The sequence below is a fragment of the Bradyrhizobium sp. LeoB3 genome, from assembly GCF_055456055.1.
Genome location: NZ_JBVBEF010000008.1, coordinates 56,703 through 113,063 on the forward strand (window position 1 = coordinate 56,703; position 56,361 = coordinate 113,063).

At 64.6% G+C, this 56,361-nt stretch carries 52 protein-coding genes, 1 tRNA gene and 1 pseudogene (2 of these 54 running past the window's edge); 26 read left to right on the plus strand and 28 right to left on the minus strand.

Annotated elements, in window-relative coordinates; genetic code table 11:
• Together ACZXDY_RS08990 and ACZXDY_RS08995 are read right to left on the minus strand one after the other, a co-directional pair.
• Positions 1–222 carry the 5' portion of a hypothetical protein gene (locus tag ACZXDY_RS08990; protein ID WP_130225611.1) on the minus strand. Its footprint begins 105 nt before the window's first position, so 222 of the gene's 327 nt are visible here — the first part of the coding sequence; the start codon lies at positions 220–222; the stop codon falls past the left edge of the window.
• A 277-nt stretch (positions 223–499) separates the two neighbouring features.
• Positions 500–1,633, minus strand: a complete 1,134-nt coding sequence (locus ACZXDY_RS08995; protein WP_464345232.1) for a DNA methyltransferase — start codon at positions 1,631–1,633, stop codon at positions 500–502.
• Positions 1,634–2,024: 391 nt separating this feature from the next.
• Between ACZXDY_RS08995 and ypfJ the strand changes: the two genes are divergently transcribed.
• Positions 2,025–2,954, plus strand: coding sequence for a KPN_02809 family neutral zinc metallopeptidase (gene ypfJ, locus ACZXDY_RS09000; protein ID WP_028166889.1), 930 nt, complete (start codon positions 2,025–2,027; stop codon positions 2,952–2,954).
• 50 nt (positions 2,955–3,004) lie between these two features.
• Positions 3,005–3,568, plus strand: coding sequence for a molybdenum cofactor biosynthesis protein B (moaB, locus tag ACZXDY_RS09005; protein WP_028166890.1), 564 nt, complete (start codon positions 3,005–3,007; stop codon positions 3,566–3,568).
• Here moaB and ACZXDY_RS09010 read toward each other — a convergent pair.
• The 3 genes from ACZXDY_RS09010 to ACZXDY_RS09020 all read right to left on the minus strand — a co-directional run bounded on the left by ACZXDY_RS09010 (position 3,565) and on the right by ACZXDY_RS09020 (position 5,347).
• Positions 3,565–3,726: an RSP_7527 family protein gene (locus tag ACZXDY_RS09010; RefSeq protein WP_464345233.1), complete on the minus strand. Its 162-nt coding sequence runs from the start codon at positions 3,724–3,726 to the stop codon at positions 3,565–3,567. The genes moaB and ACZXDY_RS09010 overlap by 4 nt on opposite strands.
• Positions 3,723–4,646 (minus strand): bifunctional helix-turn-helix transcriptional regulator/GNAT family N-acetyltransferase, encoded by a 924-nt coding sequence (locus ACZXDY_RS09015; RefSeq protein WP_464345234.1) that lies wholly within the window; start codon positions 4,644–4,646, stop codon positions 3,723–3,725. Before ACZXDY_RS09015 ends, ACZXDY_RS09010 begins: the two co-directional genes overlap by 4 nt.
• A gap of 119 nt (positions 4,647–4,765) precedes the next feature.
• Positions 4,766–5,347, minus strand: a complete 582-nt coding sequence (locus ACZXDY_RS09020) for a glycosyltransferase (RefSeq protein ID WP_464345235.1) — start codon at positions 5,345–5,347, stop codon at positions 4,766–4,768.
• A gap of 163 nt (positions 5,348–5,510) precedes the next feature.
• Between ACZXDY_RS09020 and ACZXDY_RS09025 the strand changes: the two genes are divergently transcribed.
• The 3 genes from ACZXDY_RS09025 (at position 5,511) to ACZXDY_RS09035 (ending at position 9,088) form a co-directional block, all read left to right on the plus strand.
• Positions 5,511–6,674, plus strand: coding sequence for a PA0069 family radical SAM protein (locus ACZXDY_RS09025; RefSeq protein WP_130225605.1), 1,164 nt, complete (start codon positions 5,511–5,513; stop codon positions 6,672–6,674).
• A 77-nt stretch (positions 6,675–6,751) separates the two neighbouring features.
• On the plus strand, positions 6,752–7,495 hold the full coding sequence (locus tag ACZXDY_RS09030; RefSeq protein ID WP_035691520.1) for a ribonuclease HII: 744 nt from the start codon (positions 6,752–6,754) through the stop codon (positions 7,493–7,495).
• 87 nt (positions 7,496–7,582) lie between these two features.
• Positions 7,583–9,088, plus strand: a complete 1,506-nt coding sequence (locus ACZXDY_RS09035; protein WP_456646645.1) for a glycosyltransferase family 39 protein — start codon at positions 7,583–7,585, stop codon at positions 9,086–9,088.
• Positions 9,089–9,263: 175 nt separating this feature from the next.
• Here ACZXDY_RS09035 and ACZXDY_RS09040 read toward each other — a convergent pair whose 3' ends face one another.
• A complete protein-coding gene (locus ACZXDY_RS09040; protein WP_028166895.1) occupies positions 9,264–10,097 on the minus strand; it encodes a uracil-DNA glycosylase in 834 nt (277 codons plus the stop codon).
• 143 nt (positions 10,098–10,240) lie between these two features.
• Between ACZXDY_RS09040 and ACZXDY_RS09045 the strand changes: the two genes are divergently transcribed.
• The 3 genes from ACZXDY_RS09045 (at position 10,241) to ACZXDY_RS09055 (ending at position 14,909) form a co-directional block, all read left to right on the plus strand.
• Positions 10,241–11,899, plus strand: a complete 1,659-nt coding sequence (locus ACZXDY_RS09045) for an electron transfer flavoprotein-ubiquinone oxidoreductase (protein WP_464345236.1) — start codon at positions 10,241–10,243, stop codon at positions 11,897–11,899.
• A 308-nt stretch (positions 11,900–12,207) separates the two neighbouring features.
• Positions 12,208–13,992 (plus strand): tetratricopeptide repeat protein, encoded by a 1,785-nt coding sequence (locus ACZXDY_RS09050; RefSeq protein ID WP_130225601.1) that lies wholly within the window; start codon positions 12,208–12,210, stop codon positions 13,990–13,992.
• A gap of 29 nt (positions 13,993–14,021) precedes the next feature.
• Positions 14,022–14,909, plus strand: coding sequence for a 4-(cytidine 5'-diphospho)-2-C-methyl-D-erythritol kinase (locus tag ACZXDY_RS09055; protein ID WP_028166898.1), 888 nt, complete (start codon positions 14,022–14,024; stop codon positions 14,907–14,909).
• A 141-nt stretch (positions 14,910–15,050) separates the two neighbouring features.
• Here the strand turns inward: ACZXDY_RS09055 and ACZXDY_RS09060 are convergent, their stop codons facing one another.
• Positions 15,051–16,061, minus strand: coding sequence for a polyprenyl synthetase family protein (locus ACZXDY_RS09060; protein WP_028166899.1), 1,011 nt, complete (start codon positions 16,059–16,061; stop codon positions 15,051–15,053).
• Positions 16,062–16,230: 169 nt separating this feature from the next.
• Between ACZXDY_RS09060 and ACZXDY_RS09065 the strand changes: the two genes are divergently transcribed.
• The 7 genes from ACZXDY_RS09065 to ACZXDY_RS09095 all read left to right on the plus strand — a co-directional run bounded on the left by ACZXDY_RS09065 (position 16,231) and on the right by ACZXDY_RS09095 (position 23,474).
• Entirely contained in the window at positions 16,231–16,458 is a 228-nt protein-coding gene (locus tag ACZXDY_RS09065; protein ID WP_028166900.1) for a putative signal transducing protein, read from the plus strand.
• Positions 16,451–17,227: a methyltransferase gene (locus ACZXDY_RS09070; protein WP_464345237.1), complete on the plus strand. Its 777-nt coding sequence runs from the start codon at positions 16,451–16,453 to the stop codon at positions 17,225–17,227. The genes ACZXDY_RS09065 and ACZXDY_RS09070 overlap by 8 nt, the downstream gene beginning before the upstream one ends.
• Before the next feature lie 234 nt (positions 17,228–17,461).
• Positions 17,462–18,373 (plus strand): S49 family peptidase, encoded by a 912-nt coding sequence (locus ACZXDY_RS09075; protein WP_464345238.1) that lies wholly within the window; start codon positions 17,462–17,464, stop codon positions 18,371–18,373.
• A gap of 239 nt (positions 18,374–18,612) precedes the next feature.
• The gene (locus tag ACZXDY_RS09080) at positions 18,613–18,804 is read left to right on the plus strand and encodes a hypothetical protein (RefSeq protein WP_130582922.1); all 192 of its coding nucleotides are present in this window, start codon (positions 18,613–18,615) and stop codon (positions 18,802–18,804) included.
• 285 nt (positions 18,805–19,089) lie between these two features.
• Positions 19,090–20,025: a glycine--tRNA ligase subunit alpha gene (locus ACZXDY_RS09085; protein WP_130225596.1), complete on the plus strand. Its 936-nt coding sequence runs from the start codon at positions 19,090–19,092 to the stop codon at positions 20,023–20,025.
• Positions 20,025–22,139 (plus strand): glycine--tRNA ligase subunit beta, encoded by a 2,115-nt coding sequence (glyS, locus tag ACZXDY_RS09090; protein ID WP_464345239.1) that lies wholly within the window; start codon positions 20,025–20,027, stop codon positions 22,137–22,139. The genes ACZXDY_RS09085 and glyS overlap by 1 nt, the downstream gene beginning before the upstream one ends.
• A gap of 243 nt (positions 22,140–22,382) precedes the next feature.
• Entirely contained in the window at positions 22,383–23,474 is a 1,092-nt protein-coding gene (locus tag ACZXDY_RS09095; RefSeq protein WP_464345240.1) for a hypothetical protein, read from the plus strand.
• Between the two features lie 216 nt (positions 23,475–23,690).
• On the opposite strand, the gene ACZXDY_RS09100 is transcribed toward ACZXDY_RS09095, so the two are convergent.
• Entirely contained in the window at positions 23,691–24,056 is a 366-nt protein-coding gene (locus ACZXDY_RS09100) for a DUF1236 domain-containing protein (RefSeq protein WP_456645792.1), read from the minus strand.
• A gap of 351 nt (positions 24,057–24,407) precedes the next feature.
• Here ACZXDY_RS09100 and ACZXDY_RS09105 point away from each other — a divergent pair, with 351 nt between their 5' ends.
• The 8 genes from ACZXDY_RS09105 (at position 24,408) to ACZXDY_RS09140 (ending at position 36,016) form a co-directional block, all read left to right on the plus strand.
• A complete protein-coding gene (locus tag ACZXDY_RS09105) occupies positions 24,408–24,563 on the plus strand; it encodes a DUF3096 domain-containing protein (protein WP_080663951.1) in 156 nt (51 codons plus the stop codon).
• Between the two features lie 91 nt (positions 24,564–24,654).
• A complete protein-coding gene (ppdK, locus tag ACZXDY_RS09110; RefSeq protein ID WP_464345241.1) occupies positions 24,655–27,594 on the plus strand; it encodes a pyruvate, phosphate dikinase in 2,940 nt (979 codons plus the stop codon).
• Between the two features lie 344 nt (positions 27,595–27,938).
• Entirely contained in the window at positions 27,939–30,500 is a 2,562-nt protein-coding gene (locus ACZXDY_RS09115; protein WP_464345242.1) for an ATP-binding protein, read from the plus strand.
• A 383-nt stretch (positions 30,501–30,883) separates the two neighbouring features.
• Positions 30,884–32,281, plus strand: coding sequence for a cell wall hydrolase (locus ACZXDY_RS09120; protein WP_464345243.1), 1,398 nt, complete (start codon positions 30,884–30,886; stop codon positions 32,279–32,281).
• A gap of 267 nt (positions 32,282–32,548) precedes the next feature.
• Positions 32,549–33,799: an MFS transporter gene (locus ACZXDY_RS09125; protein WP_464345244.1), complete on the plus strand. Its 1,251-nt coding sequence runs from the start codon at positions 32,549–32,551 to the stop codon at positions 33,797–33,799.
• Between the two features lie 157 nt (positions 33,800–33,956).
• On the plus strand, positions 33,957–34,943 hold the full coding sequence (gene acuI / locus ACZXDY_RS09130) for an acrylyl-CoA reductase (NADPH) (protein WP_464345245.1): 987 nt from the start codon (positions 33,957–33,959) through the stop codon (positions 34,941–34,943).
• Between the two features lie 104 nt (positions 34,944–35,047).
• Positions 35,048–35,626, plus strand: a complete 579-nt coding sequence (locus tag ACZXDY_RS09135) for a hypothetical protein (RefSeq protein ID WP_208821831.1) — start codon at positions 35,048–35,050, stop codon at positions 35,624–35,626.
• Between the two features lie 156 nt (positions 35,627–35,782).
• Positions 35,783–36,016 (plus strand): DUF6894 family protein, encoded by a 234-nt coding sequence (locus ACZXDY_RS09140; RefSeq protein ID WP_028166914.1) that lies wholly within the window; start codon positions 35,783–35,785, stop codon positions 36,014–36,016.
• A gap of 245 nt (positions 36,017–36,261) precedes the next feature.
• On the opposite strand, the gene ACZXDY_RS09145 is transcribed toward ACZXDY_RS09140, so the two are convergent.
• The 9 genes from ACZXDY_RS09145 to ygfZ all read right to left on the minus strand — a co-directional run bounded on the left by ACZXDY_RS09145 (position 36,262) and on the right by ygfZ (position 46,226).
• Positions 36,262–38,139, minus strand: a complete 1,878-nt coding sequence (locus ACZXDY_RS09145; protein ID WP_464345246.1) for a CHASE2 domain-containing protein — start codon at positions 38,137–38,139, stop codon at positions 36,262–36,264.
• A gap of 6 nt (positions 38,140–38,145) precedes the next feature.
• Complete coding sequence (locus tag ACZXDY_RS09150; RefSeq protein WP_464345247.1) at positions 38,146–38,679, minus strand: FecR domain-containing protein; 534 nt, start codon at positions 38,677–38,679, stop codon at positions 38,146–38,148.
• 231 nt (positions 38,680–38,910) lie between these two features.
• Entirely contained in the window at positions 38,911–39,885 is a 975-nt protein-coding gene (locus ACZXDY_RS09155; protein WP_464345248.1) for a zinc-dependent alcohol dehydrogenase family protein, read from the minus strand.
• 52 nt (positions 39,886–39,937) lie between these two features.
• Entirely contained in the window at positions 39,938–40,513 is a 576-nt protein-coding gene (locus ACZXDY_RS09160) for a TetR/AcrR family transcriptional regulator (protein ID WP_464345249.1), read from the minus strand.
• Positions 40,514–40,550: 37 nt separating this feature from the next.
• A complete protein-coding gene (locus ACZXDY_RS09165; RefSeq protein ID WP_464345250.1) occupies positions 40,551–43,247 on the minus strand; it encodes a DUF2339 domain-containing protein in 2,697 nt (898 codons plus the stop codon).
• A gap of 118 nt (positions 43,248–43,365) precedes the next feature.
• On the minus strand, positions 43,366–43,872 hold the full coding sequence (locus tag ACZXDY_RS09170) for a tyrosine phosphatase family protein (protein WP_464345280.1): 507 nt from the start codon (positions 43,870–43,872) through the stop codon (positions 43,366–43,368).
• Positions 43,873–44,110: 238 nt separating this feature from the next.
• Positions 44,111–44,725, minus strand: a complete 615-nt coding sequence (locus ACZXDY_RS09175; protein WP_464345251.1) for a YfbR-like 5'-deoxynucleotidase — start codon at positions 44,723–44,725, stop codon at positions 44,111–44,113.
• Positions 44,722–45,348 (minus strand): DNA-3-methyladenine glycosylase I, encoded by a 627-nt coding sequence (locus ACZXDY_RS09180; protein ID WP_028166922.1) that lies wholly within the window; start codon positions 45,346–45,348, stop codon positions 44,722–44,724. Before ACZXDY_RS09180 ends, ACZXDY_RS09175 begins: the two co-directional genes overlap by 4 nt.
• Positions 45,345–46,226, minus strand: coding sequence for a CAF17-like 4Fe-4S cluster assembly/insertion protein YgfZ (gene ygfZ, locus ACZXDY_RS09185; RefSeq protein ID WP_464345252.1), 882 nt, complete (start codon positions 46,224–46,226; stop codon positions 45,345–45,347). Before ygfZ ends, ACZXDY_RS09180 begins: the two co-directional genes overlap by 4 nt.
• A 129-nt stretch (positions 46,227–46,355) precedes the next feature.
• Here ygfZ and ACZXDY_RS09190 point away from each other — a divergent pair, with 129 nt between their 5' ends.
• On the plus strand, positions 46,356–47,690 hold the full coding sequence (locus tag ACZXDY_RS09190) for a dihydroorotase (protein WP_028166924.1): 1,335 nt from the start codon (positions 46,356–46,358) through the stop codon (positions 47,688–47,690).
• A 127-nt stretch (positions 47,691–47,817) separates the two neighbouring features.
• Here ACZXDY_RS09190 and ACZXDY_RS09195 read toward each other — a convergent pair whose 3' ends face one another.
• The 4 genes from ACZXDY_RS09195 to ACZXDY_RS09210 all read right to left on the minus strand — a co-directional run bounded on the left by ACZXDY_RS09195 (position 47,818) and on the right by ACZXDY_RS09210 (position 49,786).
• Positions 47,818–48,081 (minus strand): hypothetical protein, encoded by a 264-nt coding sequence (locus ACZXDY_RS09195; RefSeq protein WP_028166925.1) that lies wholly within the window; start codon positions 48,079–48,081, stop codon positions 47,818–47,820.
• Between the two features lie 144 nt (positions 48,082–48,225).
• Complete coding sequence (locus ACZXDY_RS09200; RefSeq protein ID WP_456645808.1) at positions 48,226–48,603, minus strand: TIGR02301 family protein; 378 nt, start codon at positions 48,601–48,603, stop codon at positions 48,226–48,228.
• A 63-nt stretch (positions 48,604–48,666) separates the two neighbouring features.
• The gene (locus tag ACZXDY_RS09205; protein ID WP_464345253.1) at positions 48,667–49,086 is read right to left on the minus strand and encodes an NUDIX hydrolase; all 420 of its coding nucleotides are present in this window, start codon (positions 49,084–49,086) and stop codon (positions 48,667–48,669) included.
• A gap of 187 nt (positions 49,087–49,273) precedes the next feature.
• On the minus strand, positions 49,274–49,786 hold the full coding sequence (locus ACZXDY_RS09210) for a hypothetical protein (RefSeq protein WP_464345281.1): 513 nt from the start codon (positions 49,784–49,786) through the stop codon (positions 49,274–49,276).
• 63 nt (positions 49,787–49,849) lie between these two features.
• Between ACZXDY_RS09210 and ACZXDY_RS09215 the strand changes: the two genes are divergently transcribed.
• On the plus strand, positions 49,850–50,617 hold the full coding sequence (locus ACZXDY_RS09215) for an SOS response-associated peptidase (RefSeq protein WP_464345254.1): 768 nt from the start codon (positions 49,850–49,852) through the stop codon (positions 50,615–50,617).
• A gap of 109 nt (positions 50,618–50,726) precedes the next feature.
• Here the strand turns inward: ACZXDY_RS09215 and ACZXDY_RS09220 are convergent, their stop codons facing one another.
• The 4 genes from ACZXDY_RS09220 to ACZXDY_RS09235 are packed head-to-tail and all read right to left on the minus strand — an operon-like array spanning position 50,727 to position 54,233.
• Positions 50,727–51,308: an NUDIX domain-containing protein gene (locus ACZXDY_RS09220; RefSeq protein WP_464345255.1), complete on the minus strand. Its 582-nt coding sequence runs from the start codon at positions 51,306–51,308 to the stop codon at positions 50,727–50,729.
• The gene (locus ACZXDY_RS09225; RefSeq protein ID WP_464345282.1) at positions 51,305–51,739 is read right to left on the minus strand and encodes a GNAT family acetyltransferase; all 435 of its coding nucleotides are present in this window, start codon (positions 51,737–51,739) and stop codon (positions 51,305–51,307) included. The genes ACZXDY_RS09220 and ACZXDY_RS09225 overlap by 4 nt, the downstream gene beginning before the upstream one ends.
• A 20-nt stretch (positions 51,740–51,759) precedes the next feature.
• Positions 51,760–53,187 (minus strand): FAD-binding oxidoreductase, encoded by a 1,428-nt coding sequence (locus ACZXDY_RS09230; protein ID WP_464345256.1) that lies wholly within the window; start codon positions 53,185–53,187, stop codon positions 51,760–51,762.
• Between the two features lie 26 nt (positions 53,188–53,213).
• On the minus strand, positions 53,214–54,233 hold the full coding sequence (locus ACZXDY_RS09235; protein WP_464345257.1) for an L-threonylcarbamoyladenylate synthase: 1,020 nt from the start codon (positions 54,231–54,233) through the stop codon (positions 53,214–53,216).
• 69 nt (positions 54,234–54,302) lie between these two features.
• Between ACZXDY_RS09235 and ACZXDY_RS09240 the strand changes: the two genes are divergently transcribed.
• A tRNA-Pro gene (locus ACZXDY_RS09240) sits at positions 54,303–54,379 on the plus strand.
• Positions 54,380–54,598: 219 nt separating this feature from the next.
• On the opposite strand, the pseudogene ACZXDY_RS09245 reads toward ACZXDY_RS09240, so the two are convergent.
• The 3 genes and pseudogenes from ACZXDY_RS09245 to ACZXDY_RS09255 all read right to left on the minus strand — a co-directional run.
• A pseudogene (locus ACZXDY_RS09245) lies at positions 54,599–54,931 on the minus strand (site-specific integrase); the annotation flags it as partial.
• Complete coding sequence (locus ACZXDY_RS09250) at positions 54,928–55,593, minus strand: hypothetical protein (RefSeq protein WP_464345258.1); 666 nt, start codon at positions 55,591–55,593, stop codon at positions 54,928–54,930. The pseudogene ACZXDY_RS09245 and the gene ACZXDY_RS09250, both read right to left, overlap by 4 nt.
• A gap of 496 nt (positions 55,594–56,089) precedes the next feature.
• Positions 56,090–56,361 carry the 3' portion of a DUF927 domain-containing protein gene (locus tag ACZXDY_RS09255; protein ID WP_464345259.1) on the minus strand. The gene runs 1,333 nt beyond the window's last position, so only the last 272 of its 1,605 coding nucleotides appear in the window; its start codon lies off the right edge, out of view; its stop codon occupies positions 56,090–56,092.

The following is a 56,361-nucleotide window of genomic DNA, read 5'->3' on the forward strand; positions in this document are numbered from 1 at the left end:
AGCGGCACGCTCGGCGCTGCGCCCATAGCCGTGCGTAATGATGTCCTCGGTGAACTGGCCATGCGCCTCCAATGCGCTCGTCAGTCCGACGGAGACCAAGAGGACGCCGAAGATGCCGAGGCCGAAAAAGCCGAGCAGGCCAAAAAGCAATATCGGGAACATGCCGACGAAGAATATCGGCAACAGCGGCACAAGCAGCAACGTCTCGGATTGTCTGCGCATCGGGCAATCCAATCGAAACAGCGACCGATAGCCGGACTCTAGGCGCTTTGTTCGCGCCGAATCAAGGCAAGAGCGTTCAACACGGCGTCATCGTGGCTTGCTGTGCAGCTTAGCTTGTTGGCCCGGAAGCACAGAAGTGAACAGGACTTCTTTCGTCATTCCGGGATGCGCCGTCAGGTGCAGGCCCGGAATCCATTGTGCCTCAGGCGCAGGTGGTGAAATGGATTCCGGGTTCTCGCTTCGCGAGCCCCGGAATGACGGAGGATATTGAGGAGGCTCAGCCCGCGGCCATCCCGGAGCGGATTTCGGCGCGCAGTTCGTCGATCAGCCTGAGGCCGTTCTTGGTCTCGACGTGCCAGAAGGTCCAGCCGTTGCAGGCACCCGAGCCTTGGGCGACCGCGCCGATGCGGTGGATCGAGCCAACCTTGTCCCCGAGCATGATGGCGCCGTCGGCGCGCACGAGGGCACCGACCCGCTTCTTGGCGTCGACGAGTTTCGCGCCCGGCATGATCATGCCGCGCTCGATCAGTTCGGAGAAGGCGACGCGCGGCGCCTCGCGCGCAGTCATGAACGGGGCGAGCGTTTCCTGCGGCAGCGGCTCGATGGCGGCGATGCGCGCTTCGGCGGCGGCGGCATAGGCGGCGTCGCGCTCGATGCCGAGATAGCGGCGGCCGAGACGTTTTGCCACGGCGCCGGTGGTGCCGGTGCCGTTGAAGGGATCGAGCACGAGGTCGCCGGGCTTCGAGGAGGAGAGCAGCACGCGCGCGAGAAGCTGTTCGGGCTTCTGGGTCGGATGCACCTTCTTGCCGTCCTTGCCCTTGAGGCGCTCTTCGCCGGTGCAGAGCGGGATCAGCCAGTCGGAGCGCGCTTGCACGTCCTCGTTCGCTGCCTTCAGCACTTCGTAATTGAAGGTATAGCCCTTGGCCTTCTCATCACGCGCGGCCCAGATCATGGTCTCGTGCGCATTGGTGAAGCGGCGGCCGCGGAAATTCGGCATCGGGTTCGACTTGCGCCAGACGATATCGTTCAGGAGCCAGAAGCCGAGGTCCTGCATGATGGCGCCGACGCGGAAGATATTGTGATAGGAGCCGATCACCCAGATCGTGGCCGACGGCTTCATGACGCGGCGCGCGGCGAGCAGCCAGGCGCGCGTGAAGTCGTCATAGGCGGCAAAGGAGGAGAACTTGTCCCAGTCGTCATTGACGGCATCGACATGGGATTCGTCGGGGCGTTTGAGGTCGCCCTTGAGCTGCAGATTGTAGGGTGGGTCTGCGAACACGACGTCGACAGAACCGGCTGCAAGCTTCGACATCTCGGCGACGCAATCGCCTATGACGATTCGACTCGGAGACGTGGATTCAAATTTAGTGCGGGGCGCCCTTGCAGACGCCCCGCGACGCGACTCAACCATGACTCATAACTCTGACTCAGGCGACGCTGTCGGCGACGCGGGACTAAACAACCGACTGGCGCCACCATGACCCGCCAAAGTAAAAAACGACTTAATCGAAAATGGCACGCGACAAGTTCTGCGCATTTCGATCGTGCAGCGTTTTCGGATTTGAAATCGAGTGCTGCCTCGCAGCATGCGTTATGCGAATTGCGCCAGCGACAGCGGAATCGGACATCGAGTTCGTTGCAGGCAAGCTGATGCGATTCGTGAAGACGTTGGCCGCATCAGCCATGCGCGGATGGTGCGCGTCGCACTAGGCAATAATTGCCGGGCAGGCTATTGATTAACGGAACGGAAATTTTACGTCTGTTCCGCGTTTACACAGGTTAGGACTTAAGGGAAAACCGCCATGCGTTACGATGATTTCCGTCGCAGCGACGACATCGAGGATCGTCGCGACCAGGGTGGCGGCGGAGGCGGCGGCGGCTTCGGCATCCCCATGGGCGGCGGCGGGCTCGGCATCGGCACCATCATCGTGCTCGGCCTGCTCGGCTACGCCTTCGGCATCGACCCGCGCATCCTGATCGGCGGCGCCGAAATCCTGACCGGCGGCGGACAGGCGCCGACCTACCAGACCGATCGCCGGACGGCCTCCGGCAAGACCGGCGCGCCGACCGACGAAATGGGCAGCATGATCTCCGGCATCCTGGGCGAGATCGACGATCGCTGGACCGAGATCTTCCAGGCCAATGGCCAGACCTTCACCGGTCCGAAGATCGTCTTGTTCCGCAACGCCACCAATGGCGGCCGCTGCGGCATGGCGCAGTCGGCGATGGGGCCGTTCTACTGCCCGCCGGATAAGACCATCTATCTCGACACCGCCTTCTTCCGCGAGGTCGAGACGCGGTTCCGTGGCTGCTCGGGCAGCGCCTGCCAGTTCACCGCGGCCTATATCATCGCCCATGAGGCGGGCCATCACGTGCAGAACCTGCTCGGCATCATCCCACGCGTGACGCGGCTGCAACAGGCGGCCGACAGCAAGGCCGAGGCCAATGCGCTGCAGGTGAAGGTCGAGCTGCAGGCCGACTGCCTCTCCGGCGTCTGGGTCAACCGCGAGGAGAAGAAGCGGCCGGGCTTCCTCGAGGCCGGCGACATCGACGCGGCACTCAAGACGGCAACCGCAATCGGCGACGATACGCTGCAGCGGCAGGCGACGGGCAGGGTGGTGCCGGACTCCTTCACCCACGGCTCGGCGCAGCAGCGGCGGCAATGGTTCATGACCGGCTACCAGCAAGGCACGGTGTCGGCCTGCAACACCTTTGGCGCCGGGGCGCTGTGAGAATTGGATGGTGATCGTCAAGCCCGGGCATGACGGGGAGAATAAGTGTTATGGCCTCGATCGATGAAACGAAACCGTTCATTCCACTTAATATCGCGGTGCTGACGGTTTCCGACACCCGCGCGCTCGCCGACGACAAGTCCGGAACGACTCTGGCGGATCGCATCACGGCCGCCGGCCACAAGCTCGCGGCGCGCGAGATCGTCACCGACGACGTCGAGGCGATCCGCACGGTCGTGGCGCGCTGGATCGCTGACGCCGGCGTCGATGCGATCATCACCACTGGCGGCACCGGCTTCACCGGCCGCGACGTGACGCCGGAAGCGATCGAGCCGCTGTTCGAAAAGCGGATGGACGGTTTCTCGATCGCCTTCCACATGCTGAGCCACGCCAAGATCGGCGTCTCGACGATCCAGAGCCGCGCCACCGCAGGCGTTGCGGGGGCGACCTACATCTTTTGCCTGCCGGGCTCGCCCGGCGCCTGCCGCGACGGCTGGGACGGCATTCTGGCGGCGCAGCTCGACTACCGCACGCGCCCCTGCAATTTCGTCGAGATCATGCCGCGGCTGGACGAGCACCTGCGCCGGCCGAAGGCGCAAGGCGCGACGGTTTAGGTTGAGCACCGCTTGTGGGTGATCCTTAGCAGCCGCGCCCACAACGCGCGCATCATATCTCGATAAGCCTCGGCCCTGAGCGCGTGCGCTTGCTTGATATGGAAGGCAAGCAGCTCCGGCGTGACGCGCCGCGGTGGATCGCGACGCGTCAACTTCACAGCGTCCGCTCCCAGGTCTCGCCGACGAGGTCCTGCCCAAAGCTGCGATGCGGCTCGCTTTTCACCAGCACGAAGCCTGCGTCCTCATAGATTTTTCGCGCGGCGATCAGGATGCTCTGGGTCCAGAGCGTGATCTTGCGGTAGCCGCAGGCCCTGGCGAAGCTGATGCATTCGCCAACCAGCCGCCTGCCGAGTCCCTGGCCGCGCCCGGCCGGGTCGATCAAGAGCAGCCTGAGCTTGGCGATGTCGTCGGAATGCCTGACCAGGAACACCGAGCCGACCGGCGCACCTTCGAGATCGGCGATCCAGCAGCGTTCGCGCGAGGCGTCGAACGAGGTCAGGAATTTTGCGACGATCTCGGCGACCAGCGCCTCGAAGGATGAATCGAAGCCGTATTCGCTGGCGTAGAGCGCGCCATGGCTCTGCGCCACCCAGCCCATATCGCCCGGCCGCGGATCGCGCAGCACCGCGCGCGACGGCTGGGTCTCGCCGAGCAGCCGCTCGATCGTGCCCATTGCTCCGGTCAGGCGGACGCGATCGTCCGGCTGAAGCCGTGCCAGCATCGCCGCCACCTCGTCATGCGAGGTGCGGTTGATCCTGGTAAAGGTCTGCCGCCCCTTTGCGGTGAGGCCGAGCTGGTATTGCCGGCGGTCGGAGGCGAGCGGGCGTCGGGTCAAAAGCCCGTCCTCGTCGAATTTCTGCAGGATGCGGCTGAGATAGCCGGGATCGAGCCCGAGCTCGGTCCCGATCTCCTTTGCCGATATCTCCTCGCGATGGGCCAGCTCATAAAGCACCCGCGCCTCGCTGAGCGAGAACGGGCTTTTCAATAAATGCTGGTCGAGGACGCCGAGCTTGCGGGTGTAGAAGCGATTGAACGCCCGCACCGCGGCGATTTGGATTTCGGAATCCGGCTCTGACATAGGGGCACCTCAATAATTGCCATTGTCAAATAATTATTTGACTTTGGCAAGTATCAGGCGCTGTCATTCCGGGCCTGCGCCTTTGGCGCATCCCGGAATGACGAGGGAAGCGGAAGGAACTACGCCACGATGATCCGGCTGCGCAGCATGGTGCGGGAGGAGCGGCCGAGCTGCCGCAATAGCCGCGCCTCGGAGCGGGGGGCATCCGGGCGGTAGCCGCCGAGCTGCTCATAGTGATCGCGCGCGATCAGGAGGCCTTGTTCGGCAGTCGGGCCGGTCAGCATGCGGGCGACGAACTTGAAGCTGTCGCGCAGGCGTGCGTCGGTGTAGGGCGAGCGGGCGTAGCGGAAGATGCCGGCGCGCGGCCGGCCGCTCATCGCGACGCCCTGGATGAACTGGGCGGTCTCCTCGATCCAGCCGCTGTCGAGTACGGCGCCGGCATGCAGGAACATCAGCCAGGGCGAGCGCGCTTGACGGGCGCCGGCCGCCAGCGCTGCGGCGCGACTGCCGTCGAAGGCCATGAAGCGGCAGCCGGCGACATCGGCGACGCGCTCGATCACGTCGGTCTTGGCGCCGTCCTTGGCGCGATCCACCAGCAGCACCTCTTTCACGACTCCGGCCGCGGCGCCCGGCACCAGCGCCGCAAGGGTGGCGACTGCGGTCCGCTCGTCGCCCTCGGTCGGAATAATCACGCTCAACATCGACAGAGGCTTCGTTGGCTCAAAATGGGTGGAAAGCTCGAAAATTGTTATCACCTTGTCACAATCAAAACAGCCGTAAGGGTGCAGTTTTTTGCGGCAGCGCCGCTGTGGAATTTCGCGAATGTGTTCTTGATTTGTTCTCAAGGCGTGCTAGCTTCGGAGCATGAGCCGAGCATCCTCTCATGCCCTCAAGCACCCGCCGGTGACGGCGCCCTCCACACCGGCGGGTGCGCCCTCCGCGTTTCCCGAACTCGCGGTCGCGATCGAGCGCGAACGGCGGCGCGGCCGCGGCGCGCAATCCAATGCCAGCGGCCGTTACGAGGCCGAGGCGCGCGTTACGTTCGACGACGGCTGGCAGAGCCTGGAAGACCTGCCGCCGTTCAAGACCACTGTCTCGCTCGACACCTCGCGCAAGGTGATCGCGCGCAACGACTCGCCCGATATCGGCTTCGACCGGTCGATCAATCCGTACCGAGGTTGCGAGCATGGCTGCGTCTACTGCTTCGCGCGGCCGACCCATGCCTATCTCGGCCTGTCGCCAGGACTGGATTTCGAATCGAAGCTTTTGGCAAAACCTGATGCGCCGGCGCTGCTCGAGAAGGAGCTCGCCGCGCCGGGCTATGAGCCGCGCATGATCGCGATCGGTACCAACACCGATCCGTACCAGCCGATCGAGCGCGAACACAAGATCATGCGCGGCATCCTCGAAACCCTGGAGCGCGCCGGTCATCCGGTCGGCATCGTCACCAAGTCGGCGCTGGTCGTGCGCGACATCGACATCCTGCAGCGGATGGCGAAGCGCAATCTGGTCAAGGTCGCGCTGTCGGTGACGACGCTCGATGCCAAATTGGCGCGCACCATGGAGCCGCGCGCCTCGACGCCGCCGAAGCGGCTGGAGGCGATCAAGCGACTTTCGGATGCCGGCATCCCCACCACCGTAATGGTGGCGCCCGTGATCCCCGCGCTGAACGATTCGGAGATCGAGCGCATCCTCGATGCGGCGGCGCATGCCGGCGCCAAGGAAGCAAGTTACGTGCTGCTGCGGCTGCCGCTGGAAGTGCGCGACCTGTTCCGGGAATGGCTGCTCGCGAACTACCCGGACCGCTACCGTCACGTCTTCACCCTGATCCGCGATATGCGCGGCGGGCGCGACTACGACTCGCAGTGGGGGACGCGGATGAAGGGCACCGGGCCGATGGCCTGGATGATCGGCCGCAGGTTCGAGATCGCCTGCGAGAAGCTCGGCCTGAACAAGCGCCGCTCGAAGCTGACGACCGACCATTTCGTCAAGCCCAAGCAGAGCGGCGAGCAATTGAGCCTATTCTGAACACCTCCATTGAATAATGGGGACGAGCGCCGGGTTCCCGGTTGCGCGGCGGCGGCTGCTTCAGCACAGTCGCGCCCATGAGTCGGGACAAGTCTGAGAAGAAAAAGCCGGTCAAACCGGCAAAGGGCGTGATCGCGGTGACGCCGCCGAGCTTTCGGCGCGAGCGCGCGCTGATCAAGCGCGGGGTGTGGCCGATTGCCGGCTGCGACGAGGCCGGACGCGGTCCCTTGGCAGGTCCCGTGGTCGCCGCGGCCGTGGTGCTCGACCCGAAGCGGATTCCGAAAGGCATCGACGATTCGAAGCGGTTGACCGCGGAACGGCGCGAAGAGCTGTTTGAGCAGATCTGCGCGACGTCGGCGTTTGCGGTGGCTTTCGCTTCGCCGGCGCGAATCGATCGCGACAATATCCTCCGCGCCTCGCTCTGGGCGTTGGCGCGCGCCGTGCAGGCGCTGCCGGAGGCCCCCAAGCATGTCTTCGTCGACGGCCGCGACAAGGTCGCCGTGACTTGCGACTGTGAGGCCGTGATCGGCGGTGACGGCATCGTGATGTCGATCGCAGCCGCTTCCATCATCGCCAAGGTGACGCGGGATCGGCTGATGTGCGCGCTGGCGCTGGATTGTCCCGGCTATGGCTTCGAACAGCACAAGGGCTATGCGGTGCCGGAACATCTGGAGGCGCTGGATCGCCTCGGCCCGAGCGCGCATCACCGCAGCTTCTTCGCGCCCGTGATCGCCGCGCGGCAGAAGCATTTTCCGGAAACGATCGAGCCCGATCTCTTCACGGTGGACCCGACCATCGAGGCCGAGGCGACGGCTGCCTAGCCCCGTTGCCTCCATCGCGTCGGCCCTTTATCAATCTCGGGATCGATTGAGGCCGCACACAGGGCTGGTTCCGGGCATTTTGGGCGCATGCGTTTCACCTCCCTGGTCGTCGAACTGATCCGCGCCCGGCCGCGGCTCGTGGTCTGGATCGTGGTGCTGGCGCAGGCCGCGCTGTGGCTGCTGGTGCCGCTGTTGATCTATCGCAGCCCGCCCGGCGATGTCGCGACCGTGCTCGCCTTCGGCCGCGAATACCAGGTCGGCACCGATCTCGGCCCGCCGCTCGCGTTCTGGCTCGCCGACATCGCATTCCGCGCCGCCGGCAATCACGTCTTCGGCATCTATCTGTTGGCACAGATTTGCGCGATCGCGACCTTCGTGAGCCTCTATCACCTCGGCCGCGCCATCATCGGCGGACAGCAGGCGGTCCTCGCCGTGCTGCTGACGATGACGGTCACTGCGTTCTCTTCGCCCGGCCTCGAGTTCGGGCCGCTGGTGCTGGCGCGACCGCTCTGGGCGCTGTTGCTGCTGCATTCCTGGCAATTGTTCGGCCAGAACCGGCGCAGCGCCTGGTTTGCGTGGTCGATCGATTGCGGCCTGTTGCTGCTGACGACACCGGTGGCGATCGGGATGATCCTGCTGGTCCTGGCCTTTGCGCTGGCGACCGCGCGCGGACGCCGCACGCTGGCCTCGCTTGATCCGCTGTTTGCGCTGCTCGTGGTGATCGTGCTGGCGCTGCCTTACTTGATCTGGCTGATGCGCTCGGATGTTGTGACGCTGCCGCCGCTGCCTGATGTCGCGGATTTGCGTGCGCGGGTGACGCGCTCCGGCGTGCTGCTCGGCGGCCTGGTGGTGTCGATGGCCGGCATCGCGCTGCTCCTTGTCGTCAATTCTCCCTGGTTCGCCCGCAAGCCGGAGGAGGCGCCGATCATCGGCCGGCCGCCGCTCGATCCCCTGGGACGGCAGTTCGTCTATTTCTTCGCCTTCGCGCCGGCGCTGATTGGCAGCCTGCTCGCCGGCCTGTTCCATCTCGACCACGTGGTCGGCGGCGCCGGCGTTGCGCTGCTGCTGTCGGGATTGGCCGTGATCGTCAATGCCGGCGATCTCATCCATCTCTACCGCCAGCGGTTGTTGCGCTCGGCCTGGGCGGCGGCGATTGCCGCGCCGGCCTTGGCCGTCGTCGCGGCGACGCTGTTCGTGCCCTGGACCGGCACAGCCGAAGTACGGACCTCGATGCCGGCGGCCTCGATCGGGCATTTCTTCGCCGACAGTTTTGAGCGGCGCACCAACCAGCGGTTGCGCGCGGTGGCCGGCGATCCCGAGTTGGCGCGTCTGATCGCGATGGACCCGCGGCGCCCGCATCTGTTGCTCGACGGAAGGCCGCGGACGCCCTGGCTCTCGCCGGCGAAGCTTAATGAGACCGGCGGACTGATCGTCTGGCGCGCGTCCGATACGTCGGGCGCGCCGCCGCCCGAGATCGCGCAACGCTTCCCGGACCTGGTGCCGGAAGTGCCGCGATCGTTCGAATGGCTGGTCAACGGCCGGCAGCCGCTGCTCAGGATCGGCTGGGCCATCGTGCGGCCGAAGGGGCCGTAGGCCTGTTTCTCGCCGTCAGCCCCTCATGGTGAGGAGCGCGTCTTCGCGCGTCTCGAACCATGAGGCCCCAGTCTCGCCCGTGGCCCCATCCTTCGAGACGCCTGCTGCGCAGGCTCCTCGGGATGAGGGGAAAGCGTGGGGTGGGCAAAGCGCAGCGTGCCTATCCTACGGTCTCTCAGGATGAGGACGAACTCTGCTGCCCCAGCGCCTTCGCGATGGCGCGGAGGTCTTGCCATGACATCCGCTTGTAGGAGGGCGAGCGCAACAGATAGGCGGGGTGGAAGGTAGCGATGGCGCGGATTGTCCGGGTGCCGGTGTCGTAGTCGAACCATTTGCCGCGGGTGCGCATGATGCCCTCGCGCGTGCCGATCAGCGCCTGTGTCGAGGGATTGCCGAGCGTGACCAGCACGTCGGGATTCACCAATTCGATCTGGCGCTGGATGAAGGGCAGGCACACCTGCGTCTCCTGCGGCGTCGGCGTGCGGTTGCCGGGCGGCCGCCACGGAATCACGTTGGCGATATAGGCCTTGCTGCGGTCGAGCCCGATCGCCGCGATCATCCGGTCCAGGAGCTTGCCGGAGCGGCCGACAAAGGGCAGGCCCTCGATGTCCTCGTCACGCCCGGGCGCTTCGCCCACGAACATCACCCGCGCCGCCGGATTGCCGTCGGCGAACACAAGCTTGGTCGCGGTATGCTTCAGCGCGCAGCCGTCGAAATTCGCCAGCAGCGTCCGCAGCGCGTCCAGCGTCGGCGCGGTCCGTGCCGCCTCGCGTGCAGACGCAACCGCCGCATCCGGCGCGATGGTGATTTCGCTGCGCGGAACTGCCGGCGCCGCAGGCGGCATCTCGCGCTGAGGACGCGGCGACGCCCCCTCGCGCGGCGGTGCGGCGGGAACAGGCTCGGCCTCCGCAAGCCGGTTGATCGGCTCGTCAACAAGCGCGCAATCGACCCCGGCCTCCAGGTAAAAGGCCAGCAATTGCTTTAAGGTAGGGGCGGGCTCGGGCGTCATGGTGGGATACAAGTCCTCCGCCCGCAATTTAGGATGCATCGCGCCGTCGCGAAATGCATTTCAATGGTTGTCCTCGCGACAAAAATCGGAAACAACGCAGCCTAACGAATTAGAAGCGTTCTCAACCGGGCTGAGAAGAGACCATGAGCACCGAAGAATTACCGCCCCGCGAATCCATGGAATTCGACGTCGTGATCGTCGGCGCCGGACCGTCGGGCCTCTCGGCTGCGATCCGGCTGAAACAGCTCAATCCCGATCTCAGCATCGTCGTGGTGGAGAAGGGTTCCGAGGTCGGCGCGCATATCCTCTCCGGCGCGGTGATCGATCCGGCGGCGCTCGACAAATTGATTCCGGACTGGCGCGAGGATGCCGACTGTCCGCTGAAGACCCAGGTGAAGGACGACCGCTTCTACTGGATGACGGCCGCGGGCGCGATCCGGCTGCCGAACTTCATGATGCCGCCGCTGATGAACAATCATCACTGCTATATCGGCTCGCTCGGCAATGTCTGCCGCTGGCTGGCGCCCAAGGCGGAAGCGCTGGGCGTCGAAATCTATCCGGGCTTTGCTGCCGCCGAAGTGCTCTATGACGACAATGGCAATGTGCGCGGCATCGCCACCGGCGACATGGGCATCGCCAAGGACGGCTCGCACAAGGACTCCTACACTCGCGGCATGGAGCTCGTCGGCAAATACACGCTGTTCGCCGAAGGCGCGCGCGGCAGCCTGTCGAAGCAGCTCATCGCGAAGTACCAGCTCGATGCCAAGAGCGAGCCGCCGAAATTCGGCATCGGCTTGAAAGAGGTGTGGCAGATCGATCCCGCCAAGCACCAGAAGGGCCTGATTCAGCATTCCTTCGGCTGGCCGCTCAACAATTCCACCGGCGGCGGCTCGTTCCTCTATCACTACGACGACAACCGCGTTGCGGTCGGCTTCGTCGTGCATCTCAACTACGACGATCCGTATCTGTCGCCGTTCGACGAATTCCAGCGCTTCAAAACGCATCCCTCGATCCGCGCCGTGCTCGAAGGCGGCAAGCGGCTCGGTTATGGCGCGCGAGCCATCACCGAAGGCGGCTACCAGTCGGTGCCGCGGCTGACCTTCCCGGGCGGCGCGCTGATCGGCTGCGCGGCCGGCTTCGTCAACGTGCCGCGCATCAAGGGCGTCCACAACGCGATGGGCAGCGGCATGCTCGCTGCGGAGCATGTGGCGGCGGCGATCGGCGCCGGCCGCGCCAATGACGAGCTCGTGGAGTATGAAAACGCCTGGCGCGAGTCCGCCATCGGCAAGGACCTCCATCGTGTCAGGAACGTCAAGCCGCTGTGGTCGAAATTCGGCACGGTGCTCGGCGTGGCACTCGGCGGCTTCGACATGTGGTGCAACACGCTGGGCTTCTCGCTGTTCGGAACCCAGTCGCACGCCAAGCCCGATCGCAAGACGCTGGACCCGGCGAAACAGCACACGCCGATCGCCTATCCGAAGCCGGACGGCAAGATCTCGTTCGACAAATTGTCCTCGGTGTTCCTCTCCAACACCAACCATGAGGAGGACCAGCCGGTCCATCTAAAGGTCGCCGACATGAACCTGCAGAAGACGTCGGAGCACGACGTCTATGCCGGCCCGTCCAACCGCTATTGCCCGGCCGGTGTCTATGAATGGGTCGAGGAAGCCTCAGGCCCGCGTTTCCAGATCAACGCGCAGAACTGTGTCCACTGCAAAACCTGCGACGTGAAGGACCCGAACGGTAACATCACCTGGGTTCCTCCCGAGGGCGGTGGCGGGCCCAACTACGAGGCGATGTGACCGTGGTGGTGCAAGCAGCGATATAAAGCCGGGGGTGACCACAATTGCGTGAGTGGATGCTCCGATAATCGGGCCGCACCGGCCACGATACCGCCACACTGGAAGCGTTTTCCGGTATTGTTGGCTAAATCGGCGGCTTCGAAGGCCAATCTGCCAATCGATTCGCCACCCGTGTCCTTGCGGTTGAAGGCCAAAAACGGCATTGTCGCTGGCCGGGATGCCGCCGCTTGGGTTTGCATTCGACACTGATCCTGAGAGATCGCCGCCGTTAATCCCGCCGTAAATCCCTTGGAGCAAGGCGAACCGTGATGCTTTCTACACGCTTTAACCGCTGGACGATTGCTGCTCTCAGCCTGGCCATGCTCGCCGCACCTGGCGCGCTCTATGCGCAGACGCCGGATCATCCTGCCGACAACGCGGCGCAGTTTCCGACCAAGAACGATTTGAAATCGCTGACCACGGCCGGCAGCTATCTCGCCGCCCGCCACGCCAGCGTCGAGCGCGATGCGGCCTCCGCTGCGGCATTTTACCGCTCGGCACTCCGCACCGATCCGAAGAACAACGAACTGCTCGACCGCGCCTTCATCTCCTCGCTGGCCGAAGGCGACATCGACGAGGCCGTCAAGCTTGCCGACCGCATCCTCGCGCAGGACAAGTCGAACCGCGTCGCGCGGCTCGTCGTCGGCGTACGCGACCTGAAGCTGAAGAAGTACGCGGCCGCGCAGGTCAACGTCAATCAGTCGATCCGCGGACCGATCACCGACCTGGTCGCGACGCTGCTGGCAGCCTGGGCGAGCTATGGCGCGGGCGATGCCAAGGTGGCGGTCGCCAACATCGACAAGCTCACCGGCCCGGAATGGTATCCGCTGTTCAAGGATCTCCACGCCGGCATGATCCTGGAGCTTTCCGGCAAGGAGAAGGACGCGGGCACCCGCTTCGAGCGCGCCTACAAGCTCGATGATTCCATGTTGCGGATCGTGGACGAATATGCGCGCTGGTCGTCGCGCAACAAGGATGCGGCTGCCGCTACGTCCCTCTATGAGGCCTTCGACAAGAAGTTGCCGCGCCATCCGCTGGTGCAGGAGGGCATCCGCGAGGCCAAGGCCGGCAAGAAGCTATCGCCGCTGGTCGATTCGGCGCAGTCCGGTGCGGCCGAAGCGCTCTATGGCATCGGCGCGACGCTGACGCGCCGCGGCGGCGAGGATCTGGCGCTGGTCTATCTGCAGCTTGCGCTGTACCTGCAGCCCAATCATCCGCTGGCGCTGCTTTCGCTCGCTGACCTCTATGAGAGCGTCAAGAAACCGCAGATGGCGATCAAGATCTATGAGCGGATGCCGGCCTCATCGCCGCTGAAGCGCAACGCGCAGATCCAGCTTGCGACCGATCTCGACGCCGCCGACCGCAGCGACGAGGCGATCAAGATCCTGAAGGAACTCACCGCCGAATCGCCGAAGGACATCGAGGCCATCATGGCGCTCGGCAATATCGAGCGTGGCCGCAAGAAGTTCGCCGATTGCGCTGGCACCTACACGCAGGCGATCGATGCGATGCCGACGGCCGGCGACAAGAACGCCTGGGTTACCTACTACTACCGCGGCATCTGCGAGGAGCGCTCCAAGCAGTGGACCAAGGCCGAAGCTGACATGCGAAAGGCGCTGGAGATGCAGCCCGAGCAGCCGCACGTGCTGAACTATCTCGGCTATTCCTGGATCGATCAGGGCATCAATCTCGACGAGGGCATGAAGATGATCAAGCGTGCCGTCGAGCAGCGCCCCGACGACGGCTACATCGTGGATTCGCTCGGCTGGGCCTATTACCGTATCGGCAATTACGATGAGGCAGTGAAGCAGCTCGAGCGCGCCATCGACCTCAAGCCGGAAGATCCGACCATCAACGACCATCTCGGCGATGCCTATTGGCGGGTCGGCCGCACGCTCGAAGCCAAGTTCCAGTGGGCGCATGCGCGCGACCTCAAGCCGGAGGCCGACGAACTGCCGAAGATCGAAGCCAAGATCGAGAACGGCCTGCCGGAGGACGCCTCTAACAACGCCGCCGCCGTCGAGAAGAAGAAAGAAGACGGCAAGGGGGGCTGATCCAAAGAGATTATGGGGGCGGTTTGTCGATGCCGGCGCTGATTGAGGACGCACGTGCCAAGGTCAACCTGACCCTGCGGGTGATTGGGCGGCGCGTCGACGGCTATCACGACCTTGAAAGCGTGGTGGCGTTCGCCGATTGTGCCGATCGCCTGACGCTGACGCCGGGCGAAGAACTCACGCTCACGACGTCAGGGCCGATGGCGGAGGCCTGCGGCGAGACCGCTGATAATCTCGTGCTGAAGGCCGCGCGCCTGCTCGGCGAGCGCGTTCCCGGCCTGAAGGCCGGCAGCTTTGTGCTGGAGAAAGTGTTGCCGGTGGCCGCCGGGATCGGCGGCGGTTCGGCCGATGCCGCGGCGGCGCTGCGGCTGCTCGCGCGACTGAACGATCTCGCCCTCGACGACGAGCGTTTGCGCGACGTTGCGCTGAAAACCGGTGCCGACGTGCCGGTCTGCGTCGCCTCGCATGCCTGCGACATGACCGGGGTCGGCGAGACGCTGATGCCGCTCAACCTGCCGAAGCTGCCGTGCGTCATGGTCAATCCGCGGATCCCCGTCGCCACCAAGGACGTGTTCGCGGAGCTTGGCTTGCGCCCCGGCGACCTCCTGGTCGGCGCCACCGACGTGATGCTGCAGGCGCCGTCCTGGCCGGAGCAGGGCGGCTCGCTCGAAGAATGGGTCGAGGCCCTTGCCGGCAGCTCGAACGACCTGGAAGCGCCGGCGGTGCGCATCCAGCCGGTGATCGGCGAGGTGATCGCCGCGCTCAACGCCACCGATGGTGCATGGCTCGCGCGGATGTCCGGCTCCGGCGCCACATGCTTTGCGATCTACGAGAACACCGCCGACGCCCAGCGCGCCGCCGAGAAGCTGCGCCGCCAGCACCCCATCTGGTGGGTGCATTCGGGCGTGCTGAGCTAGCTACACCGTCATTGCGAGGAGCGAAGCGACGAAGCAATCCATATCTCCACAAGCGGTGAGATGGATTGCTTCGCTGCGCTCGCAATGACGACGACGAGTTGTAGGGTGGGCACGCTGCGCTCTACCCATCCTACGCATCGTTCAATGCGAGCGCGCCAGGCAGAAGGCTACGACCTGCTCGAGTGCGGTCTTCATCGGTGAGGGCGGAAACAGCGCCAGCGCGTCGACGGCCATGGCGCCGTAGTGGTGGGCGCGGGTCAGCGTGTCCTCGAGCGCGCGGTGCTTGGTCATCAAGCCGATGGCGTGGTCGAGATCGCCGCCGCGGATCTCGCCTTGCTCCAGCGCGCGGACCCAGAACTCGCGTTCGCTGTCATTGCCGCGGCGGAAGGCCAGCACCACCGGCAGCGTGATCTTGCCCTCGCGAAAATCGTCGCCGACATTCTTGCCGAGCTTGGCTGACTTGCCACCATAGTCGAGCACGTCGTCGACAAGCTGGAAGGCGATGCCGAGATTCATGCCGACCGAGCGGCAGGCGGTCTGCTCCGCCTTCGGCCGGTTGGCGATGACGGGGCCGACCTCGCAGGCGGCGGCGAACAATTCCGCGGTCTTGCCGCGGATCACGGCGAGATATTCATCCTCGGTGGTCGCGGTGTTCTTGGCGGCGGCAAGCTGCATCACCTCGCCCTCGGCGATGGTGGCAGCGGCGGAGGAGAGGATGTCGAGCGCGCGCAACGAGCCGACCTCGACCATCATGCGGAAGGCCTGCCCGAGCAGGAAGTCGCCGACCAGGACGCTGGCCTCGTTGCCCCAGAGCATCCGTGCCGACAATTTGCCGCGCCGGAGCTCGCTTTCGTCGACCACGTCGTCATGCAGCAGGGTTGCGGTATGCATGAACTCGACGGCGGCGGCGAGCTTGATATGGCCGTCCCCGGAATAGCCGGAGAGCTGGGCCATCGCCAATGTCAGCATCGGCCGCAGGCGTTTTCCCCCGGAGGAGATCAGGTGGTTGGCGACCTCCGGGATCATGGTGACCTCTGAGCCGGTCCGCGTCAGGATGGTCGCATTGACGCGTTCCATGTCGGCGGCGACCAGGGCGACCAGCGGGTCTATCGAAGCGTTCGACGGGTTTTCAAAGGGGACAATAACCGCCACGCTGGTCTCCAAATTTGCCGAATTCACACTATCCTAGGGCGTGATCCGGCAACTCGATCACCGCGCCTGAAGGCTACAATAGAAACTGCGCGCTGGGGCGGCAATAGTACGAAGCTGTTGACATCTGTCGCATGGTCTGCGCTGGGCATGAAACATGGAGAACGAACACTTGCGGGAATTGGTCCGAACCAATGACATGGTGCTGGTGTCTGCGATCACAGCATTGCTCGACAGCGCCAATATCCATCATCTGGTGCTGGACCAGAACATGAGCGTCATCGAGGGGTCGCTCGGCATCCTGCCGCGGCGGATCCTGGTCCATGAGGACGACAACCGCGCCGCGCGCGAGTTGTTGGCCGATGCGGGTTTCGCGCATGAATTGCGCGCCGATGAGTGAAGACGTCACCGAGCACGGTGACGACGTCAGCGAGGACGCCTTTCTCGGCGGACGATTGCTGCTGCGACAGCTCAAGTCGGGTCACCGCGCCGGGCATGACGCCATGCTGCTCGCCGCCGCGACGCGGGCGCGTCACGGCGATCGCGTGGCCGATCTCGGCGCCGGCGTCGGCGCTGCCGGCCTTGCGCTGGCCAAACGCGTTGCCGGCATCGGTCTGGTGCTGGTCGAGATCGACGCGCAGCTTGCGGCACTGGCGCGCGCGAACGCCGCCGCCAATGCGATTGCCGCTGAGGTGATCGTGCTCGACGTCGAATCGTCAGCGGAGGCCTTTGCCGCCGCCGGCCTGCCGCCCGATAGCGTCGACGTCGTGCTGATGAATCCGCCTTTCAATGATTCCAGGCGCCACCGCGCTTCGCCGGACCGGGCGCGCGAGGTCGCGCACATCGCGTCGGCGACAACCCTGCCGGGCTGGATCCATGCCGCGCGGCGCATCCTGAAATCCGGGGGAGAATTGACGCTGATCTGGCGCGCCGATGGCATCGCCGAGGTGCTGGCCGCGCTCGATCGCGGATTCGGCAGCCTTGAAATCCTGCCCGTTCACGCCGATGTGACCGCGGCAGCGGGCCGCATCCTGCTTCGCGCGGTCAAAGGTGGCCGCGCGCCGACGCGCCTCCATGCCGCTCTCGTGCTCAATGACGCATCGGGCGTGCCTAATAAAGAGGTACAGGAGAGCTTGATGGGGAAGGGGATATTGTCGCTCGCCGGATGAAGATGCCGGACCGCGGACGTGTCGTGTTACTGCTGCGGGAGCCTGTCCGATTGCCGTTCGGGTGCTGCGGTAAAGTGAACCGCCGCGAGCAGGGTACCGATCAGCAAAATCAGCAGATAGATTTTCATCTTGCTCTCCGCTGCGCGATTGCGACTAGAACACCGCGATGCAAGGGGCGTTCCATCACTGGATGACAGTGGCGGGATAAAAAACGGTTAATTCGAGGTAACGGGAATGAGTGAACAAAGAATTGATCGCCCCGGACTGCCGGGCTTGCTCGACAGGGTCGAGGGCTGGCTCCCGGCGCGGCTGCGGCGTGGAACGGCCGTGGTGCCGGTGGTGCGACTGTCGGGCGTGATCGGTGCAGTGACGCCGCTGCGGCCCGGCATGACGCTCGCCGGGATCGCGAAGACGCTCGAGCGCGCGTTCGCGATCCGCAACGCCAAGGCGGTGGCGCTGGTGATCAATTCGCCCGGCGGCTCGCCGGTGCAGTCACGCCAGATCTATTTGCGGATCCGGCAGCTCGCTGCCGAGAAGAAGCTGCCCGTCCTGGTGTTCGTCGAGGATGTCGCGGCCTCCGGTGGCTACATGATCGCCTGCGCGGGCGACGAGATCTTCTGCGATCCGTCCTCCATTCTCGGTTCGATCGGGGTGGTCGGCGGCAGCTTCGGCTTCCAGGAACTGATCCGGAAGATCGGCGTCGAGCGGCGGCTCTATACCGCCGGCGAACACAAGGCGATGCTCGATCCGTTCCTGCCCGAGAAGCCCGAGGAGGTGGCGCGGCTGAAGTCGATCCAGCGCGAGATCCACGAGATTTTCATCGCGCTGGTCAAGCAGAGCCGCGGCGCGCGGCTGAAAGGCGCCGACGATGTGCTCTTCACCGGCGAATATTGGGCGGGCGAATCCTCTGTCACCCTCGGCCTGGCGGACGGGATCGGAGACCTCCGCTCGACGCTCCGCGCCCGCTACGGCGAGAAGGTGCTGACGCCGGTGATCGCGCCCGCGAGCGGGCTGTTGTCGGGGCTCCTGGGCAGGCGGGCGCCGGGCGCGGGTTCGCTGGCGGCGCTGGACCCGCTCGGAGGACTGCCGGATGATTTGATCTCGGCGCTGGAAACGCGGGCGATCTGGGCCAAATTCGGGTTCTAGACCTTCGGTTCTGATTGAAATCAGAACCGAACGTCCAGATTCTTTATTTTGACGCGTTTTCTTCACGCGAACCGGTGTCCACCCTCGGATCAAGTCCGAGGGCATGCTTCGCTCGAAAACGCTTTGAAGCTGCCGCCGTTTGCCGCATCCGATACCAAAAGGTTGATTGCGGATGCGCCCAGCTTAAGCGAAACTATTAGGTATTGGGGGCCTGAGAGGTGAACGACAAGGATCGACCGATGCCAGCCATGATCGCATTTGCGGGCGTTTTGGGAGGGCTCGCCGTGGTCCGCTGGGCCTATCGCACGGCCGTGCGGATCAACGAGGAACTGGAAGAGGCGCGTCGCGCCCACATGGCCGAGGCCGTCAGCCGCAGCGAGATTCCAACCCTGCGCCGCGACCCCGTCACCGGCGCCTACCGGCCGGGCTAGGGACTCACATACTCGTCATGCCCGGGCTTGCCCGTCTTCGCTATCGCTTCGCCGGACTGACACTAGAGTGCCCGGCGAAGCCTGGGCGTAGCCGGGTCCCGGGCATCCACGCCCTTCTTCCTGCTGCTGCCAAAGACGTGGATGGCCGGGACTAGCCCGGCCATGACGGAGCACGTGGGACGCGTCTTTCGCGCAATCGGCAGGTGCGTTCGCCTTGATTCCCCGTCTTCGCGCCGATACGGTCCGCGCGCTTTCAAACCCCTCATCGCGAGACCGATGCCGACGATGGATTCCCTGCCTGCCCATATGCGCCCGGAACGTTCGTTCCAGGGACTGATCCTGACGCTGCAGCGCTACTGGGCGGATTACGGCTGCGTGATCCTGCAGCCCTACGACATGGAGGTCGGCGCCGGCACGTTCCATCCCGCCACGACGCTGCGCGCGCTCGGCCCCAAGCGCTGGAACGCGGCCTATGTGCAGCCCTCGCGCCGGCCCAAGGACGGCCGGTATGGCGAGAACCCCAACCGGCTCCAGCACTATTACCAGTTCCAGGTGATCCTGAAGCCGTCGCCGCCTGACATTCAGGAGCTTTATCTGAAATCGCTGGCTGCGATCGGCGTCGATTCGGCGTTGCACGACATCCGCTTTGTCGAGGACGATTGGGAGAGCCCGACGCTCGGGGCCTGGGGGCTGGGCTGGGAATGCTGGTGCGACGGCATGGAAGTGTCGCAGTTCACCTATTTCCAGCAGGTTGCGGGCGTCGAATGCGCGCCTGTCGCGGGTGAGCTCACCTACGGGCTCGAGCGGCTGGCGATGTATGTGCAGGGCGTCGACCGCGTCTACGACCTCAACTTCAACGGCCGCGAGGGCGCCGAGAAGGTGAGCTATGGCGACGTGTTCCTGCAGGCCGAGCAGGAATATTCGCGGCACAATTTCGAGATTGCCGATACCGCGATGCTGTTCGAGCAGTTCAGGATGGCCGAGGAAGCCTGCAAGAAATATCTCGCGGCCGGCTGGCGTGAGGGCGGCAACCAGCGCGAGCACCTGATGGCGCTGCCGGCCTATGACCAGTGCATCAAGGCAAGCCACGTGTTCAACCTGCTCGACGCGCGCGGCGTGATCTCGGTGACGGAGCGGCAGAGCTACATCCTGCGGGTGCGCGAACTGGCGAAGGCCTGCGGCGAAGCCTGGATCCACACCGAAGCCGGCAGGGCCGCCTGATGCCTGATCTTCTGCTCGAACTGTTCTCCGAGGAAATCCCCGCGCGCATGCAGGCGAAGGCGGCGGACGATCTGCGCCGCATGGTGACCGACAAGCTCGTCGCCGAGGGATTGGTCTACGAAGGCGCCCGCGCGTTCGCGACGCCGCGGCGGCTGGCGCTGACCGTGCACGGCATTCCGGCGCGGCAGCCGGACCTGAAGGAAGAGCGCCGCGGCCCCCGCGTCGGCGGGCCTGAGCCCGCGATCCAGGGATTCTTGAAGGCCACGGGTCTTGCCTCGATCGACGATGCAAAAATCCAGAGCGACAAGAAGGGCGATTTCTACATCGCGCTGATCGAGAAACCGGGCCGGCCCGCGCTCGACGTGCTCGCCGAGATCCTGCCGGTCATCGTCAGAACCTTCCCCTGGCCGAAATCGATGCGCTGGGGCGCGCGTTCGGCGCGGCCCGGCGCGCTGACCTGGGTGCGTCCGCTGCACGCGATCACCGCCACCTTCGGTCCGGAGACCGAGGAGCCCGATGTGGTGAATTTCTCGGTCGATGGCATCGAGGCGGGGCAGACGACGTTCGGCCACCGCTTCATGGCCCCGGCTGCGATCTCCGTGCGCCATTTTCATGACTACGAAGCCAAGCTGCAGGCGGCCAAGGTCGTGCTCGATCCGCAGGCGCGTAAGGACATGATCCTGGCGGATGCAAAGACGCTGGCGCAGGCACAGAACTTTGAATTGGTCGAGGACCAGGGGCTGCTGGATGAGGTCGCCGGCCTCGTCGAATGGCCGGTCGCGCTGATGGGTGCGTTCGACAAGGACTTCCTGTCGATCCCGGACGAGGTGATCCGCGCCACCATCCGCAACAACCAGAAATGCTTCGTGGTCAGCGATCCCAATACGGGCAAGCTGACCAACAAGTTCATCCTCACCGCCAACATCGAGGCCACCGACGGCGGCAAGGCCATCGTCGCCGGCAACGAACGCGTGATCCGCGCGCGGCTCTCGGATGCGAAGTTCTTCTACGAGACGGATCTGAGGACAAAGCTCGAGGACCGGCTGCCGAAGTTCGACCAGATCGTGTTCCACGAGAAGCTGGGCACGCAGGGCGCGCGCATCAAGCGGATCGAGCGATTGGCCGCGGAGATCGCGCCGCTGGTCGGCGCCGATGTCGAGAAGACGAAACGCGCCGCGCATTTGGCGAAGGCCGATTTGCTGACGGAAGTCGTCGGCGAATTCCCCGAGCTGCAGGGGCTGATGGGCAAGTACTACGCACTGGCGCAAGGCGAAGATGCGTCAGTCGCTGCAGCGAGCGAGGAGCATTACAAGCCGCAGGGGCCGGCAGATCGTGTGCCGACTGATCCCGTGAGCGTCGCGGCGGCGCTGGCGGACAAGATCGATACGCTGGTTGGCTTCTGGGCGATCGATGAGAAGCCGACGGGGAGCAAGGACCCGTATGCGCTAAGGCGCGCGGCGCTCGGGGTGATCAGGCTTATCCTCGAGAACAATATTCGTACCAGCCTCATCAAGACGATCACGACCTTTGTCAGCACGTTGCTCGAGAGCGATGCTGTAAAGGCGGCTGAGAGTCCGATTGCTATCGCGCCGTCACTGTTGGTCTTCTTCGCCGATCGCCTGAAGGTCCAGCTTCGCGACCAGGGCGCGCGGCACGATCTCGTCGACGCCGTGTTCTCGCTCGGCGGACAGGATGATCTCCTGCTCGTGGTCCGTCGTGTCGAGGCGCTCGGCAAATTCCTCGACACTGATGACGGCAAGAACCTGCTCGCGGGCACCAAGCGCGCGGGCAACATCCTTGCGATCGAGGAGAAGCGGGACAAGCGCACGTTCGACGGCGCGCCCGATCCGTCGCTCTATCGGCAGGACGAGGAGAAGGCGCTGGCGCAGGCGATCGATCAGGTCAAGCGTGAGGCAAGTAGCGCGGTCGCGGCCGAGGACTTCGCCGGTGCGATGAGCGTGATGGCGACGCTGCGGCCGGCGGTGGATGCGTTCTTCGACAAGGTCAAGGTCAATGACGACGACCCGCAGGTGCGCGAGAACCGGCTGAAGCTGCTGAATGAGATCCGTGCCGCGACGCGCGCGGTGGCGGATTTCTCGAAGATCCAGGATTAAGGGCTTCGTTCGCCGCCCCAACCTCCACCGTCATGCCCGGGCTTGTCCCGGGCATCCACGTTCTTAGCGTCGGCGTGTGAGGAAGGGCGTGGATGGCCGGAACAAGCCCGGCCATGACGAGCCTCATTCGCGCTCGGAAATATCCCGCAACATTTACGCCCTGTTAACCACGTCCTGCGAAGGTCGCGACGTGTGAACGGTTCCTTAAGGAAATCGCCCGCGCGCAAATGCAGGAATTTCCCGATGACCTCCATCGGCACGGCGCTCAATCCTTACGCCCAATATGGTTCGGCCTATGCGCGGGCGGCGGCGACGCCGTCGCTGGCATCGACGCTGTCCAATGACAGCGCGACCAACGATCCACTCGCGTCCAACAGTGCGACCAACCTGACCTTGTCTGAGGCGGCCCGCGCACAGCTCGCAAAAGGGGCGCCGCTCGACTTCACGATAGTCACGAACGACGCACGCGCGACGCTCGACCGGCTCTATGCGGCAGCCGGCGTGAAGGGACCGCTGGTCGACGGCAAGACCACGATCGATCTCTCGAGCCTGGATCGGCGCTCGCTGTTTGCGATCTCGACCAACAATGGCGGCAAGTTCAGCCCCGATGAGCAGGCGGTGGCAGCCGGCGCGTTGAAGCAGCGCTTCGATGCCGCGCTTGCGCCGTCGCTGGCGACCACGCGTCTGACCGGCGACTACAATGTCAGCTACAAGGCAGCGCTGGATTATCTCGATGGCGCGAGCCCCGAAGAGAAGGCGACGGCGACCTGGGCCGCCCAGCGCGCCGCGGTGTTCAAGGGTTATCAGGCGACGCAGACGGACCCGACGGTGGCGCCAACGGGAATTGCCGGCGATCCGATCGCGGCGGCGCTTGCCGGCACGGTCAAGCCGACGCCGAACAAGAGCCGTGACTTCAGCGATATCGCCGGCGACGTGCGCGGGTTTCTCGATCGTCAGAAGAGCGAGGCGGCCAGCAATGGCAAGGAGCTGGTCTACGATCCCAGGCGCAAGACCGGGCAATTGGCCGATCTGTCCCCGCTCGACAATCGCTCGCTGTCGGCGATCACCCTGAACAAGGACAATCGCTTCTCCAGCGAGGAGGTCTATGCGGCCAAGCAGGAATTGAATGCGCGGACCCGCGCCTCGATCCTCGACGCGCTAAAGCAGAGCCAATCGACCGGCGATCCGCGCCAGCTCAGCCTTGGCATCCTGAAAGCCTATTCCTCGATGAGCTCCGAAGAGCGGCAGGCCGCGAATTGGACACCCGAATTCCAGGATGCCGCGATCAAGAACTACAAGTCGACCTCGACGCTGCTCTCGATGCTGCGATCGTAGTCGCTAGAATCAGAACCAAAGCTCTAGCTAGATTCTTGTTTTGACGCGTTTTCTTCACGCGAACCGGTGTCCACTTCGCTCGAAAACGCTCTAAGCACAACGCAAAGCCCCGCCTGGAGGGGAGGGCCAGGCGGGGCTCTTGGGTCCGGTCGCTGTCGCGCACATCCGCTTGCACGGCGCCCGGACTACTCGCTCAAGGCGAAAGCTGGTTGATCGCTAGTCGATCACCTGAACGATACGGCGCGAGCGCGGCTCGACCAGTACGGTCTCGCCATTCACGACCGTGTAGCGGAACGGGGTTGAGCCGAAGCGCTGCGGTACGTCGTAGACTGTCACGCCGGTTTCCGGCAGCACGGTGCCGACTGCCACGCGATCGGAAATCGTATAGTCCGGCACGCGTTCGCGGACGACATATTCACGGAATGCCGGCCGCTGGTCGACCGTGATCCCGCCACCTTCTTCGACTACGACGGTGTTGCCGCCGACGACGCCGGTGGTGGTGGTCCTGCTCTGCGCCTGCGCCGCGACCGGTGCACTGATCGCGCACGCCATCGCTGCAACGGCAAGGAATCGGTTTCGCATGGCTCACTCCTTCGCGACGATTCTGCGTTAAGGCGGGTCTCCTTTCGAGACGCCGCGAGTGCTGGCTTTTTGCCGATGCACAATGTGAGGCCAATGCATCGCGAGCGTCGATGTTCCGCAAAAAGCGCGGCCATATTCGCGGCAATTTTGAGCAATTTTCGTGGATAGCGGAACCGATTGAAGCGTCGAACGTCTCAAATAGCTGGCCGTGCTGGCGGGTGGGGCGGATCCTAGGTTTGACGCGTTTCCTTCATGCGAAACCGGTAACACTTCGCTCGAAAACGCGATGCCAGTACAATACCCGCCTCGATTCGATTTCCTTTCCGAACAAATCCGCTGGAGCTTCCTCAAATGGTCATCACCGCTGCGCATGTCCCTGCCATCGTGGCCCTGATCGCAGGCATTCTGATCCTGGTCATGCCGCGGCTGCTGAACTTCATCGTCGCGATCTACCTGATCTTCGTGGGCCTGGTCGGCATGGGGCTTTTACGCTGGCTGCATTTGTAGGATCGAAACGCCGTTCGCAGCTTGCGCCCGACACACCAAAGTGGTGTAAGGCGCCCATCTTCTTGCCCCTCACTCCGGATTGTTGAAAGCCATGGCCAAAGCCGTCGCCAAGTCCAAGAAAGCAGCAGAGAAAAGCGCAGCGAAATCAAAGCCATCCGCCTCGGCCCGCAAGGCCGCCCCGGCGGCGCGAAAGGCGCTGAAGAAGAGCGCGCCAAAGGTGGCGGCAAAAGCTCCCGCCAAGGCTCCTGTTGCCAAGGCTCCTGTTAAGGCTGCTGCTAAGGCCCCCGCCAAGCCGGTGGCAAAATCCGTGACGAAAGCGCCGGCGTCAAAGCCGGCCGCGGCGGCGGTCAAGCCCAACAAATGGGTCTTCACCTTCGGCGACGGCAAGGCCGAGGGCAAAGCCGAGATGCGTAATCTGCTCGGCGGCAAGGGCGCCAACCTCGCCGAGATGGCCAATCTGGGCCTGCCGGTGCCGCCCGGCTTCACGATCCCGACCTCGGTCTGCACCTATTTCTACGAACACGAGAAGACCTATCCGAAGGAGCTGAAGACGCAGGTCGAGAAGGCGCTCGATTATGTCGGCAAGCTGACTGGCAAGATCTTCGGGGACGCCAAGAACCCGCTTTTGGTCTCGGTCCGTTCCGGCGCGCGGGCCTCGATGCCGGGCATGATGGACACCGTTCTCAATCTCGGGTTGAACGACCAGACCGTAGAGGCGCTGGCCGATCTCTCCGGTGACCGCCGCTTTGCCTATGACAGCTACCGCCGCTTCATCACGATGTATTCGGACGTGGTGCTCGGCTTCGAGCACCATCACTTCGAAGACATCCTGGACGCCTTCAAGGACAGCCAGGGCTATTCGCTGGACACCGACCTCACCGGTGACGACTGGGTCGAGCTGGTCGGCAAGTACAAGGAAGCGGTCGAGCGCGAGACCGGCCATCCGTTCCCGCAGGATCCGCACGACCAGCTATGGGGCGCGATCGGCGCGGTGTTCTCCTCGTGGATGAACGCGCGCGCGGTCACTTACCGCAAGTTGCACGACATTCCGGAGTCCTGGGGTACTGCCGTCAATGTGCAGGCGATGGTGTTTGGCAATATGGGCGAGACGTCGGCGACCGGCGTCGCCTTCACCCGCAATCCCTCGACCGGCGAGAGCAAGCTCTACGGCGAATTCCTGATCAACGCGCAGGGCGAGGACGTCGTGGCCGGCATCCGCACGCCGCAGGACATCACCGAGTACGCGCGTCAGGAGAGCGGCTCCGACAAGCCCTCGATGGAAACCGCGATGCCCGACGCTTTCAAGGAGCTGACGCGGATCTACACGCTGCTCGAAAAGCACTACCGCGACATGCAGGACATGGAGTTCACGGTCGAAGAGGGCAAGCTGTGGATGCTGCAGACCCGCGGCGGCAAGCGCACCGCGAAGGCGGCGCTGCGCATCGCCGTCGAGCTCGCCAATGAGGGCCTGATCTCGAAAGAAGATGCGGTGACGCGGATCGATCCGGCCTCGCTCGATCAATTGCTGCACCCGACCATCGATCCGGCGGCGACGCGCGATATCATCTGCACCGGCCTGCCGGCTTCGCCGGGTGCGGCGTCCGGCGAGATCGTGTTCTCCTCCGACGAAGCTGCCAAGCTGCAGGCTGACGGCCGCAAGGTCATTCTCGTCCGTGTCGAGACCAGCCCGGAAGACATCCACGGCATGCACGCGGCCGAGGGCATCCTGACCACCCGCGGCGGCATGACCTCGCATGCCGCGGTGGTGGCGCGCGGCATGGGCAAGCCCTGCGTCTCCGGCTGCGGCGCCATCCGCGTCGACTATGGCCGCGGCACGATGAGCGTGGGCTCGCGCACCTTCAAGGCGGGCGACGTCATCACCATCGATGGCGGCATCGGCCAGGTGCTGGCCGGGCGCATGCCGATGATCGAGCCGGAGCTGTCGGGCGAGTTCGGCACGCTGATGGGCTGGGCCGATGCCGTCCGCAAGCTCGGCGTTCGCGTCAACGGCGACACCCCTGATGATGCGCGCACCGCGGTGAAGTTCGGCGCCGAGGGCATCGGCCTCTGCCGCACCGAGCACATGTTCTTCGAGGAGACGCGCATCCGCACGGTGCGCGAGATGATCCTGTCGGAAGACGAGCAATCGCGCCGCGCCGCGCTGTCGAAGCTGTTGCCGATGCAGCGCGCCGACTTCGTCGAGCTGTTCGAGATCATGAAGGGCCTCCCCGTCACGATCCGCCTGCTCGATCCGCCGCTGCACGAGTTCCTGCCGCACACCCAGGCCGAGATCGAGGAAGTCGCGCGCGCGATGAACACCGATCCGCGCCGGCTCGCCGATCGCGCCCGCGAACTCGCCGAGTTCAACCCGATGCTCGGCTTCCGCGGCTGCCGTCTTGCGATCGCCTATCCTGAAATCGCCGAGATGCAGGCGCGCGCGATCTTCGAGGCGGCGGTCGAGGCCGGCAAGCGCACCGGCAAGGCCGTCGGGCTCGAGGTGATGGTGCCGCTGATCGCCACCAAGGCCGAGTTCGACCTGGTGAAGGCGCGGATCGACGCCACCGCGCATGCCGTGACGAAGGAGACCGGCGCCAAGCTGACCTACCAGGTCGGCACGATGATCGAGCTGCCGCGCGCCTGCCTGATGGCCGGCAAGGTCGCCGAGACCGCCGAGTTCTTCTCGTTCGGCACCAACGACCTGACCCAGACCACTTACGGCATCAGCCGCGATGACGCCGCGAGCTTCCTCGGCACTTACATCGCCAAGGGTATCCTCGAGATCGATCCCTTCATCTCGGTCGATCGCGACGGCGTCGGTGAGCTGGTCAGGATCGGCGTGGAGCGCGGCCGCAAGACGCGTCCCAACCTGAAGGTCGGCATCTGCGGCGAGCACGGCGGCGATCCCGCTTCCGTCGCGTTCTGCCACGAGGTCGGGCTCGACTATGTCTCGTGCTCGCCCTATCGCGTGCCGATCGCGCGTCTGGCCGCAGCGCAAGCGGCCCTCGGCAAGGCGATCGCGAGCCAGGCGTGACGCTCAGCGCCCGCTGACAACTAAGAGCATCTCGTCATGCCCGGGCTTGTCCCGGGCATCCACGTTTTGGACGCGCAGAAGGACGTGAATGGCCGGGACAGGCCCGGGCATGGCGACGGTCGCGGGAATGGAGCGCGGCAACGCGCGCTGCCAAGGGAAAACGCATTACAGGCGTAACCCAACTTTCCGCGTGCTGAAATCGAACTGTAACCCGCGCTCACAATCCTGTGCCAGTAGAGTGAGGTTGGTATGGGACGCTTCAGATTGTTTGTGCGTATTCAATTGAGATCAGCGCAGCGACGGCGCGATGGCGGGCGAGCGTCAGGATTGGGGCCTGATGGGAAGTGACCCTTCTATCCCGGCTGCTTGTGCTGGTGGCTGTCGCTCTGCTGCCGGCAATAGCGATCCAAGCGTATAATGAATTCGACCTGCGTCGTGCGCGCCAAATCGAGGTGCAGAACCAGGCGCTCAATCTGGCTGAACTAGCCGCCGCGGAGCAACGGCAGATCGTTCAGGGAATTCATCAGGTCCTGATCACGCTGTCGGAGCTTCCGTCGATCAGGGCGAAGGACAGCGAGTCCTGCAATGCCTATATGGGCGCTATCAAGCAGCGATTCCCGGCTTTTCTCACCCTTGTCGTCACCGATTTGAACGGCGTCACGTTCTGCACTCCCGACAATAATCGCAAGCCGGTCGATGTCTCGGGCAGGGCCTATTTCGCAAACTTGCGGAAAACCGGCGCATTCTCCGTCGGCGAGTTCTCGCTGGGCCTGTCATCGGGTCGAAAGGCCATCCAGTTTGCGTTGCCCTTCTACGAACAGGACGGGCAGATGGGGGGCGCCATCATCGCAACCCTCAGCCTGGATTGGCTCGCCGACTACATTGCGCGAAAGGGCGCTCCGGCGGGAGCTGCGCTCGGAATCATGGACCGCAATGGGAGATACCTTGCCCGCTATCCCGACAACGCGCACTTTGTCGGGCGGACCCTGAGCGAAGGGCATGAACCACACCTCGAGAAATCGGGTGCGGCCGACACCACTGAGCTGGACGGCGTAGAGCGGATCGTCGGCTATGCAGCCCTCCCGGATAGTTCCGGAGGCCTCCTCGTCAGCTTCGGCCTGGACAAGGACCAGGCATTCACCGCAATCCAGCACGGCACGCAGCGCGGCGTCTTCCTGATCATCCTCAGTACCGCGCTGGTGCTGATCCTGACGTCCTTGGGCGCCCGTCGGTTCATCCGTCGCCCGCTTGGGCAATTGGTCGACGCTGCCAACCGATGGCGGCTCGGCGATTTTACCCGGCGGGTCGACATCCGTGGCACTTCCGAAATCGCGCGGGTCGCCGATGCATTCAACACCATGGCCGATGCGCTGGAACACCGCGAGCAGGAATTGTCCGACGCGAGGAAGAAAGCGGAGGAAGCCGCGGCCCGGATCACGATGATCTTCGAGAGCACCACCGACAGCGTGCTGATCATCGATCAGGACTGGCGCCTCACCTATCTCAACGGACCCGCCTGGACAGACCTTGCGGAAGGCCAGGATGTCAGGGGCCTGACGTTGTCGGAAGCATTTCCGGACGCCGACGACCTCGATATCACCAACCAGATCCTGGAGGTAACCTCGACGCAGCGACCGGCATTCCTCGAAGTGTTCTGCACGCGTCGACAGGTCTGGTACGCCGTCAATGCGTTTCCCTCCAGTCAGGGTCTTGCGATCTTTCTCCGCGACATCACCGATCACAAGCATGCGGTGGAGGCGCGACGGCTGATCGAGGAGCAATTCCACCAGAGCCAGAAGATGGAGTCGGTCGGTCAGCTCACCGGCGGTATCGCGCACGACTTCAACAATCTGCTCACGGTGGTCGCGAACAGCCTCGACCTCATCGAGGATGCCGCCGATATCGGCAAGGTCCGGCAGTATGCCGCGGCGGCGCGTCGCGCCACCCAGCGAGGCGAGAAGCTGACGTCTCAGCTTCTCGCCTTCTCGCGGCGCCAGATACTGAATCCAAAACTGGTCAACGCGAACCAACTCATTGCCGAATTCCAGGGTCTGATCCAGCAAGCGGTCGGGGGAGGCTGCGAGGTCAGGCTGCGGACCGACGAGCAATTGTGGCTGTGCCATGTCGATCCTTCATCGCTGGAAACCGCTCTCCTCAATCTTGCACTGAATGGGCGCGACGCGATGCCGGACGGCGGCGTGCTCGAGATCGAGACGCGGAATGTCGAACTGGAGCAGGGGGCCGTGGACGAGTGTCGGGCCGGACAGTATGTCAGGCTGGCGGTCACGGATTCCGGCTGCGGGATGCCGCCCGAAGTGCGCGAAAGGATCTTCGAGCCTTTCTTCACGACCAAGGAAGTCGGCAAGGGGACCGGCCTCGGCCTCAGCATGGTCTACGGCTTCGTTCGACAGTCCGGCGGGCACGTCACTGTCGAAAGCACGCCGGGAGCAGGGACTACGGTCGCGCTGTACCTGCCTAAGGCCGACAAGGCGCCGGAGGCGCCGGTGCAGGAACGGAAGCCGCGAGCCATACCAGGAGGTTCGGAGCGGATCCTCGTCGTCGACGACAATGAGGATCTGCTCGAGGTCACCGCGGCGATGTTGAACTCGTTCGGCTACGAAGTTGTCTGCGCCCGCAACGGGCTTGAGGCCCTGAAGACGTTGAGGAGCGACGGGCACTTCGCGCTCCTGTTCAGCGACATCGTCATGCCGAGCGGCATGAATGGCATCGAGCTGGCGCGCGAAGCTAAGCGGCTGTGCAAGGACATCAAGATCCTGCTCACCTCCGGTTATGCCGGCGATGCATTGGAACGGCATCACGCCGTGGACGAGTTTCCGATCATCGAGAAACCCTTCCATGTCGCGGACCTTGCCCGACGCCTGCAGACACTGCTGCATGAAGATTAGAGCGTGATCCGATCAGGCTGAATCTCAGCTGCTGGACAATTGAGTCAGAGCCCACCCCATGTCATTGCGAGCGGAGCGAAGCAATCCATGCCTCCACTCGGCGAGAGATGGATTGCTTCGCTCCGCTCGCAATGACCGAGGTTGAAGCTTCACGCGCGAAGACTTTATTCACCCTCTTCGTTGACCTCACGTTTACCATTTTCGTCCGCAAGGCATTTACCAATGCATGCGATGCGTCGCGCAAAATCTCTGCGATCTCTTGTGTGTAGCGGACAAGCCACGTCGATTAACTCGGCGGCAACCTAAATTCGATACCAACAAATTTGGTCGAATTGCACGGAAGCACTGCGTTCGGTCGTTGTAAGCGTTGCGTGAGCGTATCGATGTTAGTGTTGCGTAACCATCCGAAGGGCGCACGGTTCGCGCTCTTCGGACTCGGTCTTAGCATCTTCGCATTGATGCCGGCCGAGATCGGATATCAGGACATCGCGTCACTGCTTGCCCGCCAGCCCGGGGTCGCAGAGCGCTGGCAGACGCGCATGTTCTCCGCCATGGGCACGATCCAGGTCGCCGCCTACAGTTTCGGCCGACCGATCGGAACGTCCTCGCCGCAAGTTGCGACCTATCGGCTGGCGCGGCTCGACAGCCAGGGCGGCGATCTCACCGGTTCCATTACCCGCAATCCGATCGTCGCGCAGCCGCCGCGCTATGTCGCCTCCGATTTCCCCAAGGTCGATCGCACGCTGAAGGGCGATCGCCTCGCCGTCGCGCCGCCGGCTGAAGCTGCGCCCAGCGAGTCCGTGCCGGCAAGCGAAGATCCATCGACCTCGAACTCCTCCGTCCGGGGCATGAAGACCGCTGCGCGCGCGCCCGCCGAGCTCGATCCGGAATTGCAGGACGCGCTGAACGCGCCGCCATTGCCGCAATATGCGCCGTCGCAGCCGTCGGCACCGACGGCCGCTCCCGAGACGGCGCCTCCGGCGCGCGATGCGTTCTCGCTCCAGACTTCGAGCCTGTTCTTCGGCTCGTCGCTCGGAGCACCCGAGACAATGGAGCGCTGGCAGCCAGGTGAGGAGCCGACGATCGTCGTGCCCGATGCGGCGGTGGATCCGGACATGAAGGCGATGGCCTCGCTTCCGGTCGATGCCGACGGCCCGGTGCGCGCCGGCGACGTGGGCGAGAGCATCGCGCCAAAGGGCGAGGTCAATGCCGACGACCAGCACGCCAAGACGCCGGCCGAGCGGCTCGGCCTGTTCGACGAGAAATCGCGCGCCAAATCCGAAAAGTGTCTCGCCGAAGCCGTCTATTTCGAAGCGAGAGGCGAGGCGGTGCGTGGCCAGATCGCGGTGGCGCAGGTGGTGTTGAACCGCGCCTTCTCCGGCAAATATCCGACCACCGTCTGCGGGGTGGTCTACCAGAACAAGTATCGCCACCTCGCCTGCCAGTTCACCTTCGCCTGCGACAACGTCCGCGACGTGATCCGCGAGCCTGACATGTGGGACCGCGCGAAAAAGATCGCCAAGGCGATGCTCGATGGCCGGCTCTGGCTGCCCGAGGTCGACAAGTCGACGCACTACCACGCCTATTGGGTGCGCCCGTCCTGGGTCAGCGAGATGAAGAAGACGTACAAGTTCGGCGTCCACACCTTCTATCGCCCGCGCGCCTGGGGCGATGGCAGCGACGCGCCGAGCTGGGGAAACCCGGCCGAGACCGCGGAGATCTCGGCAGAACTCGCCGAGGCCGCGCGAAGCTCCGCCGAGCAGGCCAGCGCGAAACGCTAGCTTCCCGAGCGATAGGCCTCCGCCGGGACGACGAAGTCGTCATTGCGAGCGGAGCGAAGCAATCCATGCCCTCCCGCGCGGCACTATGGATTGCTTCGCTCCGCTCGCAATGACGGGGGGAGAGAGTTCGCATCATTTTGCAGGGCTGCCCTGCGTTGAAATTTTTTTCTCCGGCCCCCTTGGGCTTTTCATGCAGATGCATTAACTCCCCGTAACCTTTCGTCCGGCGGGTCGGACCGCCCATGATGCAGCATGCAGGGGGAATTGATGGCTGTGACCACCGGCGACCTTCAGCCTTCCTCCGGCGCCGATAGTTGGCGCACGCCGCTGATCATCATCATCTGCGGCTGCGCCATCGCGCTGCTCAGCTTTGGGCCGCGCTCGGCGCTCGGGTTTTTCGTGCAGCCGATGAGCCGTGAATTCTCCTGGGGCCGCGACGTCTTCGGCCTCGCGTTGGCGCTGCAGAACCTGCTCTGGGGACTGGGCCAGCCGATCGCAGGCGCGATCGCGGATCGCTTCGGCATCATGCGCGTGATGATCGTGGGCGCGCTGCTCTATGCCGCCGGCCTCTACATGATGCGTTATTCGACAACGTCGCTGTCGCTCGACATCGGCGCCGGCGTCCTGATCGGCTTCGGCCTGTCCGGCTCCTCCTTCAACCTGGTGCTGTCGGCGTTCAGCAAATTGCTGCCGCCGGAAAAGCGCGGCCTCGCGCTCGGCGCCGGCACCGCGGCGGGCTCGTTCGGTCAGTTCCTGTTCGCGCCCTTCGGCGTGGCGATGATCGACAATTTCGGCTGGCAGACTGCGCTGACTGTGTTCGCCGCGCTGATGCTCTTGATCCTGCCGCTGTCGCTTGCGATCGCAACGCCGCCAGCGGAGACGACCAACGCGCCGGCCGCCGACCAGCAGTCGTTCAAGACGGCGCTGGCGGAAGCATTCGGCCATCGCTCCTATGTGCTGCTGGTGCTCGGCTTCTTCACCTGCGGTTTCCAACTCGCCTTCATCACCGTGCACCTGCCGGCCTATCTCGTCGACCGCGGCATTCCGACCTCGACCGGCGGCTGGGTGATCGCGGCGATCGGCCTGTTCAACATCATGGGCTCGCTCGGCGTCGGCTGGCTGCAGAACTTTTTTCCCAAGCGCTACATCCTCTCAGTGATCTACTTCACCCGCGCGCTGGCGACGATTGCCTTCATCTCGTTCCCGATCACGACGTTCTCCGCAGTCGCCTTCGGCGCGGTCTCTGGCCTGACCTGGCTGTCGACGGTGCCGCCGACCTCGGCGCTGGTGGCGCTGATGTTCGGCACGCGCTGGTTCGCCACGCTCTACGGCTTCGCCTTCGTCAGCCATCAGGTCGGCGGGTTCCTGGGCGTCTGGCTCGGCGGCATCGTGTTCGAGCAGTATGGTTCCTACACGGCGATCTGGTGGCTCTCGATCCTGTTCGGTGTGCTGTCGGCGCTGATCAACCTGCCGATCGTGGAGGCCCCAGTGTCGCGCCCGGTTGCGCAGCCGGCCTGATGCGATAAACAGAATCCCGCAAAAATCCGTTGTCATGCCCGGGCTTGTCCCGGGCATCCACGTCTTTAAGGTCGAGAGAGACCCAAGCGCGTGGATGGCCGGGTCAAGCCCGGCCATGACGGGAGACATGATCAACGCAAGTACGGGAGGGTCCATCATGGCGACGTTCAAGGCGATCAGGATCGACAAGGCGGACAAGGGAACGACCGCCGCGCTCACGCAATTCGACGACGCGGAATTGATGGATGGCGACGTCACCGTCCGCGTCGAATGGTCGACGCTGAACTACAAGGACGGCCTGGCGCTGACCGGCAAGGCGCCGGTGGTGCGGCGCTTCCCGATGATCGCCGGCATCGATTTCGCCGGCACTGTCGAGCAGTCCTCGCATCCCGACTGGAAGGCCGGCGACAAGGTCGTCTGCAACGGCTGGGGCATGGGCGAGACCCATCTCGGCGCCTATGCCGAAAAGGCGCGCGTCAAGGGCGACTGGCTGGTGCGGCTGCCTGACGGGATCTCGGCGCGCGACGCCATGGCGATCGGCACCGCAGGCTATACCGCAATGCTCTCGGTTCTGGCGCTGGAGGACCACGGGGTGACACCTAAGAGCGGCCCGATCGTGGTGACGGGGGCGGCCGGCGGGGTCGGCTCGGTTGCGACAGCCGTGCTGTCCAAGCTCGACTATCACGTGATCGCCTCCACCGGACGGCAAGCGGAGGCGGCCTACCTCAAGGGCCTCGGCGCCGCCGAGGTGATCGATCGCGGTGAGTTGACCGTCCCGGTCAAGCCGCTGGCGAAAGAGCGCTGGGCCGGCGGCGTCGACAGCGTCGGTTCAACCACGCTCGCCAACATGCTCTCGATGACCAAGTACGGCGGCGCTGTCGCCGCGTGCGGGCTTGCGGCCGGCATGGACCTGCCTTCCTCGGTCGCTCCGTTCATTTTGCGGGGAGTGCGCCTTATCGGCATCGATTCGGTGATGTGCCCAATCGAACGGCGCAAGCGCGCCTGGAGCCGCCTCGCCAGCGATTTGGACAAAGCAAAACTCGCTGATATAACTCATGAAATCGGCCTGGACGAAGCGATCTCCTATGGCTCGAAAATCCTCGCGGGCGAGGTCCGCGGCCGGATCGTGGTAAAAATAGTCTGACGGCGTTCAGAATTTACCAACCAAGCTGCTCCAATGTTGCCTTGGTTGGTATGGTAAGCAGCGGGTAAAGGCGGTGTGCCCGCGCTGGGTAAGTGGAGTGGCTCATGCTTGCGCGTCTGGTATTGGGGACGGTCGTGGCCGGCGCGATGGCCGCGCCTGCGTTGGCGGGATCGATGAGCGCCGAAGAGGCCAGGCGATTTGTCGCCGGCAAGGTATTCGCCTTCACCTGCTTTGACGGCACCCGCGGCGCGGGGCGTATCCTCGACGACATGGGCGCCGCCGGCTCGATCCAGTTCTCCGGCTCCGGCCCGATTCGCCATGTCAGGTTGCCGGGCAATACGCTGCAGGTTCGCGGTCAGGCCGTCTGCGCCTCGCTGAAAGGCCTTCCGTTCGAGCCCTGCTTCAACCTCGACAAGCGCGACGATCGCTCGTTCCGCGGCTCGGTGTCGGGCATGGGCTTTGCCTATTGCGACTTCCATCACCAGGGCGGCAAGCAGATGCTGCTGGCGCGCGCGGTGGCGCGCCCGCGCTCGCTGCGTGCGACCCGCTCGGCCGACGCCTCCCGCGCCGAAGTGTCCGCGCGCGTCGAGACGCCGCCTGTCGAGCGCACCAGGCTCGAGCCGGTGAAGCCAGAACCGGCGCAACCGGAAGGCGCGGCGGAATTGCGCCGTTCGACCGATTAGCTGGAATCACCGTCGCGCCGACTTGGTTTGATCGAGGCGACAACGTGGCGGCGAAGACCCGTAATGATACGGGCTCGCGAATTCATGGCTTGGTAGCGTCTAATCTCCTAATCTCCACCAGGACGGCCGGGGGTGGGCGCAACAACCGAGTTCCACATGCCGCAATATTTCTTCAGGATCAGCCATGGTCGCTTCGCGGGCGCATCCGATCAGGGGTCGGAATTCGAAAGCCGTGAGGCCGCATGGGCCGAGATGACCAAGGTCAGCGGCAATCTTCTCGGCAGCATCGCACGCAGCCTCAAGCAGGACGCCGAGTGGCAGATGGAGCTGATCGACGAGAGCAAGAAGCCCGTGTTCAGAATCCGCCTGATCGCGGAGTCGATTGGTTAGAACTGACTTTTGTTTGATTCGGTGCGGCCGCGGTGTTCACCTCTCCCATAGGGAGAGGCATAGGCCGCCTTCGGCGGCCGTTACTAAGACACGCCGAAGCGTAGCTTCGGCTACGGCGCAGCGCCGGGTGAGGGGTTATAGTCTCTCGACGGAGCTCATCCCCCTCACCCGGACCGCATTCCGCTGCGCTGCATGCGATCCGACCTCTCCCCGATGGGGAGAGGTAAGGTACTTCCGATCTGATCTCATCGCACTTTAGCTTGGGCGCACGAATCGTTGCGCCATAGCCAGACTGAGAGCGGGCGGGTGCGTCCGCGGATGAGCGTCTCGCGTGGGCCGGTGAGCGTGCCGCTCTCGAACAAGGCGGAGGCGGGGCGGGCCCGTTGCAAGAGGTCGTCGCTGAGCGCGAGTGGCGTGCCTTCCTTGGCTGCAACCTCCATCAGACGGCTCGCCACGTTCACGGTATCGCCGGTCGCGGTGATGTGCTGATAGCTGCCGCCGAGCCGCGAGGCGACGATCGGCCCGTAATGCGCGCCCACCTTGAAGCCGATCCGCGGCGCCATCGTTCCCGGCAACGAATTGATCCATTGCGCGACGCGGTTGCAGAGCGTGACTGCGCAGTGCGCGGCCTTGCGCGCATCGTCTTCGGTCGCTTCCGGCAGGCCGAACAGGATCATGGCGCCGTCGCCGAGGAAGCTCGTGATGATCCCGCTGTGCGACTCGACCTCCTCGTCGACGAGGGTGTGAAAATCTTTCAGCAGCGCAAGTCCCGCGTCGATATCGAGCGTCTCGCTCAATGCCGTGAAGCCCGAGAGGTCGATGAAGATCACCGCCGCATCCTGGTGCCGCGGCTCCAGCAGGAACGCCGGATTGGCGGTCAGCCATCTGTTGAGCGCCGGCGCCTGGAATTGCTGCAGCAGGTCGCTCTTGACCGCGAAATAGTGCGCCTGCCGCCGATTGAGCCAAAGCTGGATCGACCCGAACAGGATTGCCGGCGGCGCGGCGGCGGCAATCGGCAATGCGGCGCTGAGCCAGATGCCGCGCGAAAATGCGATGTAGTTCATGACAGCCCAGATCGCCACGAGCGCCGCGATCGAGAGCAGGCCGGCTGCGCTGCGCCGCCACGCCAGCAAGCCAACGATCGCAAGCGTGAGCGCCACCGTTAGGATTGCGTCGGCCAGGCGTATCGACCGATTGCGCAGGATGCCGCCACCGGTCATCAGGTGATCGATCGCGGTCGCGACGATCTCGACACCAGGCATCACGGGATCGAACGGCGTCGGAAACACGTCGCCGCCGCCCGTCACGGTCGCACCAATGACGACGACGCGGTCGCGGATAGCCGCTTGCGCGACCTCGCCGTCGAGCACCGATGCGGCACTCACCGTCGGAACCCTGCCGCGAGGGCCGTAATAGGCGAGCGGCAGCACATGATCGATGTCAGTCCGAATGCTCTGACCCGCGAGGCGAACGCTGTCCGCCTCGATCACCGGATCCTGGCCTGCGGCCAGCGCTGCGACGCGCAGCGGAAACGCCAGCTCGACTTTGTCGCTGGTGCGGACCAGCAAGGGAATGCCGCGCGGCGTGCCCGATTTGTCGGTGGTCAGGTTGACCACGCCGACAACAGCATGTTCCGCGAACGCTGGCAGCGGGCGCAGGAATCTCTCCGCCCGCGGCAGCCGCGCGAGCGGGCTCTTGTCATCCGCCTCCAGCATCTGGATCGCATCGGGAAACACGGCGGCAGCGGCAATGGCGGAAGGGCGCTTTGCGAGCGCTTGCGCCAGCGCCGCATCGCCGCCGTCCTTGCCCTGGTCAAGGAGCAAGAGATCGACTGCGATCGCGCGCGGTGCGTAGCTCCCAACCTTCTCGATGATCGCGGCGAGGTCGGCGCGCGGCAGCGGATAGCCGCCTCGCTTGGCGACCGTCTCATCGTCGATGGCAACGATCGTGACGAGATCGGGCGCCGCGCGCTCACCGCGTGCCGATAGGCGCAGGTCGGTCAGCGCGCCTTCGGCGCGATCGAGGAATTGAACGTCACCGTTCCAGTAGCCTATTCCCAGCGCGGCCGCCCAGACGAGTGAGAGCAGAAGCGCGATCGATGTTTGAGGGATCCGGCCGCTCACCAAGGATCATTGCCCAAGGCGCGCGAGCAGCGCATCGACGCGCGGCTGCCCCCAGCGCTTGACCGTCAGCGGCTCGTTTCCCGGATCGACGTCGACGCCTTCGCCCGGACCAAGCACCACCTGGTTTCCGCCCCGTGGCCGGCGCACCGCGACCCGGCCCTGCAGCACGAGCACTGATGTCCTCGCCTCCTGCACATCGACCGCCCATTTGGTCCCGCGCACGGCGGCAATCGCTTGTGGCGTGTTGACGCGAAAGCGATTCTTGCCGCGCATTCTGGCATCGTCGAGCAGCAGTGCCTTGCTCTGCAGATCGACTGCCGTGGCGCTGCCATCGTGGCCTTGCAGCGTAAACCTCGCGCCGTCCTCCGCGACGATGATCAGGCCGTCGTGGCAGACCAGGATCTGCGTTCCTCGCGCGCCCGCCTGCGACGGACAAGTCGCGGCCATCGTCTGCGCTGCCGCAGGCTGGATCGCAAGTGTTGCGCAGATGATCGCCAAGCTCGCCAGCCGCGCGAGCGCTCCCGCAATGTCTCGGTGCAAAACGCTCCCCTCGTTAAAATGGTCAGTCGTTGCAATATAGCTCTTTGAAGCGCACACTATGTCTAGAAAATGTCTGCCCGGGTGCAGTGCAATGGCGCGAGCCGACGCGACAACTCGTCATGCACAAGGTCATGCACAAAGTCGCGTCACAGGGGCGTGATCTCAGGCGCGCCCCGAGGCAGGCGCGCGGGCGTGATAAAGAACCTGCCGATTTATCCCGTCTGCCCTCGGTCAGTCCGGCGTGAACAGCGCCTTGCCGCGATTCCTCTGCGCCGCCGACACGGCTTCGGGGATTTGCGAAAAACGGTAGGTACCTTCGACCGGCGCGCTGATCGCGCCCGAGGCCACCAGCGGCGCCAGGTGTTCGTACATCGCGCTGACGTGCGCGGCGGTGGCGCTGTTGAACCAGTTGGCGAGCCAGAAGCCGCGCATCGCGATGTCGCGGAAGATGAAGGGCTGTGCCGGACCGACGAAGGGCTTGCCGCTGATTGCGCTGTAGAACACCAGCACGCCCTTCGGCGCCAGGCACGTAATCAGATTCATCGTCGCGGTATCGGCGACGCCATCGATGGCGAGCGCGATCGGCGCACCGGCGGTCTCGGCGGCGACGCGCTTGTTGAGGTCGGGTCCGTCGACCAGCACGACGTCGCCGCCGCTCGCCTTGAGATCAGCCACGACTTCCTCGCGTCTGACGATATTGACCGTCTTCAATCCAAGCGATTTCGCGATCCCGATCACCGCGCGGCCGACGCCGGAATTGGCTGCGTTCTGGATCAGCCAGGCGCCGGGTGGCAAGGTGACGAACTCGGTGAGCAGCAGGTAAGCCGTTGCGGGATTGATGCCGAGCATCGCCAGTTGCAGCGGATCGCCGTCGGGAAGCGCCCGCAGCCTGCTGGCGTCAGCCTTGATGCGCTCTGCCCAGGCCGGCGAGGGATAGGGGATCAGAGTGCGGTCGCCCTGCTTCAGATGCTTGACGCCACGACCGACCGCCACGACGCGGCCGACACCCTCCGTTCCGACGATGCTCGGCAGCTTCGGGCGGTAGCCGTAGCGGCCCGAGATCATCAGGAGGTCGCTCATGTTGATGGGCGAAGCCTCCAGCGCGATGACGACTTCGCCGTCGCCGGGAGCGCCGACATCGGGGACGTCGACGAGCTTCATGACCTCGGCGGGATTGCCGAATGCTTCGATCTGGATCGCCTTCATGGCAATGGTCTCCGCTGTTATGTACTTATGAGTACATAATGAACGGTCAAAGTCAAACAAGGAGGCGCATGACCTGATCGAGTGTGGCGCGAACGCTGGCGGCGTTCGGCTTGTCCTTGGCCAGAACCATCAACCCGATATAGACCGCCATGATCGTGTGCGCGGCGGCATCGGGATCGAAACCGGCGCCAAACTGCGCGCGATCGGCGCGAAGCCTGTCTCGCAGCAAATGCTCGAGTTTCCGGTTGAAAGCTTCGATCCTGGTGCGCACGTCCTTCTGTTCGGCAATGCCGTCGGCCGACGCGTTGATCGACAGGCAGCCGCGGCTTCCCTTGGCGCCCGAACAGCGTGGAATAAAGGCTGCGAGCCAGCGCTCGATCGCCTCGCGTGCAGATGATCCCTCGTTGATCACCTTTTCGGCATGCGCAACGATACGCGTGTGGTAGCGATCGAGCACCGTCAGGAACAGCGCGTTCTTGTCGCCGAAGGCGGCATAGAGGCTCGGCTTGGCGAGGCCCGTCGCTGCAGTGATGTCGTCGAGCGACGTGCCCTGAAAACCCTTCTGCCAGAACACGTCGCGCGCAACGTCCAGCACTTCATCGGGATCGAAACTGCGCGGTCTTGCCATGCCGCCTATCTACGCGTTGGCACGAGCTTCGCCAAGCTCATCCCACGCCAGCGACCGGGGGTGGTGCCGTTTGTCGCCGGAACAGGATGCGCTGGTAGAACCAGCCGATCGCGACCAGCACCACGCCGAGGCACATGAAGGACAGCGCGCGGTAGACGCCCGTGAGCTGCGACATGTCGATTACGAACGCCTTGACGATGGTCAGCGCGATGACGGCGGCAGAGGCCATCCGCGCACGCTGCGAGCCAACGACGATGCCGATCCCGAGCAGCACGACGCCGAACGCCAGCCAGGCAATCGAATAGGTGTATTGCTCGGCGCCCGTGGTCGGGCCGTGCGACAGCACGGGGCCGTGGTAGAGCCGGCGGATCTCGAAGCTGACATAGGTGAGCGCGAGGATCAGCGCGCCGGCCGCGAGCGTGTTGCCATAGGCGGCCGGGCGCCGTCCCGCCACCGCATAGGACAACAGCAGCGCCAGCACCGCGGGCAGGGCATAGCCGAGCAGGAGCAGGTTGATGAAGCTGCCGCCGACATCGATCGGCCACAGGATCGGCGTCTCCAGCAGCATCAGACCGAAGACCGCGGCAAGACCGGCGAACACGGTCAGCAGCACCGCGCCGATATTGTGCACGATGCTGGCCGTGCGGACGCGCAGACGCTCGAGCCCGATCGCCATCGCCAGCGCCGTGCAGACCTGCAGCGCGACCTCGGTGAGGCCGGCGCTGTTGCGGTAGACGTCGCCGGCGTTGATGGCGTGACGGATCTCCATGAAGGCGAGCAGGACCGTGAACAGGATCGCGGCCGATTCCACGGCGCGGAGCGGCGCGTCGTCGCCATGGCGGCGCAGGAAGATGCTGGCGGCCCAGAACGAGGCCGCGGGAATGCCGTAGCCCCACAACAGCCAGTTGAAGATCGGCGTGGTGCCGACGACATCGCCGACTATCCGCGGCTCGTAGCCAATGCGCAGCACCACGATGCCGGCAAGAATCGCGCTCAATGTGCGCAGGAAGGCGATCGGCCGCTGCAGCGAAATCCAGGCGGTGCCGAGCGACATCAGCGCCAACGCGATCGTGAGCCAGCCTTTTTCCAGCGCGAATGTGAGCGCGAGCGCCAGTGCGGCGAGCGTGCCGGTCGCAAACAGCGCGATCGAGGCGGAGTGTCCGGGCCGGTCCTCGCGCCTGGTCAGGAATTCGGTGGCGGCGGCGAAGGCCGCGGCGAGCAGTACGGCGAGAATTGCGAACGGAATCGAGCGGTCGAGCTGCGCGATCCGGGCGTAGAGCGCGATCAACAGCGCCAGCGGTGTGAAGGTGGCGGCCGCCGCCCACTGCACGGTGATTGCAGTCGTTGCGAAGCGGCGCTGCGCGAGGAAACCGCTCACGCCGAACATGCCGGCGAAGATCGCCGCCGTGGTCAGGTGCAGCGAGACCGAACCATCGGTGGCGCTCGGCCCGATGCCGGGGAGGGGGCCGCCGGGCAGCACCAGCATGTCCGGATTGCCGCGCACCGCCCATTCGGCGAACACGACGAACACAAACAGCGCGCCGGCGCCGATCGCCGCGGTCGCTGCCGGGGCGCGCCAGGCAACGAAGAGGCTGCCGGCGACCAGGAGGCCGAAGGTGATCATCGCGGGGTCGGCGTGAAAGCTGTTCAGCACGATCAGCAGCGCACCGAACAGATACGCGATCAGCGAGCCCGATGAGATCGACTCGACCTGTTCGCCCTCCGCCTCCGGTCCGAACATGAAGCCGCAGACCACCAAGAGCGCGGCGAGGACGAATCCGGCGATGACATGGAAGGCGTGCGGCCCGATCATCGACGGCCCGCATTGCAGGCAGGGGAAGGTCCAGAGCAGCGCGAACACCACCGTGGTAACGGCAAGCCAGCGCCACAGCCGGACGCGGGCGAGGCCGAACGATGCCGCGGTGACGATCGCGAGATAGATGTAGAGCGCCCAGAAATCCGGCTTTTCGGATGACACCAGGATCGGCGTGGCGAAGGCGCCGACGACGCCAAGCCCGGCCAGCGCCGGCCCGTGCAGCAGCGCCGCGGCGAGCGTGCCGAGCGCGACCAGTCCGAGCAGTACGAAGGCGGTCGCGGGTGCAAGGAAGTCGTAGAGCGCGTAGGCCGCATAGACGGTTGCGAATGCCACCGCCGTTCCGGCGGCGGTGAGGATCGCTGGGATATTGGCAATCGGCAGCGTCGCGATCGCGGAGATGCTTTCCTTGCGCCGCGTCCATTCGCCGGCGCCGAGCAGCGCCAACGCGAACAGGCCGCCGAGCATGGTGCGCACGCCGGGCCCGAGCAGGCCGGCTTCGATCGAATAGCGCACCATGAAGAAACCGCCGAGCGCCAGCGTCAGGCCGCCGAGCCACACCACCCATCGGGTGCCGATGGTCTCTTCGAAGCCGGGTTGTGTCGGTCGCGGAGGCGATGGCGCAGGCGGCGCGCCGGTTGGCGCGTCCGGTTCTGCAGCCTGCTCGGTCTTGGCAGGTGCGGCCTGGATGGCCTCGGGCGGCAATGGCGGAGGCGTGGCCGCAGCCGGCGGCGAGGTCGCACGCGTCGGCTCAGGCTCGTGCTCGGGGACGAGTGGTGGCGGCGATGCCGGCCGTATTGCCGCGGCATTCGCACCTTCGAGGGCCTCCAGCCGCATGCGCAATGCGGCCACTTCGTTCATTGATTTCAGCGCAAAAGCAAATGCGACGACCGCAACGACAAAAACAATGAACTCCAGCATCAGGCCTCCGGGCCGGCGCGCGAGGGGCGTAACCAATCACGTCCGCGGTCGTCGCAATCCATTGAGTGGAGGTTGCCCCGCAAAAAGTTCAATCATCAAAGCGGCATTTCCGCGCGACTCACTCGAGGTCGACCCGGAACGGCTGGTTTTCGACGCTCATGGTGCCGGGCCCGATCGCGTCGAGCGCGCGGATCATCCGGCCCTCCCGCCCGAGCGCCTTGTCGGCGAGGCTCACCATCAGGCGGTTCGGCGACGCAATCGGGGAGGCGGCGCGGATCTTGCGCGCGATCTCGGCCTCGTCGCGATGCGGATTGAGCGCGCAGGCGGCAGCGAACGCGCTCGCGGTCGAGCGGCTGATGCCGGCGTAGCAGTGCACGACCATCGGCGCGCTGCGATCCCAGCCCCGCACGAAGTTCAGGACCTGCTCGATGTGCCGTTCCGACGGTGCGATGAAGCCGTCCATCACTTCGGTGATGTCGTCGACCTGCACGCGCAGATGGTTGACCTCGAGCACGGAGGCCGGGCGCTGCACCTGGGCGACATTGGCCATCACGGTGAGGATGTGGCTGGCGCCGGTCAGTCTTACGGTTTCGGGAAGCAGGGCGAGGGAGCAGACGTGAAGCATCATGGTCCTTGGGCGACGTGACTGGCCTCAATTATAGCCGCTGCCGCAGGGTGGGCAAAGCCGCCCTTCGCGATGCCAGTTATCGCGCCCTCGCCCCTTGTGGGAGAGGGCTACGCCGACGTCTGCAGCAAGCTCGCTTGGGTGAGGGGTTCTCTCTACGCGCACAATCGCCCGTGGAGGCAACCCCTCATCCGGCGCTTCGCGCCACCTTCTCCCACAAGGGGAGAAGGGAAGAAGATCAAGCCGCCACCGCCTGGAAGCGTTCGAGGAACCGTTTCTCGGCTTTGGCTGCGGTCCAGGGCGTGAGATAGTCGCGCTCGGTCGCCGCGGGCAGTGCGGGATCGCGGCCGAACAGGCGCTTGGCTTCGGCTTCCGAAAATCCCGCCAGACGCGTTGCTTCGAGATAGGCGGCGCCGCGGTCGGCGGCCTTGATCTGCTGGGTGATCTCGTCCGCCAGCGTCGGCGGCAGGCCGAAGCGGATGTGGATCGCGGAGAGCAGGCGCTTCTCCACCGTCTTGTAGTCGCCGCCGAGCACCGCCTTGAACGGTGAGATCATGTCGCCGATGACATATTCCGGCGCATCGTGCAGCAGCGCCGCGCGCCGCACACTGACATCGACGCGCGGCATCTGCTGGCGCATCACCGCCTCGACCAGGAGCGTATGCTGCGCGACCGAGAAGATATGCGCGCCGCTGGTCTGTCCGTTCCAGCGCGCGACGCGGGCGAGCCCGTGGGCGATGTCGGCGATCTCGATGTCGAGCGGCGAAGGGTCGAGCAGATCGAGCCGTCGCCCGGACAGCATGCGCTGCCAGGCCCGCGCGTCCTGCTTCGGCGCCGGTGATCTTCCGGTCATTTCACTTTGAAGCGCGGGCTGCGATGCTTGCCGCCGCAGGCCTCGTGGCAGAAGCAGGTCACGAGATGATCATTGACGATGCCGGTCGCCTGCATGAAGGCGTAGACGATGGTCGGGCCGACGAACTTGAAGCCGCGCGAGGCCAGCTCTTTCGAGACCTTGATCGACAGCGGCGTCGAGGCCGGCACGCTCGCCGTGGTCTTGAACTCGTTGACCTTGGGACGGCCGTCGACGAAATCCCACAGGAATTTCGAGAAGCCCGGGCCATCTTCCATGATCTTCAGATAGGACTTCGCGCTCGCGATCGTGCCCTCGATCTTGGCCCGGTTGCGCACGATGCCGGCATCGTTCATCAGCGCATGGACCTTCTTGGCGTTGTAGCGCGCGATCTTCTCGGGCTGGAAATCGTCGAAGGCTTTACGGAAATTGTCGCGCTTGCGCAGGATCGTGATCCAGGAGAGGCCGGCCTGGAAGCCGTCGAGAATCAGCTTTTCGTAAAGCGCGCGGTCGTCATATTCCGGCACGCCCCATTCCTCGTCGTGGTAGGCGACGTAGAACGGGTCTTCGCCCGGCCACGGACAGCGAATCTTGCCGTCGGGATGCAGTTGCGCAGTGCGGCTCATGCGACGGTCTTTTTCGGTGCGGCGCGCACAACATCAGGCTCGGCAAGCTTCAGACCAAGGCCGCCGGCGGAGAGCGAAAGCCCGGCATCGAGCGCATCTGCGACGCGGTCGGTGCGGATCAGCGCCAGGCCGTTCTGTCCCGCGGCCGAGCCCATGGTGCCGACCTGCTTGTCGCCGGCGACGATGGTGGCGCCCGGTTCGGGCGCCAGATCGTCCAGGATGATCTTGACAGTGCGCGTGCGCGCGGTGCCGCGATGCTGCATCCGCGACACGACTTCCTGGCCGACATAGCAGCCCTTGTCGAAATCGACGCCGCTCAGCCGGTCCATGTTGGTCTCGTGCGGGAACGCATCGCCATAGCTGAAGTCAAGCCCGCCGCGCGGGATGCCGCTCGCGATGCGATGCGCCTCATAGGCGGCGCTGTCGACGAGGTCGGCGCCGATGAGACCTGCGACCTTGGCTTTCAAATCTTCGGGCACCACGATGCGGAAACCCAGCGCGCCGCTGCGCGGATCGGCGAAGCAGAGGTCGGGCTTCATCGCGGGCTCGCCGTCCCAGGCGGCCAGTACGCCGAGCCCGTCGGAAAGATTCTCGACCGCAACCTTTGCGCGCAGCTTGTAGAAGCGGAGCTTGTCGGTCAGCGCCTGCGCAAGCGCGCGCGGCACATCGATCAGGAAGCCGCCGCCATGGCCCGCCGGCGCCTCCGTGATCAGGAAATCGACGATGATCTTGCCCTGCGGGGTCAGCAGCGCGCCGAACCGGCCTATGCCCGGCGCAAGATCGGTCAGGTCTGACGTGACGAGGCCGTTGAGGAAGTTGCGGGCGTCCTCGCCCGTCACCTTGACCACGCCTCGATCGGGTAGAAATGCTGCTTTCATGCGCCTTGTTCGGCCCTTTTCCAAGGTTCCTTTGGGAAACGGAGCTGACGGATATCCCCTGCCAAGTTAAGGCGCTAAACTGCGCCGAACAAGGCCCGGGCGGCGGCTTGAAGACCGGCATGAGGAGCGATGAATCAGCGTTTTGACACCATTCTAAAATCCGGCACCGTGGTCAATCAGGATGGCGAGGGCATTCGCGACATCGGCATCAGGAATGGCCGTATTGCCGAGATCGGCGGCCTCAACTGCGATTCCGCCGACGAGGTGATCGACTGCAAGGGCCTGCACGTCCTGCCCGGGGTGATGGACACCCAGGTGCATTTCCGCGAGCCCGGGCCGACCCACAAGGAAGATCTCGAGACCGGATCGCGCAGCGCGGTGCTGGGCGGCGTCACGGCGGTGTTCGAGATGCCGAACACCGATCCACTGACGGTGACGGAAGCGGCCTTCACCGACAAGGTGAAGCGCGCCCATCACCGCATGCACTGCGATTTCGCCTTCTTCATCGGCGGCACTCGCGAGAATGTGCAGGACCTGCCCGAGCTCGAGCGCGCGCCGGGCTGCGCCGGCGTCAAGGTGTTCATCGGCTCCTCCACCGGCACGCTGCTGGTCGAGGACGACGAGAGCCTGCGCCGCATCTTCAACGTGATCCGCCGCCGCGCTGCGTTCCATGCCGAGGACGAATATCGCCTCAACGATCGCAAATCGCTCAGGATCGAGGGCGATCCGCGTTCGCATCCGGTCTGGCGCGACGAGGTCGCGGCGCTGATGGCGACGCAGCGGCTGGTCAAGCTCGCGCATGAGACCGGCAAGCGCATCCACGTATTGCACATCTCGACCAAGCAGGAGATCGATTTCCTGCGCGACCACAAGGACGTCGCCTCCTGCGAGGCGACGCCGCATCACCTCACCATGGCGGCGCCGGAATGCTACGAGCGGCTCGGCACCCACGCGCAGATGAATCCGCCGGTGCGTTCGGCCGACCATCGCGAGCGGATCTGGTACGGCATCGAGCAGGGCATCATCGACGTGCTCGGCTCCGACCACGCCCCGCATACGCTGGAAGAGAAGGCGAAGACCTATCCGGCCTCGCCCTCCGGCATGACCGGCGTGCAGACGCTGGTGCCCCTGATGCTCGATCACATCAACGCCGGCCGGCTGTCGCTGGCGCGTTTCGTCGACCTCACCAGCGCGGGCCCGGCGCGGCTGTTCAACATCGCCTGCAAGGGCCGCATCGCGGCCGGCTATGACGCCGATTTCACCGTCGTCGATCTCAAGCGCAGCGAGACCATCACCAACCAGTGGATCGCCTCGCGCGCGGGCTGGACACCCTATGATGGGATGCGCGTCACCGGCTGGCCGGTCGGCACGTTCATCCGTGGCAAGCGGGTGATGTGGCAGGGCGAAGTGGTGACGCCGTCGCTGGGCGAGCCGGTGCGGTTTTTGGAGACGTTGAGGGTGTAGTTCTCCGTCATTGCGAGCGAAGCGAAGCAATCCATTGCCGCCGCGAATCGGGGTGACAATGGATTGCTTCGCTTCGCTCGCAATGACGGCAGAACAAGCGGGTGATGACGACTGAGCGCGTGGAGACTTACTGCCGCGCCAGTATCAGCGAGAATTCGCCGTTGCGCACGCGCGCCGGCAGTCCCTCGACGAACTTCGCCACCGCCTCTTCGCCATAGGTGCCGACCAGCTCGGCCAGCGCGGCGAACAGGCTCGCCTGTGCGAGGCAATCGCCGTCGATGCCGTCATGGCGCGCTTCGGCCCAGGCCTCGTTGAGGTAGGAGAGCGCGGCCTGCTTCTGCTCGTGGTCAGGCAGGGGATCGCGGGCAATCTGGAACGCTGGAATGCGCATGAAACTCACAGGCAATGTCGGCGCGATTCACGGCGAATCACGTCATGCACAAAGCTGTAGCACGCAGATGGGGCACGCCTAGGCCACTTCTTTAGGAAGGGTTAATGGCGGCAACCAAGGTCAATCGAACGTCTATTCGCTCAGTCAGTTAGCATAGCGCGCGGTCAGGTCGCGCGAGATCTTCGAACCTTCCTCGACATAGCGTCGGATCGCCACGACCGCTGCCGGCGTGCAGCTTCGGTAGGTCTGCTGGAAGCCGTTGTAGCCGCGGTTGAAGCCCGCGATCATGCGGGCGCGGCGGTCGCCGGAGGGGGTTTCGGCGTCGATCAGCGCCTGCATCTCGTTGCGCCATTTGGCGCCTTCGTTGCTGCCGCAGATGCCGCGCAGATAATGCAGGGTGCCGAGGATCTCGGCGAGCCGCTGCAGGTCGCCGTCAAACGGCGCCGCGGCATCCTCCGCCCGGCCGGGCGAGAGATTGCACGCCGTGACGAAGATGAGGGCGGCCAGGAGAACTTTCGACATGGCAGCGTCATATGCCTGTGGATTGTGCTGCAGGCAAGGCGCGGGATCTCGCGCCAGAGGGCTTCAAATCAGCCGCCGGGCGGCCTGAATCACCTCCTGCAGGCCACCGGTGACCTTGAGATCGCCGATCGCATCGGGCTCGAGCCATTTGAAATCATCATGTTCGTCATTCAGGTGGGGTTCCCCCGCCATCCATCGCGCCGCGAACGACATGATCAGATAGTGTCCGCCGCCGGCCGCCCCGGGCAGCACCTCGCGCCAGCCGGCCAGCGCCACGATGTCGATCTTGAGCCCTGTCTCCTCGTCGACCTCCCGGTGCAGTGCCGTATGCAGGGATTCGCCGAATTCGACCCGGCCGCCCGGCAGCGAGTAGAAGCCCTTGCCCGGCGAGCGGGCGCGGCGGACCAGAAGCACCTTGCCGTCGCGAAAAATCGCGCCGGAAACGGCAAGCTGTGGACGGGCAGGCTGGGCGGGGGAAGTCAAGAGGCGATCCAAAACCGGCGAAACCGGCGTCGATCATGCCCGATTGGCGGGCGAAGGTCTAATCCATGGGGCTCGTCATGCCCGGGCTTGACCCGGGCATCCACGCCTTTCCTTCCTCGCAGAAGAGACGTGGATGGCCGGGTCAAGCCCGGCCATGACGGAGAAGGCGAAAACCGGGCAGGCCCAGCTACTCGCTCGCCATGATCCGTTCGATGTCGGCTTCAGTGCCGCCGTTGATGATGCCGCCGGCGAGGGCGACCAGCGGCTTGACCCAGATCGTGGCCTGCTCGGCTAGCTTGGCACGGGTCTTGTCCTGGCGCACCTTGCCCATCGCGGCGCTTACCGCCGTCAATATCGAGGTCATCGTGTTCGTGATGTTGTCGAATTCGGCGCGGGTCGTGGGATCAGCCGATTCGTAGGCTTCGATTGCGAGGTCGCGCGCCCTGAAATTGGAGGCCGTGAAATGCTCGGAATAGGTCAGCGGGTGCCAGCTCAGGAAATCCTCGGCACATTCCGGCATGTCCGGAATCATCTCAAGCAGCATGATGGCTTCGTTGAAGTGATTGAGGTAATCGGTGGCAAGCCCGGTGCGCGGATTGATGTTGGCGGCGCGCAATGCCGCAGCCCGGGCCTCGTCCGGGCCCGCCGGTCGCGGTGTCTGGCGATCGGATTGTGCTGCTGTTGAGCCCGTGGCGTTCATCATGCCCAATGTTTGACAGGGGCGGTTAAAAGGTCCTGAACGAGTACTTATTTTTCCCGGATTATGTGCGGACGCTTCGTTATCACCTCGCCGCCGGAGGCGATCAGGCTGCTCTTCGGCTATGCCGAGCAGCCCAACTTCCCCCCGCGGCACAATATTGCGCCGACCCAACCCGTTCCCGTGGTGATCCTGGAGAACGGCGGCCGGCATTTCCGGCTGATGCGCTGGGGGCTGGTACCCGCCTGGGTCAAGGATCCCCGTCAGGTCGGGCTCTTGTTCAACGCCCGCTCGGAGACGGTGCTGCAGAAGCCCGCCTTCAAGAACGCGATCCGGCGCCGCCGCTCGCTGATCCCGGCTGACGGCTATTATGAATGGCACGACGAGGGCGGCCGCAAGCGGCCCTATTTCATCCATCGCCGCGACCAGCAGCCGGTCGGCTTCGCCGCGCTGGCGGAAACCTGGATCGGCCCGAACGGCGAGGAGGTCGATACGGTCGCGATCATCACCGCGCCGGCCAGCGCGGATCTGGCGAGATTGCATCACCGCGTGCCCGTGACGATTTCGCCCGACGCCTTCGAGCGCTGGCTCGATTGCCGCAACGACGAGGTCTCGCTGGCGATGCCGCTCTTGAAGGGCCCGGCGGTCGGCGAATTCGTCTGGCATGAGGTCTCGACGCGGGTCAACCACGCCGCCAATGACGATGCGCAATTGCTGCTGCCGATCACGGACGAGGAGCGCGCTGCCGAGCCGCAGAAGCCGAAGCGGGCGACATCACCACGCAAGACGCTGCCGAGTGCGGCCGACGACGACGGGCAGGGATCGTTGTTTTGATCTCAGTCGTCATGCCCGGGCTTGTCCCGGGCATCCACGCCTTCTTCTTTTCTCGGTGCACAAAGACGTGGATGGCCGGGACAAGCCCGGCCATGACGGGGAGAGCCAGTCACCGAAAAATATTCAGCGCCGCGTATTGCACGAGCATGATGGTCTTGGCGTCGACGATGCGGCCGTCTCCGATCATCGCCAGCGCTTCATCGAGTGGCAGCTCCAGCACCTCGATGTCTTCGCCCTCATGGGCAAGGCCGCCGCCGTCGCCGACCCGCATCGAAGAATCATATTCGGCGACGAAGAAATGCAGCTTCTCCGTCACAGAGCCCGGGCTCATGAAGGCTTCGAACACTTTTTCGACGTGGTGAAGCCGGTAGCCGGTCTCCTCTTCCGCCTCGGCGCGGATGCGGTTCTCCGGGGTCTCATTGTCCAGCATGCCCGCAGCCGCCTCGATCATGGAATCGTCATGGCCATTGAGGAAGGGCGGCAGGCGGAATTGCCGCACCAGCACCACGCTGCGCGCGGCGAGATTGTAGGGCAGCAGGGTGGCGGCATTGCCGCGGTCGAACACCTCGCGGTTCAGCGTCTGCCACGCACCGTCGCCGCGGCGGTAGTCGAAGGTCACCGACTTCAGTACGTAGTGCTCATCGGAGAGCACGCGCTCGTCCTTGATGCGAACGCGGTCGGAAATACTCATGGCGGCGTGCGCCCTTCGATCCATCTGGAAAACACGAGAAGCTGCTGCTCCTCATAGCCGATCGACTGGTAGAACGCGCCAACCTTGGCGTTTTCCCGCCGCACCAGCAATTGCAGTTTTGCAATGCCGGCCGCCTGGAGCCAGTCCTCCGCCGCGCGCATGATCACCCGGCCGTATCCCTTGCCCTGTCGCTCGGGATCGACCGCGACGTAATAGACCCAGCCGCGATGGCCCTCATGGCCGACCATGGCGGATGCGACGATCGCCCCGTTGTCGCGGCCGACCAGGATGTCCGAATTGGGCCCTCGTCGTGCCAGCGCGATATCGGCGACCGGATCGTTCCACGGCCGTGTCAGCCCGCAGCGCTGCCACAGTGCGACGACGTCAGCGACGTCGCTGTCGGACATCGGCGCGATGGCGAGCGCAGCGATAGGGGGTGGCGGTGCGACGTTCACAGTACTTTTCCAGGATTCATGATACCGAGCGGATCGAGCATCGCCTTGATGCTGCGCATCAGTTCGATCGCGACCTTGTCCTTCACATCGGGCAATTCATCGCGCTTGAGCACGCCGATGCCGTGCTCGGCCGAGATCGAGCCCCCCATCCGCAGCACGATGTCGAACACGACAGCGTTGACCTCATGCCAGCGGCCGAGGAAGTCGGCGCTGTCGGCGCCGATCGGCTGGCTGACATTGTAATGGATGTTGCCGTCGCCGAGATGGCCGAACGGCACCGGCCGCGCGCCGGGGATCAGCTTGACCACCGCCGCATTGGCCTCTTCGATAAAGGCCGGGACCGCGGCGACCGGCACCGAGATGTCATGCTTGATCGAGCCGCCCTCCGGCTTCTGCGCCGCCGACATCTCGTCGCGCAATTTCCAGAACGCCTGGCGCTGGCTCAAATTCGCCGCGATCACGGCGTCGTCGACGATGCCGCCTTCCATGCCCTCGGCGAGGATGACTTCCAGCGTATCGCGCGCATCGTCGCGCGGCGAGGAAAGCTCCATCAGCACATACCAGGGGTGCTTGCTTGTAAGCGGATCGCGGATGTCGATGCCGTGGCGGATCGAGAAATCCACCGCGATGTCGGCGAGCAGCTCGAAGCTGGTGAGGCTGCCCGCGGCTTCGGTTTGCGAGATCGACAATAGCTGCAGCGCATCCGCCGGCGATTTCAACCCGACAAAGGCGGTCTCGATTGCGCGCGGCTTCGGAAACAGCTTCAGCGTCGCCGCCGTGATGATGCCGAGCGTGCCCTCCGCGCCGATGAAGAGATTGCGCAGGTCGTAGCCGGTATTGTCCTTTTTCAGTTTCGACAGCGCGTTGAGCACGCGCCCGTCAGCCAGCACCACTTCGAGCCCGAGCGCCATCTCGCGCGCCACGCCATAGGCCAATGCAGCCGTGCCGCCGGCATTGGTCGAGAGATTGCCGCCGATGGTGCAGCTTCCCTCGGCGCCGAGCGAGAGCGGAAACAGCCGGTCGACGTCGCTGGCGCGCTGCTGAGCCACCTGCAGCACCACGCCGGCCTCGCAGGTCATGGTGTTGGAGGCGGTATCGATCTCGCGGATCTTGTCCATCCGCTTCAGCGAAATCACGACCTCGCCATGATGCGGCGTCTGCCCGCCGACCAGGCCGGTATTGCCGCCCTGCGGCACCAGCGCGATGCGATGCGCCGAGGCGAGCTTGCAGATCGCGGCGACTTCCGCGGTCGAGCCCGGGCGCAGCACCAGCGGCGAGCGCCCCTGGAACAGGTTGCGTTCCTCGACCAGGTAGGGCGCGATGTCGGCGGCATCAGTCACCGCATATTTGTCGCCGACGATGGCGCGAAACTTGTCGATCAGTTCCGGCGGAAGCTGCGGCGCTGGCGGATCTGCGATGTTCATCCCGGTCTCTTTCACTCCGGCCGCCTTCATTCGCGGCCAACGGCTGCGCGGCGCAGCCGGTCGTTGATGGCTTCGCCCAGACCGTCATGGGGAATGGGCATCACCGCGATCGCACGCACGGCTTCGGTGTCGAGCGCGCGGAGATAGCCGAACAGATTGGCGGCGGCCTCGGCAAGATCGCCACTATCAGACAGATTCATCACGGCGGCCGCCGAATCAACCCCCGATATGCTCAAGGGTCCAAACGCCAGAAGCGCCTCTCCGGGCTCGATCCTGTCAGCGTTGAGTCGCACCCGCGTGCGCGGGGCGTAGTGGGAGGCAAGCATGCCCGGCGCGAGCGGCCTGCCGCCGTCGCCCGGCGCGAGCGGCTTGCCGTTGTCGCTTTCGGCGTCCGCTGGAAGCTGGTCGAGCCTGTGGCCGAGCACGCGCTCGATCTCCGCGCGCGGCAGCCCGCCCGGCCGGAGCAGTGTCGCGCGCTCGAAGCAGCCGACGATGGTGGATTCGACCCCAACCTCGACAGCGCCGCCATCGACAATCAGGTCGATGCGCCCCGAAAGATCGCTTGCGACGTGCTCCGCCGTGGTCGGCGAGACATGGCCGGAGAGGTTGGCGGAAGGCGCCACCACCGGCCGGCCGAGGGCGCGCAGGATGTCGCGGGCGACGGCGTGGGCGGGCACCCGCACCGCGACGGTATCGAGCCCCGCGGTCGCGAGCTCCGCCACCGGGCAAGCTTCCGTTTTCGGCAGCACCAGCGTCAGTGGCCCCGGCCAGAACGCTTCCGCGAGCGCGGTCGCCACCGCATCGAAGCGGGCAATCCGGCGCGCGGCAGCGAGATCGCCGACATGCGCGATCAGGGGATTGAAGGCCGGCCGTCCCTTGGCCTGGTAGAGGTGGGCGATCGCGGTCGCATTGGTGGCGTCGGCGCCGAGCCCGTAGACGGTCTCGGTCGGGAACGCCACCAGGCCGCCTTCTTTGAGTACGCCGGCCGCGACCGCGGTCGTATCTGTTCCGCCCGGCAAGATCCGGGTTTTCAGGCTCGTTTTCACTGTGACCAAATTCCTCGAATGCGCTGCTTGCGGTCGCCCCAACCCGACGCTATAAGCCGCGTTCTTAGTCGGAGTGTGGCTCAGCCCGGTAGAGCACTGCGTTCGGGACGCAGGGGTCGCAGGTTCGAATCCTGCCACTCCGACCAGAAATCATTAGGCTTTTTCTTCTGATTTCGATCCTCGGTCAAGTTGACCACCGTTTCGGCCACCGAAACGTACCGGCTCTTTTGGCCGATGGCCGCGGCTGCCCCCTGGAGGAAGTCTGGGTGGTGATGCCCATAGGTGTCCTGCAGGACCTCGGGTGACATGCCCAGGAACCCTGCCGCCTCCCAGATTGGCACGCCGCGCTGCATGAGCCATGTCGCAGCTGTATGACGCAAGGTGTGGGGTGTGACCCTCCCGGGCAGGCGGGCAAGCCCTACGGCGGTCTTGAAGCCCTTTTTCACCGAAGCTACCGGCTTGCCGTTGAACTCAACAAAGCACTCTGCGATCAGCTTACGGTTCCACCAACGCCGAAGGTGGGTGAGCAGCCGAGGCGGGATGGGTGCTGGCGTCTGTCGCTTCTTAGTCGCGCGCTTGCCAATGGCCTTACGATAAAAAATGCCGCGCTCCAGATCCACGTACGAGCGGCCAGTTATCGCATATGGCGACGCCGATGCGATCGCGCCTGCCCGAGTGCCAGTATACAGGCCGATCAAGACAAATCGCGCGATATGACGCAGAGGCCTTCGGTCGTGGCGACCGGGCCGCCCTTAGACGTTCCCGAGTGGATCGTCTGCTTCTCGCGATACCTCCAACAATGCCAGAGCAACGCTGCGGCCTCCTTGCGAGTCAGCCATCGGTCGCGTGCCTCACCTTTGGGCGGGAGCGACACTCGCACTGTGCCGCGGTGAAAGCCTTCCTTTGCGTGGTGATTGATTGCGGCGCGCAGCGTCTCAAGGTCGCGGCGAGCACCACCCGGACTGCCACGATGCTTGGTGTAGCCTGCACAAGTCTGGGCATTAACCTGCGCCAGCTTCTTGCCACCCCAATACTCGTTGAGCCGCTCAATTCGGGCCTCGATCTCGAACTGGTCGCCGGGCTCGCCAATGTCGGTCAGATAAATCGAGAGGACATCAGCACAATCGATGTCCTCAATGTCTTGGCGGCGCCGTTCGGGTTGATACTTGCGAGCGATGTAGTCCGCTAGGGCTTGCTCTGCTTTTGCTGGCGGCTTTTTTTCAGACGTGCTCGCAACGCATCCTGTGGCGATATGGCGATCGCCGTCTTTGATGATCCAGACGGCTTGGTGGACGACCTTGCCGTCTCGATATCTGGGCTTACGTTTGCAGAGCCGAGCTCCCTTGCTTGGACGCGGCATAGCTTCCTCATTTCATTGATGGCTTCCAGAGTGGTGTAGTCTTTGCCGGCTATGCGCTCGACTTGCAGTCGACCGCGCAGGGCTTCGCGCCGTAGGCCCGATGCCGTCATCGAACCGTCGGGAAAAGCCAACTTTGCTGCGATGGAAAGACGGAGTGGCGCGTCAGGCGCGAGCCGGCTAGCAACAAGACAATCGTCCATACCCAAACGTTTTCCGAAGTCTGCAGGACTTCAGTTGCGGACCGGACGGCGTACAGTCGCAAACTAACGGGGCCGTCGTTGAGTTTTGGGTGTGGTGTAGAAAGATGCCAGGAGACTTGAATAACTAGCCAGACATCAGACAAATGATAGGACTCAAGCGCGAAAATATCAAGGTCTCTTCGTGCTATCGCAGCGCAGATGCCGTTGACCCTCTTGTGTGTAGGTCGTGCGGGCATGCTCGCCAGCGCGGATGTACAAGCAAGATCCGCCTAGCGAGTTGCGGACTGGCGCGTTCATCACGCGCTGCTAGCGCGACGTCCCCAGTTGATCTCCAGTGATCGTCTGCGAACACCGTCGGGCCAAATGAATTGTCCCTGGTTCTCGTTCGACCGGGACCGGGTAATCCAGTTTCGCCGCGCCAATTCGTCCAGCGCAAGTTTGCGCTGCAAGGCATTTGCAAAGATGCGATTGAATTTGTCTGTCTTTATTATGCATCTATATCGACTGCGTTGTGGTTCGATGTAGCCATCGATCGAACCATACTCACTTCGCTTGATTGACGAAGCGT

What these genes read in the sequence shown, in the direction of transcription:
- ACZXDY_RS09170 (WP_464345280.1), bottom strand. Translation starts at nt 43,872, where the DNA reads ATGCTTCACGTCTGCTCCCTCGCCCTGCTTCCCGAAACCGTAAGACTG.
- ACZXDY_RS09165 (WP_464345250.1), bottom strand. Translation starts at nt 43,247, where the DNA reads ATGCTGGAGTTCATTGTTTTTGTCGTTGCGGTCGTCGCATTTGCTTTT.
- ACZXDY_RS09195 (WP_028166925.1), bottom strand. Translation starts at nt 48,081, where the DNA reads ATGCGCATTCCAGCGTTCCAGATTGCCCGCGATCCCCTGCCTGACCAC.
- ACZXDY_RS09080 (WP_130582922.1), top strand. Translation starts at nt 18,613, where the DNA reads ATGCCAGCCATGATCGCATTTGCGGGCGTTTTGGGAGGGCTCGCCGTG.
- ACZXDY_RS09035 (WP_456646645.1), top strand. Translation starts at nt 7,583, where the DNA reads ATGCGTTTCACCTCCCTGGTCGTCGAACTGATCCGCGCCCGGCCGCGG.
- acuI (WP_464345245.1), top strand. Translation starts at nt 33,957, where the DNA reads ATGGCGACGTTCAAGGCGATCAGGATCGACAAGGCGGACAAGGGAACG.
- ACZXDY_RS09020 (WP_464345235.1), bottom strand. Translation starts at nt 5,347, where the DNA reads ATGTTGAGCGTGATTATTCCGACCGAGGGCGACGAGCGGACCGCAGTC.
- ygfZ (WP_464345252.1), bottom strand. Translation starts at nt 46,226, where the DNA reads ATGAAAGCAGCATTTCTACCCGATCGAGGCGTGGTCAAGGTGACGGGC.
- moaB (WP_028166890.1), top strand. Translation starts at nt 3,005, where the DNA reads ATGGCCTCGATCGATGAAACGAAACCGTTCATTCCACTTAATATCGCG.
- ACZXDY_RS09045 (WP_464345236.1), top strand. Translation starts at nt 10,241, where the DNA reads ATGAGCACCGAAGAATTACCGCCCCGCGAATCCATGGAATTCGACGTC.
- ACZXDY_RS09100 (WP_456645792.1), bottom strand. Translation starts at nt 24,056, where the DNA reads ATGCGAAACCGATTCCTTGCCGTTGCAGCGATGGCGTGCGCGATCAGT.
- ACZXDY_RS09200 (WP_456645808.1), bottom strand. Translation starts at nt 48,603, where the DNA reads ATGTCGAAAGTTCTCCTGGCCGCCCTCATCTTCGTCACGGCGTGCAAT.
- ACZXDY_RS09075 (WP_464345238.1), top strand. Translation starts at nt 17,462, where the DNA reads ATGAGTGAACAAAGAATTGATCGCCCCGGACTGCCGGGCTTGCTCGAC.
- ACZXDY_RS09085 (WP_130225596.1), top strand. Translation starts at nt 19,090, where the DNA reads ATGGATTCCCTGCCTGCCCATATGCGCCCGGAACGTTCGTTCCAGGGA.
- ACZXDY_RS09105 (WP_080663951.1), top strand. Translation starts at nt 24,408, where the DNA reads ATGGTCATCACCGCTGCGCATGTCCCTGCCATCGTGGCCCTGATCGCA.
- ACZXDY_RS09135 (WP_208821831.1), top strand. Translation starts at nt 35,048, where the DNA reads ATGCTTGCGCGTCTGGTATTGGGGACGGTCGTGGCCGGCGCGATGGCC.
- ACZXDY_RS09070 (WP_464345237.1), top strand. Translation starts at nt 16,451, where the DNA reads ATGAGTGAAGACGTCACCGAGCACGGTGACGACGTCAGCGAGGACGCC.
- ypfJ (WP_028166889.1), top strand. Translation starts at nt 2,025, where the DNA reads ATGCGTTACGATGATTTCCGTCGCAGCGACGACATCGAGGATCGTCGC.
- glyS (WP_464345239.1), top strand. Translation starts at nt 20,025, where the DNA reads ATGCCTGATCTTCTGCTCGAACTGTTCTCCGAGGAAATCCCCGCGCGC.
- ACZXDY_RS09155 (WP_464345248.1), bottom strand. Translation starts at nt 39,885, where the DNA reads ATGAAGGCGATCCAGATCGAAGCATTCGGCAATCCCGCCGAGGTCATG.
- ACZXDY_RS09015 (WP_464345234.1), bottom strand. Translation starts at nt 4,646, where the DNA reads ATGTCAGAGCCGGATTCCGAAATCCAAATCGCCGCGGTGCGGGCGTTC.
- ACZXDY_RS09215 (WP_464345254.1), top strand. Translation starts at nt 49,850, where the DNA reads ATGTGCGGACGCTTCGTTATCACCTCGCCGCCGGAGGCGATCAGGCTG.
- ACZXDY_RS09140 (WP_028166914.1), top strand. Translation starts at nt 35,783, where the DNA reads ATGCCGCAATATTTCTTCAGGATCAGCCATGGTCGCTTCGCGGGCGCA.
- ACZXDY_RS09050 (WP_130225601.1), top strand. Translation starts at nt 12,208, where the DNA reads ATGCTTTCTACACGCTTTAACCGCTGGACGATTGCTGCTCTCAGCCTG.
- ACZXDY_RS09040 (WP_028166895.1), bottom strand. Translation starts at nt 10,097, where the DNA reads ATGACGCCCGAGCCCGCCCCTACCTTAAAGCAATTGCTGGCCTTTTAC.
- ACZXDY_RS09180 (WP_028166922.1), bottom strand. Translation starts at nt 45,348, where the DNA reads ATGAGCCGCACTGCGCAACTGCATCCCGACGGCAAGATTCGCTGTCCG.
- ACZXDY_RS09230 (WP_464345256.1), bottom strand. Translation starts at nt 53,187, where the DNA reads ATGAACATCGCAGATCCGCCAGCGCCGCAGCTTCCGCCGGAACTGATC.
- ACZXDY_RS09220 (WP_464345255.1), bottom strand. Translation starts at nt 51,308, where the DNA reads ATGAGTATTTCCGACCGCGTTCGCATCAAGGACGAGCGCGTGCTCTCC.
- ACZXDY_RS09190 (WP_028166924.1), top strand. Translation starts at nt 46,356, where the DNA reads ATGAATCAGCGTTTTGACACCATTCTAAAATCCGGCACCGTGGTCAAT.
- ACZXDY_RS09160 (WP_464345249.1), bottom strand. Translation starts at nt 40,513, where the DNA reads ATGGCAAGACCGCGCAGTTTCGATCCCGATGAAGTGCTGGACGTTGCG.
- ppdK (WP_464345241.1), top strand. Translation starts at nt 24,655, where the DNA reads ATGGCCAAAGCCGTCGCCAAGTCCAAGAAAGCAGCAGAGAAAAGCGCA.
- ACZXDY_RS09175 (WP_464345251.1), bottom strand. Translation starts at nt 44,725, where the DNA reads ATGACCGGAAGATCACCGGCGCCGAAGCAGGACGCGCGGGCCTGGCAG.
- ACZXDY_RS08995 (WP_464345232.1), bottom strand. Translation starts at nt 1,633, where the DNA reads ATGGTTGAGTCGCGTCGCGGGGCGTCTGCAAGGGCGCCCCGCACTAAA.
- ACZXDY_RS09210 (WP_464345281.1), bottom strand. Translation starts at nt 49,786, where the DNA reads ATGAACGCCACGGGCTCAACAGCAGCACAATCCGATCGCCAGACACCG.
- ACZXDY_RS09025 (WP_130225605.1), top strand. Translation starts at nt 5,511, where the DNA reads ATGAGCCGAGCATCCTCTCATGCCCTCAAGCACCCGCCGGTGACGGCG.
- ACZXDY_RS09030 (WP_035691520.1), top strand. Translation starts at nt 6,752, where the DNA reads ATGAGTCGGGACAAGTCTGAGAAGAAAAAGCCGGTCAAACCGGCAAAG.
- ACZXDY_RS09125 (WP_464345244.1), top strand. Translation starts at nt 32,549, where the DNA reads ATGGCTGTGACCACCGGCGACCTTCAGCCTTCCTCCGGCGCCGATAGT.
- ACZXDY_RS09250 (WP_464345258.1), bottom strand. Translation starts at nt 55,593, where the DNA reads ATGCCGCGTCCAAGCAAGGGAGCTCGGCTCTGCAAACGTAAGCCCAGA.
- ACZXDY_RS09120 (WP_464345243.1), top strand. Translation starts at nt 30,884, where the DNA reads ATGTTAGTGTTGCGTAACCATCCGAAGGGCGCACGGTTCGCGCTCTTC.
- ACZXDY_RS09095 (WP_464345240.1), top strand. Translation starts at nt 22,383, where the DNA reads ATGACCTCCATCGGCACGGCGCTCAATCCTTACGCCCAATATGGTTCG.
- ACZXDY_RS09055 (WP_028166898.1), top strand. Translation starts at nt 14,022, where the DNA reads ATGCCGGCGCTGATTGAGGACGCACGTGCCAAGGTCAACCTGACCCTG.